Below are 57,671 nucleotides of genomic sequence, written 5' to 3' on the forward strand. Positions count from 1 at the left end.
CTTCGTTGCTACTGAGTAGCGGGGACAGGATTTGAACCTGCGACCTCTGGGTTATGAGCCCAGCGAGCTACCGAGCTGCTCCACCCCGCGTCGGTAAACACGACTCTACGCGACTTCTGCCGGGGAACCTAATCCGTGCCCCGCAGGGCCCCCGGCCCCCGGGCCCCGGGCCCTGGCCCCTGGCCCCTGGCCCCCGCAGCGGGAACGCCGCAGGGCGGCCACCCCGCGAGGGGTGACCGCCCTGACAGCCGAACGTCGGACTCAGCCGGTGTACGGGCCGTAGTCGTAGTCGTCCAGCGGGACCGCCTGGCCGGAGCCGGCGCCGAAGGGCGACAGGTCGTAGTCGTCGTAGCCGACGGCCGAGTACATCGCGGCCTTGGCCTCCTCGGTCGGCTCGACCCGGATGTTGCGGTAGCGGGGCAGACCCGTACCGGCCGGGATGAGCTTACCGAGGATGACGTTCTCCTTGAGGCCCAGCAGCGGGTCCGACTTGGCGTGGATCGCCGCGTCGGTGAGGACCCGGGTCGTCTCCTGGAAGGAGGCGGCCGACAGCCAGGACTCGGTGGCCAGCGAGGCCTTGGTGATACCCATCAGCTGCGGACGGCCGGAGGCGGGGTGACCGCCCTCGGCGACCACGCGACGGTTCTCGGTCTCGAAGCGGCCGCGCTCGACGAGCTCGCCCGGGAGGAGCTCGGCGTCGCCCGACTCGATGATCGTCACGCGGCGGAGCATCTGCCGGATGATGATCTCGATGTGCTTGTCGTGGATCGACACACCCTGCGAGTTGTAGACCTTCTGGACCTCGGCGACCAGGTGGATCTGGACGGCACGCTGGCCCATGATGCGCAGGACGTCGTGCGGGTTGGTGGCACCCATGGTCAGCTTCTGGCCGACCTCGACCGCCTCGCCCTCGCTGACCAGCAGCTTCACACGCTTGGAGACGGGGTAGGCGATCTCGTCGCTGCCGTCGTCCGGGGTGATGACGAGCTTGCGGGTCTTCTCGGTGTCCTCGATCCGCGCCCGGCCGGTGGCCTCCGAGATCGGGGCCACACCCTTGGGGGTACGGGCCTCGAAGAGCTCGACGACACGCGGCAGACCCTGGGTGATGTCGTCACCGGCCACACCACCGGTGTGGAAGGTACGCATCGTCAGCTGGGTACCGGGCTCACCGATGGACTGGGCAGCGATGATGCCGACCGCCTCACCGATGTCGACCAGCTTGCCGGTGGCCAGCGAACGCCCGTAGCAGAAGGCGCAGGTGCCGACGGCCGACTCGCAGGTCAGGATCGAGCGGGTCTTGACCTCGCCGATGCCGTGGCGGATCAGCTCGTCGATCAGCACGTCACCGAGGTCGGTGTTGGCGGTGGCAAGGAGCTTGCCGTCCACCGTGATGTCCTCGGCGAGCATGCGGGCGTACACGCTGGTCTCGACGTCGTCGGCCTTGCGCAGCACGCCGTCCGCACCGACGGTGCCGATCGCCAGCTTCAGGCCGCGCTCGGTACCGCAGTCCTCCTCGCGAATGATGACGTCCTGGGAGACGTCGACCAGACGACGGGTGAGGTAGCCGGAGTCGGCGGTACGGAGGGCGGTGTCCGCCAGACCCTTACGGGCACCGTGGGTGGAGATGAAGTACTCCAGCACGGTGAGACCCTCACGGAACGACGCCTTGATGGGTCGCGGGATGGTCTCGTTCTTGGCGTTCGACACCAGACCACGCATACCGGCGATCTGGCGCATCTGCATCATGTTTCCACGAGCACCCGAGTCGACCATCATGAAGATGGGGTTCGTCTTCGGGAAGTTCTCGTTCATGGCCTCGGCGACCTCGTTGGTCGCCTGGGTCCAGATGCCGATGAGCTCCTGCTTGCGCTCGTCGTTGGTGATCAGGCCGCGCTCGTACTGACGCTGGACCTTCTCCGCCTTCGCCTCGTAGCCCTCGAGGATCTGGGGCTTGTTCGGCGGGACGACGACGTCGGAGATCGAGACGGTGACACCCGAGCGGGTCGACCAGTGGAAACCGGCCGCCTTCAGGTTGTCCAGGGTCGCCGCGACGACGACCTTGGGGTAGCGCTCCGCCAGGTCGTTGACGATCGCGGAGAGCTGCTTCTTGCCCACCTCGTAGTCGACGAACGGGTAGTCCTCGGGCAGCAGCTCGTTGAAGAGCGCGCGGCCCAGGGTGGTGGTCAGGCGGAACGGCTCGCCGTCGAACCAGGCCGTCTGGCCCTCCTCGTCCACCGGCGGGGTCCAGCCGCGCGGCGGGACGGTGCCGGCCGGCAGGCGCAGCTCGATCGGGGCCTGGACGTCCAGCTCGCGGGCGTCGAAGGCCATGACGGCCTCGGCGGTCGAGGAGAAGGAACGGCCACCGCCCTTCACCGTCTCCCGGTCCGAGGTCAGGAAGAACAGACCGAGCACCATGTCCTGGGTCGGCATGGTGACGGGGCGACCGTCGGCCGGCTTCAGGATGTTGTTCGAGGACAGCATCAGGATGCGGGCCTCGGCCTGCGCCTCCGCGGAGAGCGGCAGGTGGACGGCCATCTGGTCACCGTCGAAGTCCGCGTTGAACGCGGTGCAGACGAGCGGGTGGATCTGGATGGCCTTGCCCTCGACCAGCTGGGGCTCGAAGGCCTGGATGCCGAGGCGGTGCAGGGTGGGCGCACGGTTCAGCAGGACGGGGTGCTCGGCGATGACCTCTTCGAGCACGTCCCACACGACCGGGCGGGCACGCTCGACCATGCGCTTGGCCGACTTGATGTTCTGCGCGTGGTTCAGGTCGACCAGGCGCTTCATCACGAACGGCTTGAAGAGCTCCAGCGCCATGGCCTTGGGCAGACCGCACTGGTGCAGCTTGAGCTGCGGGCCGACGACGATGACCGAACGGGCCGAGTAGTCGACGCGCTTGCCGAGCAGGTTCTGGCGGAAACGACCCTGCTTGCCCTTCAGCATGTCGCTGAGGGACTTCAGCGGGCGGTTGCCCGGGCCGGTGACCGGACGGCCGCGACGGCCGTTGTCGAACAGGGCGTCGACGGCCTCCTGGAGCATGCGCTTCTCGTTGTTCACGATGATCTCGGGCGCGCCGAGGTCGAGAAGCCGCTTCAGGCGGTTGTTGCGGTTGATCACGCGGCGGTACAGGTCGTTCAGGTCGGAGGTCGCGAAGCGGCCACCGTCCAGCTGCACCATCGGACGCAGGTCCGGCGGGATGACCGGGACGCAGTCCAGCACCATGCCGTTGGGCTTGTTGGTGGTCTGCAGGAACGCGGAGACGACCTTGAGGCGCTTCAGCGCACGGGTCTTCTTCTGGCCCTTGCCGGTGCGGATGATCTCGCGCAGGCGCTCGGACTCCTCCGCCAGGTCGAAGGTCTCGAGGCGGTCCTTGAGGGCCGCCGCGCCCATCGAGCCGGAGAAGTAGGTGCCGAAGCGGTCGCGCAGCTCGCGGTAGAGCAGCTCGTCGCCCTCGAGGTCCTGGACCTTGAGGTTCTTGAAGCGGGCCCACACCTCGTCGAGGCGGTCGAGCTCGCGCTGCGCGCGGTCGCGCAGCTGCTTCATCTCGCGCTCGGCGCCCTCGCGCACCTTGCGGCGCACGTCGGCCTTGGCGCCCTCGGCCTCCAGCTCGGCCAGGTCGGTCTCGGCCTTCTTGGCACGGGCCTCGAGGTCGGAGTCGCGGCGGTTCTCGATCTGCTGGCGCTCGACCGAGACGTGCGCCTCCAGGGACGGCAGGTCGCGCTGGCGGCGCTCGTCGTCGACCCAGGTGATCATGTAGGCGGCGAAGTAGATGACCTTCTCGAGGTCCTTCGGCGCCAGGTCGAGCAGGTAGCCCAGGCGGGACGGCACGCCCTTGAAGTACCAGATGTGGGTGACCGGGGCGGCCAGCTCGATGTGGCCCATCCGCTCACGGCGCACCTTGGCGCGGGTCACCTCGACGCCGCAGCGCTCACAGATGATGCCCTTGAAGCGGACGCGCTTGTACTTACCGCAGTAGCACTCCCAGTCCCGGGTGGGGCCGAAGATCTTCTCGCAGAAGAGTCCGTCCTTTTCGGGCTTCAGGGTGCGGTAGTTGATGGTCTCCGGCTTCTTGACCTCGCCGTGCGACCACTGGCGGATGTCGTCGGCGGTGGCCAGGCCGATGCGGAGCTCGTCGAAGAAGTTGACGTCAAGCACTGGTCGTCAAGCCCTCTTTCGTAAGTCGAGAGTCGTTCATGTGGTCTGAGGGGGGCCTGGGGGCGGGCCGGCTGCTCGGGCAGCCGGCCCAACCTCCGTCAGACCTCTTCGACGCTGCTCGGCTCGCGCCGGGACAGGTCAATGCCGAGCTCCTCGGCGGCGCGGAACACGTCCTCGTCGGAGTCCCGCATCTCGATGGACTGGCCGTCCGAGGACAGCACCTCCACGTTGAGGCAGAGCGACTGCATTTCCTTGATGAGGACCTTGAAGGACTCGGGAATGCCGGGCTCGGGGATGTTCTCGCCCTTGACGATGGCCTCGTAGACCTTCACGCGGCCGAGGACGTCGTCGGACTTGATGGTGAGCAGCTCCTGCAGCGCGTAAGCAGCGCCGTACGCCTCAAGGGCCCACACCTCCATCTCACCGAAGCGCTGACCACCGAACTGCGCCTTACCACCGAGCGGCTGCTGGGTGATCATCGAGTACGGACCGGTCGAACGGGCGTGCAGCTTGTCGTCGACCAGGTGGTGCAGCTTGAGGATGTACATGTAGCCGACCGAGACCGGCATCGGGAACGGCTCGCCGGAGCGGCCGTCGAACAGCCGGGCCTTGCCGGTGGAGTTCACCAGGCGCTCACCGTCACGGGTGAGGGTGGTGTTGTCCAGCAGGCCGGTGATCTCGTCCTCGCGGGCGCCGTCGAAGACCGGGGTGGCGAGGTTGGTGCCGCCCTGGACGGTGTCGGCGCCGATCGCCTGGAGGCGCTGGGCCCACTCGTCGGCGAGGCCGGAGACGTCCCAGCCCTGCTTGGCGAGCCACCCGAGGTGGATCTCCAGGACCTGTCCCGGGTTCATTCGGGACGGGACGCCCAGCGGGTTGAGGATGATGTCGACCGGGGTGCCGTCCTCCAGGAACGGCATGTCCTCGACCGGCAGGATCTTCGAGATGACGCCCTTGTTGCCGTGACGGCCGGCGAGCTTGTCACCGTTGGTGATCTTGCGCTTCTGGGCCACGTAGACGCGGACCAGCTGGTTCACGCCCGGGGGCAGCTCGTCGCCCTCTTCGCGGTCGAAGACGCGGACGCCGATGACCTTGCCGGACTCACCGTGCGGCACCTTCAGCGAGGTGTCGCGGACCTCACGGGCCTTCTCACCGAAGATCGCGCGGAGCAGGCGCTCCTCCGGGGTCAGCTCGGTCTCGCCCTTGGGCGTGACCTTGCCGACCAGGATGTCGCCGGTGACGACGTCGGCGCCGATGCGGATGATGCCGCGCTCGTCGAGGTCGGCGAGGACCTCCTCGGAGACGTTCGGGATGTCCCGGGTGATCTCCTCGGGGCCGAGCTTGGTGTCACGGGCGTCGACCTCGTGCTCCTCGATGTGGATCGAGGAGAGGACGTCGTCCTGCACGAGGCGCTGCGACAGGATGATCGCGTCCTCGTAGTTGTGACCCTCCCACGACATGAACGCCACGAGCAGGTTCTTGCCGAGGGCCATCTCGCCCTCGTCGGTGCACGGGCCGTCGGCCAGCACCTGGCCGGACTCGACCCGGGCGCCCTCGTCCACGAGCACCTTCTGGTTGAAGGCGGTGCCCTGGTTGGAGCGGGTGAACTTGGCGGCGCGGTACGTGGTGTACGTGCCGTCGTCGTTGGCGACGGTGACGTAGTCGGCCGAGACCTCCTGGACGACACCGGCCTTCTCGGCGGTGATGACGTCCGCGGCGTCGACGGCGCAGCGGTACTCCATGCCGGTACCGACCAGCGGAGCCTCGCTCTTCAGCAGCGGCACCGCCTGGCGCATCATGTTCGAGCCCATGAGCGCGCGGTTGGCGTCGTCGTGCTCGAGGAACGGGATCATGGCGGTCGCGACCGACACCATCTGGCGCGGCGAGACGTCCATGTAGTCGATCTCGGTGCCCGGGATGTAGTCGATCTCGCCGCCACGGCGGCGGACCAGGACACGCGGCTCGGCGAAGGTCAGCTCCGTCGTCAGCGGGGCGTTGGCCTGCGCGATGACGTAGCGGTCCTCCTCGTCGGCCGTGAGGTAGTCGACCTGCTCCGTGACGACACCCTCGATGACCTTGCGGTACGGGGTCTCGATGAAGCCGAAGGCGTTGACCCGGCCGTACGAGGCCAGCGACCCGATCAGACCGATGTTCGGGCCTTCGGGGGTCTCGATCGGACACATGCGCCCGTAGTGCGAGGGGTGCACGTCACGGACCTCGAAGCCGGCGCGCTCACGGGAGAGACCACCGGGGCCGAGGGCGGACAGACGGCGCTTGTGGGTCAGGCCCGACAGCGGGTTCGTCTGGTCCATGAACTGCGACAGCTGGCTGGTGCCGAAGAACTCCTTGATGGAGGCGACGACCGGCCGGATGTTGATCAGGGTCTGCGGCGTGATCGCCTCGACGTCCTGGGTGGTCATGCGCTCGCGCACGACGCGCTCCATACGGGCGAGACCCGTACGGACCTGGTTCTGGATGAGCTCGCCGACGTTACGCAGGCGACGGTTGCCGAAGTGGTCGATGTCGTCGACCTCGACCACGATGTCGCGACCGGTCTGGTCGTTCCACTCGGTCTCACCGGCGTGCAGCTTCACCAGGTACTTGATCGCACCGATGATGTCGGGCTCGGTGAGCACGCCGGAGTCCAGCGACTCGGCGTTGCCCAGCTTCCGGTTGACCTTGTAGCGGCCCACCTTGGCGAGGTCGTAGCGCTTCGGGTTGAAGTACAGGTTCTCCAGAAGCGTCTGCGCGGCCTCGCGCGTCGGCGGCTCGCCAGGACGCAGCTTGCGGTAGATGTCCAGCAGCGCGTCGTCCTGGCCCTGGGTGTGGTCCTTCTCCAGGGTGTTGCGCATGGACTCGTACTCGCCGAACTCCTCGAGAATCATCTCGTTGGTCCAGCCGAGCGCCTTGAGCAGCACGGTGACGGACTGCTTGCGCTTACGGTCGATGCGGACGCCGACCATGTCGCGCTTGTCGATCTCCATCTCCAGCCAGGCACCACGCGAGGGGATGACCTTGCAGGAGTAGATGTCCTTGTCGGACACCTTGTCCAGGGTGGAGTCGAAGTACACGCCCGGGGAGCGGACCAGCTGCGACACGACGACACGCTCGGTGCCGTTGATCACGAACGTGCCCTTGTGGGTCATGAGCGGGAAGTCGCCCATGAAGACCGTCTGAGACTTGATCTCACCGGTCTCGTTGTTGGTGAACTCGGCCGTGACGAAGAGCGGAGCCGCGAACGTGAAGTCGCGGTCCTTGCACTCGTCAATCGAGTTCTTCGGCGGCTCGAAACGGTGGTCGCGGAAGGTCAGCGACATCGACCCACTGAAGTCCTCGATCGGGGAGATCTCCTCGAAGATCTCCTCCAGACCGGACTTGGTGGGGACGTCCTGACCGTTCTCCAACGCCGCCTCGACCCGGGACTTCCAGGCCGCATTGCCGAGCAGCCAGTCAAAGCTCTCGGTCTGCAGGGCCAGGAGGTTGGGGACCTCGAGGGGCTCCTTGATCTTCGCGAAGGAGACGCGGAGCGGGGCGGTGGATGCGGCGGAATTGTTCGAGGCGTTGCGCGGCGCGGCCAAGAGGGGGGTCCTTCCGAGGGCTCGGAGCTCACTACGCGCGTACCAGCCGGGCCTTCACGGGCTTGGTCCCGCCTCCCTCGCCACTGGCCTCCGCCGGGATCGAGATCCCAGGTCAGAGCCGCTTTGCGGAGGCGATGCCAGACCCCTTCAGGGCAACGCAGACTCCGGGCGACGAGTCACGGAGCAGCTAACAGGCAGCGCAAAGGGACAGTGTAGCCAAAGGGCACACTGCTGTCCAGCTCTGATTCGGAAACCGAATCGGAGACTCCTCCCGGTAGCCGGCGGACGCGAACGCCCACCGGGTACTGCACCGGCCCGGGCACTGCCCGGGCCCCATAACTCACGTGGAGTCATTTCCCGCCTGAGCCACTGGTTATGCATCCAGGGGCAAACCAACCGGGCGGACTCGCGCCTTGAGAATCGCGCGCCTCGCCGGGTTCGTCAAGGGCCCGCAGGCGGTGCGGACCTCGACCCGTCCATCGGCCGGACGCCCCCCGGCGTTACAGAAGCCGTGGTGGGGGCCACAGTCGATGACGGTGATCACCATACCCGTCCGCACCGACGCTGCCGAGTGGGCTCTCGGCCACACCGGCACATCCCGGCCGCGGACCGGCCCCGGGGCCGTCCCAGGGCCGCTCAGGGCCGGAAACGCGAAAAAGCCGGGCCGACCACCCACAAGGGTGATCGGCCCGGCTTCAGGCCCCCTCAGAGGGGGCGAGAAGTCACTTGACGGTGACCTTGGCGCCGGCGCCCTCGAGGGCGGCCTTGGCCTTCTCGGCAACGTCCTTGGCAACCTTCTCCAGGACCTTGGCACCAGCGGTGTCAACGAGGTCCTTGGCCTCCTTCAGGCCGAGGGAGGTCAGGGTGCGCACCTCCTTGATGACCTGGATCTTCTTGTCGCCGGCACCATCGAGGATGACGTCGAACTCGTCCTGCTCCTCGACGGCCTCAACGGCGGCCGGGCCACCGGCGGCGGCAACGGCGACCGGGGCGGCGGCGGTGACGTCGAACTTCTCCTCGAAGGCCTTCACGAAGCCAGCGAGCTCGATGAGGGTGAGGTCCTCGAACTGCGCGAGCAGCTCGTCCTGGGACAGCTTCGCCATGATGGCGTCCTTCCACTAAATCGGCAGGTGATGCCGTATGTACGGGTGGGGCGGGCACGGGCCCGCAGCGAGGCGTGAGCCTGCCGATTACTCGGCGGCGGCGTCCTCGGCGGCGGGAGCCGGCGTACCGGCACCGCCCTGCTCGACCTTGTCGCGCAGCGCGTCCACAGTGCGGACGAGCTTCGACGGCAGGGCCTGGAAGAGCGCGGCAGCCTGGGACTGCTTGGCCTTCAGGGCACCCGCCAGCTTGGCGAGCAGCACCTCGCGGGACTCGAGGTCCGCGAGCTTCTTGATCTCATCGGCGGACAGCGCCTTACCGTCAAGGACACCGCCCTTGATGATGAGAGCGGGGTTCTCCTTGGCGAAGTCACGCAGAGCCTTCGCCGACTCCACCGGGTCACCGGTGACGAAGGCGACAGCCGTCGGACCGTTGAACAGGTCGTCGAGCTCCGAAATCCCGGCCTCGTTGGCCGCGATCTTGGTCAGCGTGTTCTTCACCACGGCGTACTCGGCGTTCTCGCCGAGCGAGCGACGCAGGGTCTTGACCTGCTTCACCGAGAGACCGCGGTACTCGGTCAGCAGCGCCGCGGAGGAGCCACGGAACTTGTCCGTGATCTCGGCGACGGCAGCAGCCTTGTCGGGCCTTGCCATAGGCTTACGCCTCCTTCCGTGATGTCGAAATCCGGCCGACCGCGAAAGTCGACCATTCACGCCTCGAACCAACCGGACGGAAGGAAAGCCTGCGGAAAAGCAGATGAGCCCCGGTGCGCAGGGCGCACGGGGCTCGAAACGACCTCAACGGATGTTCGCGCGAACGCGGACCCGGAAGTCGAAGCTCCAGACACACCTGCGCGGGCTGCCTGCGACGAAGCGCAGATCCTTCGGCCACCGAATCCCTCGCGAGAACGGTGACAACCAGCGGTCTTTGGCTTCGGTAACAGTAACCGGACTCGGCCGTCCGGGGCAAATCGCCTCTGAACGGCCGATCCCCGCCGGGCCGGCCGCGCCGGACGGGGCTCAGCGGGCCAGTGGGGAGACCGTCCGGGGCCCGGTGTCCACGGTGTCCGCCTCGGCCGGGGCCTGCACCGAGAGCAGGGCGCCGGCGAAGTCGGAGTAGAGGATCGAGTCGTCCGCCCGGCCGCTGTCACCGCTGCCGGTGCGCTGGAGCCGGACCAGCTGGTCCTTGTCGTTGAGCCAGAGGTCCACGGTGAGCGAGATCGAGCCGCCGGGGGCCAGCGCGGCCCGCAGGCCGTCCCGGCGGGCCTGGGTCAGCTGGGTCTGGGCGGCGGCGTAGCGCTCGGCGGTGGTGGTGATCCGGTAGTGCTCGACCGTCGAGTCGTCGAACTTCTCCTCACCCACGAACCGCGGGTCCACCCCGTCGGCGGTGGCGGCGGCCAGCGCCTCGACCGGGTTCAGCAGGTCGATCAGCCCCGCGTACGGGACCTCCCGGTGGCCGTCCGGGTCCGGCGGGACGGAGAAGCGCTCCCAGTGCCGGCCGCCCTGGCGAGCCGCGGTGGCGGCGTCACCGCCCTGGTAGGCGACGGTGTCCACGACGATCAGCTGCTCGGCGTCGGCCGGGGTGGAGCGCTTGATCTGGAGCGCCGTCTTGGGCTGCCAGAACAGCGGCCCGGCCCCGGCGTCCGCTCCCAGCCGGTAGCTGACCTTGGCCCGGCGGGCGGTCTGCATGGCCAGCTGGGCGGAGACCAGGACGCCGTGCGGCGAGCGGTCGCTGGGCTTGGCCGCCTCGGTCGACGAGGAACTGGTCGGGGTCGGGCTGCCGGAGGGCACGGCCGGCGTGCCGCCACCCCCGCCGCATCCGGCCAGCCCGCTCGCCAGCAGGACGACCGCGGCCAGCGCCGCCAACCGCCGTCGTCCCGCCATCGTCTGGTCCCCTCTCGCCCGGGCGCCGCGTCGGCGGCTTTCGTTCCGGCCACCTTGCCACCCTGCCCCGGATCAGCCGGTGGCGCCCCCCTTGCCCAGCTTCGCCAGCTCGGCCAGTTCCACCGTGTCGGCCGCCTCCGGCACCGCAGCGGTGACCGGCGTGCCGTAGTCCGAGTGGAGGACGGTGGACTTGCCGTTCTGCGCCCCGGGGGTCAGCCGTTCGGTACGGAGGGAGCCGTGTCGGCTCCGGTGCGCGGGCTCGGCGGATCAGCCGAGCAGTTTGAGGAGATCGGTCTCGCTGCCGAGGTCGGTGGCGGCGGGGGCGTCGATCTTCGCGGCCTTGCCGAGGTCCGCGTACTTGACGGTGACGGCGTCGTGCTCGCCGTTCTTGTCGCCGTACTCCTGGTACTGGACGAGTTCCTGCCGGCCGTTGAGCCAGAAGTCGATGGTGAGGGTCCTGCCGTCCTCTTCCAGGGACTTCTGGACGGCCGTGCGCTGGTCGGCCGTGAGCGCCGGCATGCCGGCCACCATGGCGGAGGCCTCCTCGACCACCCGCAGGTGGGTGACCTGGACGCCGTCGAGGCTCTCCTGGCCGACCTTGGCGGGCTTGCCGCTCTGCGCGGCGAGCCCGAGCTGGGCGACCGGGTTGAGCAGCTGGCTCATCAGCAGGACGCCGTCGCCGAGTTCGTTCGAGGCGGGCAGCTTGATCCAGTGCTTGCCGCCCATGGCGGCGGCCTCGGTGTCGCCGCCGCCGAGGTAGCCGTCGGTGCCGATCACCCGGAACCGGATCTTCTTGGTCTCCACCTCGCCCGTCAGGTCGACGGCCGTCCGGTTCGGGTCCTTCCAGTCGGCGTCGCCGCTGCCCGCGGTGTGGGTCGAGCCGTCCGGGGAGACCATGGTGACCTTGCCGTTGCCGGCCTTCTGCATCACCAGGGCGGAGGCGGCCAGCGCGGCCTTGGGGTCTCCGGCCGGCGCCGCGTCGCCGCTCTTGGCGTCGCCGCCCTTGCTGCCGCAGGCGGTGGCGGCACCGAGCAGCACGGCCGCGGTGACGACGGTCGAGGCGAGGCGCGCAGCGCGCATGGAGTCCCCCGTGAGATCCGAACGATCCGATGAAGAACCGATTTTCGGCTTCTTCTCACGCGGACTCTAACGGATCGCCAGATGTCCCACGCGCCGGACAGCCCCCTCCCGTCACCCGGCTTCGACAGGGGGCGCGTCGCCTTCTCCGGGGGTCGAGACATCCGTCGTGGTCACCGTGGTGCCGTCGCTCCCCCGGGCCGTCTCACGCAGTCTCAGCAGCCGCTCGCCGGGCCCGACCCAGACGTCGTAACCGATCGCCGTCACCCCCCGCCGGCGGTACCAGTCGACCACCGCAGCGAGTCGCGCGGGGGTCAACTCCTGGTCCGCGCCGAAGTATTCGGCCACCGGCGTGGTGCCCTGGTAGTGCGCCACGGTCGTCCCGGCCAGCTGTTCGCCGCCGAGCGAGCCGAGCTTCCCGGTCTGCGCGATCTCGTACGCGCGGCTGCCCGGGTTGGTGACCAGGGCGGTCATCCAGCCACCCGCGTAGCCGCCCGGGCCGGTGGTCGCCCGCGGATCGAGCGACTCGGCGCCGTCCCGGTCCGCGTGCTTGGGCGGGGCGCCCTGGTAGCTGAGGTCGAGTGCACCGTCCCTCAGAGTCAGCTGCCCGGTGCCCTGCTCGTCGGTGACGGTCAGGGCGCCCTCGTCCCGGGTGCCCCAGGTCAGGGTGCCGCTCGCGGTGCGGCGGCCGGCCGGGCCCTCCTCGACCACGTCGATCCGGGCGCCGCCGGCGTCGTCCAGCGCCTGGGCGGCGGCGAGCACCACCTGGCGGGGCGGTACGGGCGCGGGATCGCCGTCGGGGGTGCGGGTTCCCGGGGCGGCCAGCAGGCTGCACCCGGTGGTGGCACCGATCAGCAGCAGGGTGGCCACCGCGACGGCGGGGCGAAGGGTGGGCGGCACGGCACGCTCCGACGGTCACACGTTCTGCACATGATCTGACCGGCAGAGCGTACGACGCTTCGGGCAACCGTTCCCATCCACCCCCGTCCCGATCCGGAAACGACTGCGGGCCCGCACCCCCGGTGAAGGGGGTACGGGCCCGCAGTACGGACTGCTTCAGAGCCGATCGGCTCAGACCGCGGCCGGGTCCTCTTCGACGAAGAGGTTGCGGGTGCGGTTCGGGTCCACGGGGATGCCGGGGCCGATCGTGGTGCTGATGGCGGTCTTCTTGATGTAGCGGCCCTTGGCGGCGGACGGCTTGGCGCGGAGCACCTCGTCCAGCGCGGCGGCGTAGTTCTCGACCAGCTGCTCGTCGGTGAAGGAGGCCTTACCGATGATGAAGTGCAGGTTCGAGTGCTTGTCGACGCGGAACTCGATCTTGCCGCCCTTGATGTCGTTGACAGCCTTGGCGACATCCGGGGTCACGGTGCCGGTCTTCGGGTTCGGCATCAGACCACGGGGACCGAGCACGCGGCCGAGGCGGCCGACCTTGCCCATGAGGTCCGGGGTGGCGACGACGGCGTCGAAGTCCAGACGGCCCTTGGCGACCTCGTCGATCAGCTCGTCGGAGCCGACGATGTCGGCGCCCGCAGCACGCGCGGCCTCGGCACGGTCACCGGTCGCGAAGACCAGGACCCGAGCGGTCTTACCGGTGCCGTGCGGGAGGATCACGGTGCTGCGGACCATCTGGTCGGCCTTGCGCGGGTCGACGCCCAGACGCATGGCGACCTCGACGGTGCCGTCGAACTTGGTGGTGCTGGTGGCCTTGGCGAGGCGGATGGCCTCGAGGGGGGCGTAGAGGCGGTCGCGGTCGACCTGAGCGTCCGCGGCCTTCAGAGCCTTGCTGCGCTTCACTGCTGCTCCTGAATGGTGATGGGAGTCGTGGTATCACGGGCCTGCGCAGGCCCTACCACAGGGACGAAAAGAGCTGGTCAGCCCTCGACGGTGATGCCCATCGACCGGGCGGTGCCGGCGATGATCTTCTCCGCCGCGTCCAGGTCGTTGGCGTTCAGGTCGGGCATCTTGGTGGTGGCGATGTCGCGGACCTGGGCGCTGGTGAGCTTGGCGACCTTGGTCTTGTGCGGCTCGCTGGAGCCCTTGTCCACACCGGCGGCCTTCAGGATGAGGCGCGCGGCCGGCGGCGTCTTCGTGATGAAGGTGAAGGAACGGTCGTCGTAGACCGTGATCTCCACCGGCACGATCATGCCGCGCTGCGACTCGGTCGCAGCGTTGTAGGCCTTGCAGAACTCCATGATGTTGACGCCGTGCTGGCCCAGCGCGGGGCCGACCGGCGGCGCCGGGTTGGCCGCACCGGCGTTGATCTGGAGCTTGATAAGCCCCGTGACCTTCTTCTTCTTGGGAGGCATGTCTCTCCGGGTCCTTCCGAGAGGTGAGTGCTGGTGTGTGCGGAACCGGGGCGACACCCGGCCGCCAACACACACATCGAACCAGGCTAACGCCTTAGCGCCGCTGGACCAAAACGGATCCGGGGCAGGGCCCTCGGCCCCGCCCCGGATCCGAAGACCGTGGGACTAGTTCTTCTGGATCTGGTCGAAGGAGAGCTCGACCGGGGTCTCCCGGCCGAAGATCTCGACCAGGCCCTTGACCTTCTTCGAGTCGGGGTTGATCTCGTTGATGGTCGCCTGCAGCGTCGCGAACGGACCGTCGGTGACGGTGACCGAGTCGCCGACCTCGAAGTCCAGCACCTGGATCTCGCTCGGCTTGATCGGCGAGGGCTTGCCGGCCTCCTTGGCCGCCTGGCGCTCGACGTCCGGGGCGAGCATCTTGACGACCTCGTCCAGGGTCAGCGGGTACGGGTCGTAGGCGTTGCCGACGAAGCCGGTGACACCGGGGGTGTTGCGCACGACGCCCCAGGACTCGGGGGTGAGGTCCATGCGCACCAGGACGTAGCCGGGGAGCTTGTTCTGGCGGATGGTCTTGCGGTCGCCGTTCTTGATCTGGACGACCTCCTCCTGCGGCACCTCGGCCTGGAAGATGTACTCCTCGACGTTCAGCGAGACGGCGCGCTGCTCCAGGTTCTGCTTCACCCGGTTCTCGTAGCCGGCGTAGGTGTGGATCACGTACCACTCGCCCGGCATGAAGCGCAGGTCCTCGCGGAACTTGGCGACCGGGTCGACCTCGACGGCCTCCTCAGCCTCGGCCTCCTCGGCGTCGGCGTCGGCCTCGGTCTCCTCGGCGGCGGGCTCCACGTCGTCCTCCACGTGCAGCGCCGCCTCCTCGGCGGGCTCGCCGGCCTCGGCCTCGTCGTGCGCGTCGACCTCGTCCTCGTCGCCGTCCACGGCGTCAACGATCTGCTCGGCGGACTCGGCTTCGTCAGCCAGCTCGGCCGCGTCCAGCTCGGCGGCGACATCCGCCTCGCGGACGGTCTCGTCGGCGTCGTACAGGGGGGACTCAGACACGGTGGCTGCTTCTTTCCTGGAGATGGTGAAGGTGGCGCGCTCCGGGGCCGGCTCCGGCGGGCTGCCGCTCGCGCGGGCGCCAGGAGAGGACTCGGAGACTTCAACAGTACCGAGTCCACGGTAGCGGCCTCGTACGTCCGGCGCAGACAGCACGACCCGGGCCGATGATTCGGCCCGGGTCGGGAGACTGCTACGGAGGTGGGACGGCCAGGTCAGCCGAAGACCAGGAGGCTCAGCTTGGAGAGGCCGTAGTCGAGGCCGGCCACGAAGCCCATCACGACCACCACGAACACGACGACGACGGTCGTGTACTGGGTGAGCTCGCTGCGGGTGGGCCAGACGACCTTGCGCAGTTCGGCGATGATCTGGCGGTAGAACAGGCCGATTCGGGCGAACGGGCCCATCTTGCCGCGCTTGCCGGACTTCTTGTCACCGGCGCGGGCGGCGCGCTTGCGCTCGCGGCGCGAGAGCGACTTCTCCTCGCCCTCGGCGGGCGTGGTGTCGGCAGCGCCGTCGGCCCCCTCGGGGTTGCCGCTCTCAGGCGTTGCGGTGGAGCCCGTGGTCTCCGTCACTCGTCCTCACCTGAATCCGGGTCCGGCCGAGCGGCTCGCGCCCGATGGGGCACGAACGGCCGGCTACAAGCGGTGCTGATTCGGCGCCCTCTCCGCATCAAGCCCGCTCGCTCTGTGGAGCGAACGGGCTGAAAACGGATCAAGCAGCAGGGCAAGAGGGACTTGAACCCCCAACCGCCGGTTTTGGAGACCGGTGCTCTACCAATTGAGCTATTGCCCTACGGGGTCTCGCGACTCCGTAGCGACCAACCTACCGCATCTCCCCCGACTGTCTGCACAGCTGGTGAAGCTCCGGTTCTTTTTCGGCGGGCCGTCGAGCAGTGAGCATACGTGGTCGAGGGGTGTTTGGTCGAACCTCTTCTTCCGGGAGCACCGGTTGTCCGGCATATGTCCGGCATGCCCGCATGATCACCGGCGGATCGACGGGCGCCGCCATGTGGACGGTCCGGTACGGATGGTGAAACCGCGATGCCCGGTCCGTCCCGGTTCTGCGACGATGCAGGCATGAGCGCTTCCACCCCGCAGCCCGACCGTTCCATCCGCCCCGCCGACCGCCGGGTCTCCGCCCGGGTCGGCGCGATCGCCGAGTCCGCGACCCTCGCCGTGGACGCCAAGGCCAAGGCCCTCAAGGCGGCCGGCCGTCCGGTGATCGGCTTCGGAGCCGGCGAGCCCGACTTCCCCACCCCGGACTACATCGTCGAGGCGGCCGTCGAGGCCTGCCGCGACCCGAAGAACCACCGCTACACCCCGGCGGGTGGCCTGCCCGAGCTGAAGTCCGCGATCGCCGCCAAGACGCTGCGCGACTCCGGCTACGAGGTGGACGCCTCCCAGGTGCTGGTCACCAACGGCGGCAAGCAGGCGATCTACGAGGCGTTCGCCGCGATCCTGGACCCGGGCGACGAGGTCATCGTCCCGGCCCCGTACTGGACCACCTACCCGGAGTCGGTCCAGCTCGCTGGCGGCGTCCCGGTGGAGGTCGTGACCGACGAGACCACCGGTTACAAGGTCTCGGTCGAGCAGCTGGAGGCCGCCCGCACCGAGAACACCAAGGTGGTGCTCTTCGTCTCGCCGTCCAACCCGACCGGCGCGGTGTACACCGAGGCCGAGGCCGAGGCGATCGGCCGCTGGGCGCTGGAGCACGGCCTCTGGGTGCTCACCGACGAGATCTACGAGCACCTGGTGTACGGCGACGCCTCCTTCACCTCGCTGCCGGCCCTGCTGCCCGAGCTGGCCGACAAGTGCGTCGTGGTCAACGGCGTCGCCAAGACCTACGCGATGACCGGCTGGCGGGTGGGCTGGGTGATCGGCCCCAAGGACGTCATCAAGGCCGCGACCAACCTGCAGTCGCACGCCACCTCGAACGTCTCCAACGTCGCCCAGCGCGCCGCGATCGCCGCCGTCAGCGGCGACCTGGCCGCGGTGCACGAGATGCGCACCGCCTTCGACCGCCGCCGCAAGACCATCGTGCGGATGCTCAACGAGATCGAGGGCGTGTACTGCCCCGAGCCGGAGGGCGCGTTCTACGTGTACCCGTCCGTCAAGGGCCTGCTGGGCAAGGAGATCCGCGGCCGGCGCCCGGAGAGCTCCGGCGAGCTGGCGTCGCTGATCCTGGACGAGGCCGAGGTCGCGGCCGTCCCGGGCGAGGCCTTCGGCACCCCCGGCTACCTGCGGTTCTCCTACGCGCTCGGCGACGCCGACCTGGCCGAGGGCATCGGCCGGCTGCAGAAGCTGCTCGGCGAGGCCCGCGACTGACACCCGTCGGCGCCCGCTGACGCCCGCTGACACCCGCGCTTCACGTCGGGTACCGCCCTCTTTCACCCCTTCGGGGGACGGAAGGAGGGCGGTTCCCGTTTGGGGGTCCGATGCGGCAGTATCGGCGAATGGAACGCCTGTTGAATCCGCGAGACGTCAGGGACCTCCCGAAGGCCCACCTGCACCTGCACTTCACCGGCTCGATGCGGCCCGCCACCCTGCTGGAGCTGGCCGACAAGCACGGCGTCCGACTGCCGGAGGCGCTCAGCTCCGGCGAGCCGCCGCGACTGCGGGCCACCGACGAACGCGGCTGGTTCCGCTTCCAGCGCCTGTACGACACCGCCCGCTCGGTGCTGCGGGACGAGGAGGACATCCGCCGGCTGGTCCTGGAGACCGCCCAGGACGAGCGGCGGGACGGCTCCCGCTGGCTGGAGATCCAGGTCGACCCGACCTCGTACGCGCCCCGGCTGGGCGGGCTGATCCCCGCGCTGGAGCTGATCCTGGACGCCGTGGAGCACGCCGCCACGGCCACCGGGGTGGGCATCCGGGTGCTGGTCGCGGCGAACCGGATGAAGTCCCCGATGGACGCCCGGACGCTGGCCCGGCTCGCCGTCCGGTACGCCGACCAGGGCGTGGTCGGCTTCGGCCTCTCCAACGACGAGCGGCGCGGCCTCGCCCGGGACTTCGACCGGGCCTTCGAGATCGCCCGCAAGGGCGGGCTGCTGGCCGCCCCGCACGGCGGCGAGCTGGCCGGGCCCGAATCCGTCCGGGACTGCCTGGACGACCTGGGCGCCGGCCGGATCGGCCACGGCGTCCGCGCCGCCGAGGACCCCCGGCTGATGGAACGGCTGGCGGACCGCCAGATCACCTGCGAGGTCTGCCCGTCCTCGAACGTCTCGCTCGGCGTCTACGAGCGACCCGAGGACGTCCCGCTGCGGCGGCTGTTCGACGCCGGCGTGCCGCTGGCCCTGGGCGCGGACGACCCGCTGCTGTTCGGCAGCCGGCTGGCCGCCCAGTACGACCTGGCCCGCGACGTCCTCGGCTTCGGCGACGCCGAACTCGCCGAGCTGGCGCGGCAGTCCGTCCGCGGCTCGCGCGCGCCGGAGGCCGTCCGCAAGGAGCTGCTGGCGGACATCGACACCTGGCTGGTCAGCGGCACCTGAGGCGTGCCCTGTGGACCGGGCCTAGAGCTTGACGCCGATCATCACCGGCTCGTTCACCAGCTCGACCCCGAAGGCCTCGCGGACGCCGTCCCGGATCTCCCGGGCCAGCGCCAGCAGGTCCTCGGCGGTGGCCGCGCCGCGGTTGGTGAGCGCCAGGGTGTGCTTGGTGGAGAGCGTCGCCGGGCCGCTGCCGTAGCCCTTGCCGAAGCCGGCCCGGTCGATCAGCCAGGCGGCCGAGGTCTTGGTGCAGCCCTCCGGCGCCGGGTAGGCGGGGGCGTTCTCGGTGCCCGGGCGGGTCCGGAAGGACTCGTACTGGGCGGCGGTGAGCACCGGGTTGGTGAAGAAGGAGCCGGCCGACCAGGTGTCGTGGTCCGCCGGGTCCAGCACCATGCCCTTGCCGGAGCGCAGCCCCAGCACCGCGTCGTGCGCCCGCTCCAGCGGCACCCGCGCGCCCTGCTCGACGCCGAAGTGCCTGGCCACCTCGGCGTACTTGACCGGAGTGGAGAGCCCCGCGTGGTCGGCCAGGGCGAACCGCACCCGCAGCACCACGTAGCGGTCCGGCTCGGCCTTGAAACGGCTGTGCCGGTAGGAGAACGCGCACTCGGCGTTGGGGAGCGTGACCACCTCGCCGGCCGTGCGGTCGTAGGCGACCACCTCGGTGATCGACTGGGCGACCTCCTGGCCGTACGCGCCGACGTTCTGCACCGGGGTGGCACCGGCCGAGCCGGGGATGCCGGCCAGGAACTCGACGCCCGCCAGGCCGTGCTCGCGCACCGCGCGGGCGACCGCCTCCGACCAGACCTCGCCGGCCGCCAGCTCCAGCACGGTGCCGTCCAGGGCGAAGCCGGTGGTCGCGATCCGCAGCACGGTGCCGGGGAAGCCGGCGTCGCCGATCACCAGGTTGGAGCCGCCGCCGAGGACCAGCAGCGGCTCGCCGGCCTCGTCGGCCGCGCGGACGGCGGCGATCACCTCGTCGTCGGTGTGGGCGGTCACCAGGCGGCGGGCCGGGCCGCCGAGCCGGAGCGTGGTCAGCGGGGCGAGGGGGGCGTCGTTTTCTACCAGCACGCCCACCAGCGTACGGGTGCGGGGACGGCCGCCCGGCCGCCCCCGCACCCGGATCGGCCGGTCAGGCCTTCGAGGCCTCGGCGTGGACGGGCGCCGCGTCCTCGGCCCGCTCGGCACCGGCCTGCTCCGGCTCCACGGCCGCCGGCTCGTCGGCGACGACCGCGGGCTTCACCCGGCGCGGGAGGAAGAACGCGCAGACCGCCGCGACCGCCACCACCCCGGCGCCGACGTACAGCGCGGGCACCAGCCCGTCGATGAAGGACTGCTCCGACGTGTACCCGCCCTGCGCCGAGAACACCGCCGAGAGGACGGCCACGCCGAGCGCGCCGCCGACCTCGCGCAGCGCGTTGTTGGCGCCGGAGGCGATGCCCTGCTCCTCCGGCCGGACGCTGTCCATCACCAGGGCGGCGGTCGGGGCGAAGTACAGCGACATGCCGATGCCGCAGATCACCACGGCGGGGATCTCGGCGGCGTAGTCGTAGCCGGTGCTGCCGCCGGTGATCGCCGCGTACATCGCCAGGCCGGCGCCCTGCAGCAGCAGCCCGGTGACCACGATGGGGCGGCCGCCGAAGCGGTCGGCCAGGATGCCCGCGATCGGGGCGACGATCAGCGGCATGCCCGTCCACGGGAGCATCCGGATGCCGGCCTCCTGCGGGCTGTAGCCGCCCACGCTCTGCAGGTGCTGGCTGATCAGGAAGATCGAGCCGAACATCCCGAGGAACATCAGCAGGCCGGAGGCGTTGACGGCGGAGAAGGCCCGGCTGCGGAACAGCCGCATCGGGAGCATCGGGTGCTCGGCCCAGCGCTGCTCGTACAGCACGAAGGCGGTGAGCAGCGCGACGCCGCCGATCAGGGAGCCGAGCACCAGCGGGCTGGTCCAGCCGTTCGGGTTGCCGCGGATCAGGCCGAGGACGACGCCGAACAGGCCAAGGCTGACCAGGATCGTGCCGACCACGTCCAGCGCCGGGTTGGCGCCCCGGCTCTCGCGGAGCTTGAGGGCGGCGAGCGGGATCAGGACGAGGCCGACCGGGACGTTCACCCAGAAGATCCACTGCCAGGAGAAGTGCTCGGTGAGCGTCCCGCCGACCAGCGGTCCGGTGGCGACGGCCAGGCCGTTGACGCCCGCCCAGATGCCGAAGGCCAGACCCCGCCTGGCCGCCGGCACCGCGGCGGTGAGCAGGGTGAGGGTGAGCGGCATGGAGACCGCGGCGCCGGCGCCCTGGACGGCGCGGGCGGCGATCAGCGCGCCGATGCCCGGCGAGAGGGCGGCGGCGGCGGAGCCGACGGTGAAGAGCGTGAGCCCGACCAGGAAGATCCGGCGGCGGCCGAACCGGTCGCCGAGCGCGGCGCCGAACATCAGCAGGACGGCGAAGGACAGGGTGTAGGCGCTGACCGTCCACTCCAGGTCGGACAGCCCGCCGCCGAGGTCCTCGCGGATGGACGGCAGCGCGGTGGTGACGACCAGGTTGTCCAGGCTGGCCATGAAGCCCGCGACGCTGGTGATCACCAGGGTCCAGACACCGAGCCGTCCCAGGCCCTGTTCTTCCGTTCTCTCCGTCATGACTTCCCCCCAGGGGTCTTAGATAGTTATTGATCACTAACTTTCGAGGCCCGAAAAAAGGCCGCACGGACTCCACCGTGCGGCCCGCTACTCCCCGCCCTCGCCGTGCTCTCCGTGCTCTCCGAAGCCCAGGCCGCTCCAGATCCGGTGGTCCCGGGGGTACCCCAGTGCCACCAGCGTGTTGATCAGCATCCCGTACGCGAAGAACTCCGCGGCGCCCTGCACGTCACCGCCGATCCGGCCCCTGACCCGCTCGAACAGCTCCTCCCAGAGCCTCCGGGCGGTCTCCCCGATCTCGTCCTCGCCGGTCGTCCGGGCCGCGAACACCGAGACGTAGAGCTGCATCTGCATCATGAGCTGCTCGCTGTCCGCGACCAGGCCCAGGTACGCCTCGGACATCGCTTCGGCGGCCGCCGGCCCGGTCAGCCCGACCGAGGCCTCGTCGAAGACCTTCCAGGTCTCCTCGATGCAGCGCTCGGCGGCGGCCGTGAAGATCGCCTGCTTGCCGGGGAACAGCCGGAACAGGTACGGCTGCGAGACACCCACCCGGCGGGCGATCGCCTCGGTGGACGTCCCCCGGTAGCCGCTCCTGGCGAATTCGATCACCGCGGCACGAACGACGCTCTCGCGCCGCTCCTCGGCGCTCATCCGCATGCTCGTCCTCGCCATAGGAGTCAAGTTAGTGGCCAATCACTATCTTCGCAAGGCCGACGGGCACGGCGGGAATCCCGTCGGACGGGCCCCGCCGCGGCCGGACACACCTGGGGCCGAGGTGCCTTCAGGCGAGCCGGACGACCGCCCTGGACATCCCGAGCACCTTCTGCCCGCCGGTGGTGGCCAGCAGGTCGACCTGCACCTTGCGGTCGTCCAGCAGCTTGGCGACCTTGGCCGACACCTCGACCACCGCACCGACGCCGTCGTTCGGCACCGGGACGGGGCGGGTGAATCGGACGCCGTACTCGACCACCGCGGCCGGGTCGCCGACCCAGTCGGTGACCACCCGAATGGCCGCGGCCATGGTGAACATTCCGTGCGCGATGACGTCCGGCAGGCCGACCTCCACGGCGAACTTTTCGTTCCAGTGGATCGGGTTGAAGTCGCCGGAGGCGCCCGCGTACCGCACCAGGGTGTCGCGGGTCACCGGGAAGGACTGCGCCGGCAGCTGGGTGCCGACCTCGACCTCGTCGTAGCTGATCGCCATCGTGTTCACTTCCCCGTCTCGTCGGCGGCCCGGGCCACCAGCGTCATGACCGACGTCACCACGTGCTCGCCGATCGCGTCCGACACCTCGCCACGCACGGTGAGCACGTCATTGCCCGCCAGCGACTTGATGTTGTCGATGGTGACCGCGACCGTCAGCCGGTCACCGGCCAGCACCGGGCGGGAGTAGGAGAACTTCTGGTCCCCGTGCACCACGCGGCTGTAGTCCAGGCCCAGCTCCGGGTCCTCGACCACCTGGGAGGCCGCCTGGTAGGTGATCACGAACGGGAAGGTCGTCGGGGCGATCACATCGGGGTGGCCCAGCGCCTTCGCCACCGCCGGATCGGTGAACGCCGGATTGGTGTCCCCGATCGCGATCGCGAACTCGCGGATCTTCTCCCGGCCGACCTCGTACGGCTCGGTGGGCGGGTAGGTCCGCCCGATGAAGGAGGGGTCGAGTGCCATGGGGCAACTCCTCGGAAGCACGGTGGATCCGGCGGCCGTTGCCGCCGGCGGGGCGCGCATGGGTGCATACGCGAAAAACTCCGGGCCGCACCCCCTGAGGGATGCGGCCCGGAGCTCAAGACCTGTGTCACACAGGCCCGATGCCCTGCGAGAGGGTCAGCGGGTCTCGCGGTGCGCGGTGTGCGAGTTGCAGCGGGGGCAGTGCTTCTTCATCTCAAGACGGTCCGGGTCGTTACGCCGGTTCTTCTTGGTGATGTAGTTCCGCTCCTTGCACTCCACGCAGGCCAGCGTGATCTTCGGGCGGACGTCGGTGGCAGCCACGGGAGTGCCTTCCTGGGACAACGAATAAGAACACAACAAGAGTAGCCGACCGGGAGTGCGATCTCCCGACCGACTACGCGGGGTAGCGGTGACCGGACTTGAACCGGTGACACAGCGATTATGAGCCGCTTGCTCTACCAACTGAGCTACACCGCCACAGTGATCCGCAGCACAACCGAAGCCGACTGCTTTTCACCAGAGCCCCCATGCGGAATCGAACCGCAGACCTTCTCCTTACCATGGAGACGCTCTACCGACTGAGCTATAGGGGCGAACGAGGAAGAGATTACACGTTCCGCGCCCAGAGGTGAAATCCGTATCCCGACGCGAAGACCGCAGGTCGGCGAGGTGAACGGACGGACGATCCAAGGCCCCGCGTTCGATCGGCCCACCAGCCGCACGGCCCGACCCGATACGACTATTGCCCGCCTCCGAGCGCCCCGCCCCCACGCGCCATAGGCTCGACCCTCATTGACGGGGACGGCCCGGGGCGTCAGGACGACCCGGGATCAGGACGGTCCGGCCGACCGGACGGGCCAGCGCGGGAAGGAGCCTGCGATGGACAGCGCAGCCGCCGACGGACCGCACTCCGGCTCCGGCCCGACAGCCAACCCGCTCGGGCACGGACCGGTCCTCCTGCTCACCGGCGCCCGGCTGGCCGACGGGCGGGTGGTGGACGTCCGGATCAGCGGCGACCGGATCCAGGCCGTCGGCACCGTCGGCAGCCTCGGCCCGCTGCCCGCCCTGCCCGGCGCGCCCACCATCACCACCGGCGCCAGGATCGACCTCAAGGGCTACCTGCTGCTGCCGGCCCCCGCGGAGGCGCACGCCCACTACGACACCGCCTTCTCCGCCGCCCTGTCCGCCCCGCCGCCGGAGAGCCCCTCCGACCTCACCCGGCGGGTCACCGAGGCCGCGCTCGCCTCGCTCGGCTACGGCGCCACCGCCCAGCGCACCCACGTCCGGATCGGCGACGTGCACGGGCTGCGCCGGCTGGAGGCGGTGCTCACCGCCCGGCAGGCGCTGCGCGGCCTGGCCGAACTCCAGGCGGTGGCGATGCCCCGGCTGCTCACCGGCCGGGCCGGCGCCGACGGCCGGGCACAACTGCGCGAGGCGCTCAAGCTGGGCGCCACCGCGGCCGGCGGCTGCCCGGAGCTGGACCCGGATCCGGCCGGGTACGTCCAGGTGCTGCTGGAGGCCGCCCGGGAGGCGGACTGCTCGGTGGACCTGCACACCACGGCCGGCGATCCGGCCCAACTCTCCCGGCTGGTCGGCGCGTTGGCCCCGCTGCGGCCGCGGGTGACGCTCGGGCCGTGCGGGGCGCTGGCCCGGGGCGCGTCCACGGTGCTGGCGACCGGCGGGGTGCGGGTGGTCTGCCTGCCGCAGAACGGCGGCTGCACCGGGCTGGAAGGCCGGTCGCCGGGGCTGCGGCCGGGCCTGCTGCGGGAGTTGACGGAGGCCCGGGTGCCGTTGGCGGCCGGCAGCGGCGCCCTGCGGGACCAGTCCAACCCGGTCGGCCGGGCGGATCCGCTGGAGTCGGCATACCTGCTGGCAGCCGGCGGGGAGCTGGGCCTGGAGGCGGCGTACGACGCGGTGGCGAACCAGGCCCGGGCGGTGCTCGGGCTGCCGCCGGTCCGGGTGGACGCCGGGTTCCCGGCGGAGCTGCTGGCGGTGCGCGGGGACAGCCTGGCGGGGGCGCTCGCGGGCGGCCACAGCCGGCTGGTGGTGCACAGCGGCCGGGTGGTCAGCCGGACGAGCGCGGTGCGGGAGTTCGCGGACACCGTGGCGCTGGCGCTGCCCCGGCAGTCCGGGAGCGCCGGCGGGGGCTGAACAGCCTCCCCCTCCCAGAAAGTTCAAGGGGCGCGCGACGGATGTCGCGCGCCCCTCCCCCACCTGCTGGCCGCCGTTCGACGGCGGCTGGAGCGGTCCCGGGCCTCCCCCACATTGGAGCCGGTCCCGCTCGGTCAGCACTGACGCTACGCCCACGGACCACCGCTCCGGGCCTGCCTTGACGCTCCCCTGTCGGCCTCCGGCCCGCTCTTGACGGGTCGTTGACGCGGCGGCTGCCGGGGCGGCGTTCAGGGCTCGTACCGGTACCCGATCCCCGGTTCGGTGATCAGGTGCCGCGGGCGGCCCGGGTCGCGCTCCAACTTGCGCCGCAGCCCGGCCAGGTAGACCCGCAGGTAGTTGCCGCGCGCCTCCTGGGCCGGTCCCCACACCTCGCGCAGGATCTGCCGCCCGGGCACCAGCCGGCCCGGGTTGGCCACCAGCAGGGCGAGGATCCGCCACTCGGTCGGGGTGAGCCGCACCGGGCCCCGCGGGCCGGTCACCGTGGTGGCCGTCAGGTCGACGGTGTGGTCGCCTATCACCGGCCGCCCCAGCGGGGCACCGCCCAGCGGCCGGCGCAGCACGGCGCGCAGCCGGGCCAGCAGTTCCTCCATCAGGAACGGCTTGGTGAGGTAGTCGTCGGCGCCCGCGTCGAGGGCGCCCACCTTGTCGGCGGCACCGGACCGGCCGGAGAGCACGATGATCGGCATCGCGCTGCGGGTGCGCAGGCCGCGCAGCACGTCCATGCCGTCCAGGTCCGGCAGGCCGAGGTCGAGCAGCACGGCGTCCGGGGCGGAGTGCGCGGCGCGGTCCAGCGCCTCGCCGCCGCTGGCGGCCGTCCGCACGGCGTACTGCCGGGCGCTGAGGTTGATCCGCAGCGTGCGCAGCAGGGCCGGTTCGTCGTCGACGATCAGGATCTCGCTCATGCGGCCACCTCGCTCCGCTCGGCGGTCACTTCGCGGGACACGCGCCTTTCGGCGGTTCGTTCAGTTCGTCCACTCATGCACGGGCTCCTCCCGAGTGGCGGCGGGCAGGGTGAGCAGCATGGTGGTGCCGCCCCCGGGGGTGTCCTCGACCTCCAGGCTGCCGCCCATGGCCTCGGCCAGACCGCGGGAGAGCGCGAGGCCGAGGCCGACACCGGTGGTGTTGTCGGTGTCGCCGAGGCGCTGGAAGGGCAGGAAGACCCGGTCGCGCTCCTCGGGGGCGATGCCGGGGCCGCGGTCGATCACCCGGATCTCGACCTGGTCGGCGTGGTGGCTGGCGGTGACCAGGACGGGCGCGCCGGGTGCGTTGTAGCGCAGCGCGTTGGTGATCACGTTGGCGAGCACCCGCTCCAGCAGCGGCGGGTCGGCGAGCACCGGCGGCGCGGTGTCCAGGTCGAGCGGCTGGATCGGGGCGTACGGGTCGGGGAGGCTGTCGAGCGCCCGGGGCAGGATCTCGTCGAGGTGGGTCTCGGCGAGGTGCAGGGTGAGCGCGCCGGCCTGGAGGCGGCTCATGTCGAGCAGGTTGTCGACCAGGCGGGTGAGCTTGACCAGCGACTCGTCGGCGGTGGCGAGCAGTTCGGCCTGGTCCTCGGGCGAGAACTCGACGTCGGGGCTGCGCAGCGAGCCGACCGAGGCGAGCGCGGCGGCGAGCGGGGTGCGCAGGTCGTGGCTGACGGCGGCGAGCAGGGCGGTGCGCATCCGGTCGGCGGCCTTGATCGGCTCGACCTCGGCGGCGACCACGGCGAGCCGGTCGCGTTCCAGCGCGACGGCGACGTGCGCGGCGAAGGCGGTGAGGACGCGCTGGTCGGCGGCCGGCAGCCGGCGGCCGGTGAGGACCAGGACGGCGTCCGCGCCGACCGGCACCTCGGTGGTCTCGCTCTGCCCGTCAGGGTCGTCCTGGTGCTCGGCCTCGGAGTGGGCGAGCACCTCGTCGTCGATCCGGGAGAGCAGGGCGACGGCCTGCATGCCGAAGGCCGTCCGGGACTTCTCCATCAGGGCGGACAGGGCGTCGGCGCCGCGCAGCACGCTGCCGGCCAGGGTGGAGAGGGTCTCGGCCTCGGCGGTGGCCCGGGCGGCGCGACTGGTGAGCCGGCTGGCGTGGTCGACGATGGTGGCGACGGCGAGCGCGACGGTGGCGAAGACGACCAGGGCGACGATGTTGTTGGTCTCGCCGATGGTCAGGGCGTGTATCGGCGGGATGAAGTAGTAGTTGAGCAGCAGCGAGGCGGTGACCGAGGCCAGCAGGGCGGAGGTGGCGCCGCCGAGCAGGGCGACGATGACCACGCCGAGCTGGAAGATCAGCGCGTCGGTGGTGAGGTTGATGCTCTCGTGCGCCTGGGACAGGACGGCGGTCAGCAGCCAGGGCACCACGAGGCCGGCCGCGTAGCCGGCGATGGTGCGGCGCTTGGAGTGGCGGCGGCCGAGCGAGGGCAGCCGGCCGCGGCCGGTGAACTCGTGGGTGACCATGTGGACGTCGATGTCCTCGGAGTCGTCCACGGTGGTCTCGCCGATGCCGGGGCCGGTGAGGAAGCGGTTGATCCGGCCGCGGCGGCTGGTGCCGAGCACCAGCTGGGTGGCGTCGTGGGCGCGGGCGAAGGTGAGCAGCGCGGTGGGGATGTCGTCGCCGACCACCACGTGGTAGCTGCCGCCGAGGGTCTCGACCAGCTGGCGCTGCTGGGCGAGCGCGCCGGAGGAGGCGCCGGCCAGGCCGTCGCTGCGGGTGACGTGGACGGCCAGCAGGTCGCCGCCGGCGGTGCGGTCGGCGATCCGGGCGGCGCGGCGGATCAGGGTCTCGCCCTCGGGGCCGCCGGTGAGGGCGACCACGACGCGTTCGCGGGTCTCCCAGACGCGGTCGATGTTGTGGCTGGCCCGGTAGTCGCGCAGGCCCTCGTCGACCCGCCCGGCCACCCAGAGCAGGGCGAGTTCGCGCAGGGCGGTGAGGTTGCCGACCCGGAAGTAGTTGGAGAGCGCGGCGTCCACCTTCTCCGCCCTGTAGACGTTGCCGTGGGCCATCCGGCGGCGCAGCGCCTGCGGGGCCATGTCGACGAGTTCGATCTGGTCGGCCCGGCGGACCACCTCGTCCGGGACGGTCTCGCGCTGCGGGATGCCGGTGATCTTCTGGACGACGTCGTTCAGCGATTCCAGGTGCTGGATGTTGACGGTGGTGATGACGTCGATCCCGGCGGCCAGCAGTTCCTCGACGTCCTGCCAGCGCTTGGCGTGGCGGCCGCCGGGGATGTTGGTGTGCGCCAGTTCGTCGACCAGCACGACGGACGGACGGCGGGTGAGCACCGCGTCGAGGTCCATCTCGTCGAACTCGGCGTCGCGGTAGGAGCGTTGGACACGCGGCAGGACCTCCAGGCCGTCCAGCATGCCCTCGGTGTGGCGGCGGCCGTGGCACTCGATGTACCCGACCGCGACGTCGGCCCCGCGCTCCTGTCTGCGCCGGGCCTCGTCCAGCATCCGGTAGGTCTTGCCGACCCCCGGGGCGGAACCGAGGTACACCCTCAGCCGGCCCTTGCGGACGCCGGTGCCGGGGGTGAGGTCGCGGGCCATGGGCACTGCTCTTTCGTTCCTGCGAGGGCTGCCGCCAGGGCGTCCTCGGGCCGGGGTCGGGACGTACGGCGGCCGACCCGGGCGCGGGGGTGGTGCCCCGGCCCGGGTCGGCCTGTTTCACGGATCCAGCCGTTGACCTGTCACTTCTGCTCCGCCGGTCATTCCTGTTCCGCCGGTCACTTCTGTTCCGCGAGTGCCCGGTTCAGCAGGAGGACGTTGACGCCCTCCTGCCCGAGGAAGCCGAGCGAGCGGCCTTCGGTGTACTTCTCGACCAGCTTGTGCACCGCGTCCGCCGACAGGTTCCGGGTCTTGGCGACCCGGTTCACCTGCTCCTCGGCGTAGGCGACCGAGATGTACGGGTCGAGGCCGGAGCCGGAGGCGGTCAGCGCGTCGGCCGGGACGCTCTCCGGGGCGACGCCGTCGAACTCGGCGGCGGCGGCGCGGCGGTCGTTGACGGCCTTCAGCAGGTCGTCACTGTTCGGGCCGAGGTTGGAGGCGCCGGACGAGGACGAGTCGTAGCCGGTCCCGGCCGCGGAGGGGCGGGGCTGGAACCACTTCGGGTCCGGCTGCGCCTCCTCCTTCGGGTCGTCGGGGTTCTTCTTCGGGAGGTTGAAGTTCTGGCCGATCAGGCTGGAACCGACCTCCTTGCCGTCGGACTTCACGAGCGAGCCGTTGGCCTTCTCGGTGAAGGCGACCTGGCTGATCCCGGTGACCAGCAGCGGGTAGGCGATCCCGAGGATCGCGGTGAGCACCAGCAGCGCCCGCAGTGCGGTGAAGTGGGTGCGGACGGTCGTCGGCAGGGGCTTGGACATCGGATTCTCCTCTCTCAGCTCAGGCCGGGGATGAACTGGACGATCAGGTCGATCAGCTTGATGCCGACGAACGGCACCACCAGACCGCCGAAGCCGTAGACCCCGATGTTGCGGCGCAGCAGGGAGCTGGCGTCGGACGGGCGGTAGCGCACGCCGCGCAGGGCGAGCGGGATCAGGCCGATGATGACGAGGGCGTTGAAGATGATCGCCGAGGTGATCGCGGACTGCGGGCTGTGCAGGCCCATGATGTTGAGGTGGCTCAGGCCCGGGTAGACCCCGGCGAACATCGCGGGGATGATCGCGAAGTACTTGGCCACGTCGTTGGCGATCGAGAAGGTGGTCAGCGCGCCACGGGTGATCAGCAGCTGCTTGCCGATCTCGACGATCTCGATCAGCTTGGTCGGGTTGGAGTCCAGGTCGACCATGTTGCCGGCCTCCTTGGCCGCCATGGTCCCGGTGTTCATGGCCACGCCGACGTCGGCCTGGGCGAGCGCGGGGGCGTCGTTGGTGCCGTCGCCGGTCATCGCGACCAGCTTGCCGCCCTCCTGCTCCTTCTTGATCAGCGCCATCTTGTCCTCGGGGGTGGCCTCGGCGAGGAAGTCGTCCACGCCCGCCTCCTCCGCGATCGCCTTGGCGGTCAGCGGGTTGTCGCCCGTGATCATGATGGTCTTGATGCCCATCCGGCGGAGCTCGTCGAAGCGCTCCCGCATGCCCTCCTTGACCACGTCCTTGAGGTGGATCACCCCGAGGACGCGGGCCGGCTTGGCGCCGACCTTGGTGGCCACCACCAGCGGGGTGCCGCCGGCCGCGGAGATCCCGTCGACCAGGGCGGAGACCTCGTTGCCGACCGAACCGCCGTTCTCGGTCACCCAGTTGGTGACCGCGCCGGCCGCGCCCTTGCGGACCTGGTGGACCGCCTCGGCCTCGTCCAGGTCGACGCCGGACATCCGGGTCTGGGCGGTGAACGGGACCCAGGTGGCGTGCGTCAGCTCGCCCTGGGCGCGGGCCCGCAGGCCGTACTCGGTCTTGGCGAGGACCACGATCGAGCGGCCCTCCGGGGTCTCGTCCGCGAGGGAGGACAGCTGCGCGGCGCTGGCCAGTTCCTCGGTGGACACGCCCGGGGCGGGCAGGAACTCGGCGGCCTGGCGGTTGCCCAGGGTGATGGTGCCGGTCTTGTCCAGCAGCAGGGTGTTGACGTCGCCGGCCGCCTCGACGGCCCGGCCGGACATCGCCAGCACGTTGCGCTGCACCAGCCGGTCCATGCCGGCGATGCCGATCGCGGAGAGCAGCGCGCCGATGGTGGTCGGGATGAGCGCCACGATCAGGGCGACCAGGACGATCATCGACTGCGGCGCGCCCGCGTAGGTGGCCATCGGCTGCAGGGTCACCACGGCGACCAGGAAGACGATGGTCAGCGAGGCGAGCAGGATGTTCAGCGCGATCTCGTTCGGCGTCTTCTGCCGGGCGGCGCCCTCGACCAGGGCGATCATCCGGTCGATGAACGACTTGCCGGGCTCCGAGGCGATCTTCACCACGATCCGGTCGGACAGCACCTTGGTGCCGCCGGTCACCGCCGAGCGGTCACCACCGGACTCGCGGATGACCGGCGCGGACTCGCCGGTGATCGCCGACTCGTCGACGCTCGCGACGCCCTCGACGACGTCACCGTCGCCGGGGATGATCTGCCCGGCCTCGACCACCACGTGGTCGCCGAGCCGCAGCGCGGTGCCCGGCACCTCCTCCTCGGCCTGCGTGGCGGGCCAGTCGGTGAGCCGGCGGGCGACGCTCTCGGTCTTGGTCTTGCGCAGGGTGTCGGCCTGGGCCTTGCCGCGGCCCTCGGCGACGGCCTCGGCCAGGTTGGCGAAGATCGTGGTGAGCCAGAGCCAGACGGTGATGGCCCAGGCGAACACGGACGGGCTGGCGATCGCGGAGACGGTGGTGACCACCGAGCCGACCTCGACCACGAACATGACCGGGTTCTTGACCATCACCCGGGGGTCGAGCTTCTTCACCGCGTCCGGCAGGGACGCGACGATCAGCTTCGGGTCGAGCAGGCCGCTGGCCACTCTGTGCTGCGCGGCGGGCTCAGCCTTGTCGGCCGGTGCGGGGTTGAGCGTAGGGGTGGACATCAGGAGAGACCTTCCGCGATCGGCCCGAGAGCCAGGGCCGGGAAGTAGGTGAGGCCGACGACGATCAGGATGACGCCCGACAGCAGGCCCACGAACAGCGGCTTGTGGGTGGGCAGGGTGCCCGGGGTGGCCGGGACCGGCTGCTGCTGGGCGAGCGAACCGGACAGCGCCAGGACGAAGACGATCGGCAGGAGGCGGCCGAAGATCATCGCCAGGCCGAGCGCCGTGTCGTACCAGTCGGTGTTGACGGTGATGCCGCCGAAGGCCGAGCCGTTGTTGTTGGCGGCCGAGGTGAAGGCGTACAGCACCTCGGAGAAGCCGTGGGCGCCCGAGTTGAGCATCCCGGCCCGCTCCCCCGGCAGGGCCATCGCCAGGCCCGTGCCGACCAGCACCAGGGTCGGCGTGGTGAGGATGTACAGCGAGGCGAACTTCATCTCCCGGCCGCCGAGCTTCTTGCCCAGGTACTCGGGGGTGCGGCCGACCATCAGACCGGCGACGAACACCGCGACGATCGCCAGCACGAGCATGCCGTACAGGCCGGAGCCCACACCGCCGGGCGCGATCTCGCCCAGCATCATGTTGAAGACCGTCAGCCCGCCGCCGAACGGCGTGTACGAGTCGTGGAAGGAGTTCACCGCGCCGGTCGAGGTCAGCGTGGTCGAGGCGGCGAACAGGCCGGAGGCGGCGATGCCGAAGCGCTGCTCCTTGCCCTCCATCGCGGAGCCCGCGGCCTGGAGGGCGGTGCCCTGGTGCTGCGACTCGGCGAAGGTGAGCAGGGCGACCGAGGCGACCCAGAACAGGCCCATCACGGCGAGGATCGCGTAGCCCTGGCGGTTGTCCCCCACCATCCGACCGAAGGCCCGCGGCAGCGCGAACGGGATCAGCAGGATCAGGAAGATCTCGACCAGGTTGGAGAAGCCGGTCGGGTTCTCGAACGGGTGCGCGGAGTTGGCGTTGAAGAAGCCGCCGCCGTTGGTGCCGAGCAGCTTGATGACCTCCTGGGAGGCCACCGGGCCGCCCGGGATCTTCTGCACCTCGCCGCTGAGCGTGGCCACCTCGTGGAAGCCGTGGAAGTTCTGGATCACGCCGGAGGCGGCCAGGACCAGGGCGAAGACGATCGAGATCGGCAGCAGCAGGCGCAGGTTGATCCGGGTGAGGTCCACCCAGAAGTTGCCGACCCGGTCGGTCCGGTTGCGGGTGAAGCCCCGGATCAGCGCGCCGACGACGGCGATGCCGACGGCCGCGGAGACGAAGTTCTGCACCGCCAGGCCTGCCATCTGCGCCAGGTGGCCCATCGCGGACTCACCGGCGTAGGACTGCCAGTTGGTGTTGGCGACGAACGAGATCGCGGTGTTCCAGGCCTGGTGGCCCTCCATCTGCGGAACGCCCAGGTTCAGCAGCAGGTAGCCCTGGAGGCGGATCAGGCCGTAGAGGAAGAGGACGGAGACGGCCGAGAAGGCCAGCACCGAGCGGAGGTACACCGGCCAGCGCTGATCGGCGTCGCCGTCGACGCCGATCACCTTGTAGATGCCGCGCTCGACTCTGAGGTGCTTGGTGGTGGTGAGGAGCTTGGCGATGTAGTCGCCAAGGGGGCGGTAGCACAGGGCCAGTGCCCCGACCAGGGCCAGGGCCTGCAGCCAGCCCGCGAGAGTGGATCCCATGTCAGAACTTCTCCGGGAAGATCAGCGCCACGACGAGATAGCCGACGAGCGCGACGGCCACGATCAGACCTGCGATGTTCTCCGCGCTCACAGCTTCTCCACCCCCCGCGCGATCAGGGCGATGACGGCGAACACGGCGACCGTGACACCGACGTAGATGAGATCGGACATGGGCTCCACCAGAGCGGTTCGGGAGACTGCCGCGGGCGGGCCGGGGGCTTCGCGCGGCGCCGGCGGACGACCGGCAGATGCAGCAAAGCAGCCGTCAGAGGCGCGTTATGGCTCCCTGACGCCCTCCATACGGGTGACTGCGGGACGTTGACGCGACCTTGACGCCCGCTTCACCGGGCCGTGACCGTCGTCATCAGGCCGTGATCGGCCCGGCGCCGGAACGCCGGAAGCCCCGGGATTCCGGGGCTTCCGTACGGGTGGGGGTGCGGGTTGGTACGGGCTTCGTGCGGGCGGGGCCGACGGAGGCCCGGGGGGCCGGCTACTGCTCCGGTCAGACCTTCTCCGGCGCCGGGAGCCGCTCGTACCCGCTCCCCGGGGCCGGCTCGCCCCGGCGCACCGCGCCGGGCGCCCGGCGCGACGGACCGCCCGCGCGCCCGGAGGAGGTCAGCTGCCACGGCACGCTGATCACCATCACGCCCGCCGTGAACAGCAGCCGGCTCTTCAGCCACAGCGCCGACTGGTTGTGCAGCAGGTGCTCCCACCAGTGGCCGACCACGTACTCCGGGATGAACACGGCGACCGCCTCCCGGGGGCTGTCCCGGCGGTGCTCCCGCACGTACGCCAGCACCGGCTTGGTGATCTCCCGGTACGGCGAGTCCAGCACCTTCAGCGGCACCCGGACGCCGGCCTCCGTCCACTGCCGCTCCAACTCGCCGGTCGCCTCCGGCTCCACCGCCACGGTCAGCGCCTCCAGCGAGTCCGGCCGGAACGCCTCCGCGTAGCCGAGCGCCCGCAGCGTCGGCTTGTGCAGCTTGGACACCAGCACGATCCCGTGCACCCGGGCGGGCCGCGCCGACTCGGCCTCCGGGTCGTCCACCGCCAGCTCGGCGGCGACGCCGTCGTAGTGCCGGCGGATGCCGCGCATCATCAGCCACAGCACCAGCGCGGCGACCACGGCCAGCCAGGCGCCCTGGGTGAACTTGGTGAGCAGCACGATCACCAGCACCAGCGCGGTGACGACCGCGCCGAAGGCGTTGATCACCCGGGAGCGCAGCGCCGAGCGGCGCACCGCCGGGTCGGTCTCGGTGGCCAGCGCCCGGTTCCAGTGCCGGACCATGCCGATCTGGGACAGCGTGAAGGAGGTGAAGACGCCCAGGATGTACAGGTGGATCAGGCTGGTGACGTTCGCGTCGTACAGCCAGAGCAGCCCGCCGGCCACCACCGCGAGCGCGATGATGCCGTTGGAGAAGGCCAGCCGGTCCCCGCGGGTGTGCATCTGCCGGGGCAGGTAGCGGTGCTCGGCCAGGATCGAGGCCAGCAGCGGGAAGCCGTTGAAGGCGGTGTTGGCGGCCAGGATCAGCACCAACGCGGTGACCGCCTGGATCGCGTAGAACAGCACGCTGTGGTCGCCGCCGAAGATCGCCGCCGCGAGCTGGGCGATCACGGTCTGCTGGGGCGTGCTCGCGCAGTCGCCGGGGAAGCCGGACAGCCGGCAGGCGCCGCCCTCGGTGATGTGCACCTTGGCGATCAGCGCGAGGGCGGTGATGCCGGCGAACATCACCACGGCCGTGGTGCCCATCACGGCCATGGTGCGCGCGGCGTTCCTCGCCTTCGGCGCCCGGAAGGCCGGGACTCCGTTGGAGATCGCCTCCACCCCGGTCAGCGCCGTACAGCCGGAGGCGAACGCCCGCAGGCCCAGCATCAGCAGGCCGAGGCCGGCCACCGTGTCCTTGCCGTCCTCCGGGAGGATCCCGTACGAGGCGCTGGACGCCACCGGCGCGTCGCCGAGCGCGACCCGGACCAGCCCGGTGACCACCATCAGCAGGATGCCGCCGATGAACAGGTACGTCGGCGCGGCGAAGGCCTTGCCGGACTCCCGGACGCCGCGCAGGTTCACCGCCATCAGCAGCAGCACGAAGCCCAGCGCCAGCCAGACCCGGTGACCGGCCAGCGAGGGCAGCGCCGAGATGATGTTGTCCACCCCGGAGGCCACCGACACCGCGACCGTCATCACGTAGTCGACCAGCAGCGAGGCGGCCACCACCAGACCGGAGTTGGCGCCGAGGTTGCGGGACACCACCTCGTACGAGCCGCCGCCGCTCGGGTAGGCGTGCACCACCTGGCGGTAGGACATCACCACGACCGCCATCAGCGCGACCACGCCGGCCGCGACCCACGGGGTCAGGTAGAGGAAGGCGGCGCCACCGACGGTGAGCACCAGCAGGATCTCCTGGGTCGCGTAGGCGACCGAGGAGAGCGGGTCGGAGGCGAAGATCGGCAGCGCCAGCCGCTTGGGCAGCAGCGTCTCGCCGAGCTCCTCGCTGCGCATGGCCCGGCCGATGACGAGGCGCTTGAGCGCCTGGGGCACGTTGAACACGTTGGCGAGCGTAAGTTCGGTCGGACACGACGGAATCCGTTGCGGCGCCGGCCCGGCACGTCCCGCCCTCATGGACTTCCCGCAGGTCAGGGCCACTGCGGGCGGGCACGTGCCGGGCGTATCGAGGGCGTCAGGGCCGCCCCGTTAAGACCGCGTCAAGATACCGGGTTGTTATCGGGCGTCCAGGCTGTGGACGCCCAGCACCTCAGCGGTGGCGGCCCGGGTCACATCCGCATCCGCAGCCGGCAGACCACCGCGTCGGTGTGCCGGCGCAGCGCGCGGTCGATCACGGCGCCGCGCCGGTTCTGCAGCGCCCGCTGCCACCAGCGGGCCGGCTCCACCTCCGGGATCAGCACCGTCAGCCGGTCGTAGGCGTGCTCCTCGCCGAGCCGGTTCACGAACGCGGCGATCGGCTGGCCCAGCCGGCGGCGGTCCTCCGGGATCTCCACCAGCGGCACGCCCGGCTGCCACAGCTCCCAGTCCCGCCGCAGCGCCTCCGCCTCGGCCTGCTCGTGCACCACCGTCACCGCCAGCACCTCGTCCCCGAGCGACAGCGCCGCCGACAGGCCGTCCCGGGTGAGCCGGGTGATGGCCGTCACCGGCACGACCACCAGGCTGCGCTGGCGGGTCACCGCGCCCGGCACCCGGCCCAGCTCCAGCCGCTCCCCGATCAGTCCGTAGCTGCGGTGCACCGCCTCGAACAGCACCACCAGCAGCGGCAGCGCCACCACGATGCCCCAGGCGCCCTCGGTGAACTTGGTGCCGGTCACCACCACCGTCGCGACCCCGGTGAGCAGCGCGCCGAACCCGTTCAGCACGGCCTTCCGCACCCAGCCGGCCGGCCGGTGCACGGACCAGTGCCGGACCATGCCGACCTGACAGATCGTGAACCCGACGAACACGCCGATCGAGAACAGCGGCACCAGGCTGTTCACGTCCCCGCCCGAGCCGACCAGCAGCGCCGCCGACACCAGGGCGAGGAACAGCACCCCGTGCCGGTGCACCTGGCGGTCGGCCCGCAGCGCGAACACGTGCGGCAGGTGGTTGTCCCGGGCGAGCAGGTGCAGCAGCACCGGCAGCCCGCCGAAGGAGGTGTTCGCGGCCAGCCCGAGCAGCACCACGGTGGCGAACTGGACGACGTAGAAGGCGGCGCCGTGGCCGAGCGAGGCGTCGGCGAGCTGGGCCAGCACCGTGACGCCCTCCACCGGCTGGAGGTGGAAACGGCCGATCAGCACGGCCAGCCCGATCAGCATCACGCCGAGCAGGGCGCCGAGCACCACCTCGGTGTGCTGCGCCCGCTTCACCCGCGGGGTCCGGAACGACGGGACGGCGTTCGCCACCGCCTCCACCCCGGTCAGCGCCGAGCACCCGGCCGCGAACGCCTTGAGCAGCAGCAGCGCGCCGACGGTCGTGGCGTTCTCGGCCAGCGTCGAGGCGTGGCCCGCGGCGGCCGCGGTGCTCGCCGGGCCGTCCCGGAACAGGCCGACCACGATGATCGCCAGGATCGACACCACGAAGACGGCCGTCGGCGCCATGAACCAGCGCGCCGACTCGGCGATCCCGCGCAGGTTCACCGCCGTCACCAGGGCCAGCACGCCCAGGCACAGCCAGACCCGGTCGTCGTACAGGCTCGGCACCGCCGAGGTCAGCGCCGCCACCCCCGCGGTCACCGAGACCGCCACGTTCAGGATGTAGTCGATCACCAGCGAGGCGGCCGCGGTCAGCGCCGTCCGTCGGCCCAGGTGCTCCTTCGCCACCGCGTACGAGCCGCCGCCGTCCGGGAACGCCGCGATCACCTGCCGGTACGACGCCACCAGCACGCCCAGCAGCACCGCGATCGCCACCGTCACCGGCAGTGTGAAGCCCAGCCCGTACGCCCCGGCCGCGGCCAGCACCAGCACGATCGACTCCGGCCCGTACGCGACCGAGGCCATGGCGTCCAACGACAGCGCCGCCAGACCGCCCAGCGCACTCAGCCGGTGCCGCTCGTCGCCCGCGCCGGTGTCCGGCGGTTCGGGTTCGGCCGTGACGGCCTGGGTGGTGATGGCGCTGGGCATCGGACGGAACCTCCGCGATCGGTTGTTCCTCCGATCCTGCGGGCCGCACCCCCGCCCTCCCCCCGACCCCTACGCGTTCCTGACGCCGTCCCAGGAACCATTGACGGGCCCTTGACGCACCGCGGGAGAGCTCATGGCGGGGGGGTGGCGGGGATGGGTGGGCCGCTGTCCCGGCGGGCGCCGGTTGGGAAGACGACCAGCTCTTGCGAAGAACCCCCGGCGCGCCCTACGCACACCCGGGACACCACCACAATCACGCTGAACGGCCCCACCCACCCCCGCACCCACTCTGCTGCCTGCTGACCGTAATTGCAAGCAATGCGCAATAAGTGTCCTCGCCGCCGGCACGGCAGCGCCGCGGCGCCCACGCGACGATCACGCGGCGGGAAAACGACAACGGCCCCCGATCCGCGTCTCCGCAGATCGGGGGCCGTTCTCTGTCCTGTGGCTGGTGCAGGGTTCGAACCTGCGTAGCTTACGCGGCAGATTTACAGTCTGCTCCCTTTGGCCGCTCGGGCAACCAGCCAGGATCTTGTCCCCCGGGGCGTCCGCCCCGTTCGACGTCGTAAACAATACCTGATGCCAGGGGGTGCTCCGCCACTCGATAGGTCACGTGATGATCAAGGGCCACGGCGTGGCTGTCGGGGGCGGGGGCGGGGTACCGCTGGATAGGCTGGGGAGGCGGACGCCCGGTGGGGCAGGCCGTGCCAGTGAAGCCAGAACATCAAGGAGACCAACACCCATGGCCGACTCCAGTTTCGACATCGTCTCGAAGGTCGAGTGGCAGGAGGTCGACAACGCGATCAACCAGACCTCCCGTGAGATCGCCACCCGTTTCGACTTCAAGGGCGTCGGCGGCGAGATCAGCCGCTCCGGCGAGAAGATCGAGATGAAGGCCAACGGCGAGGAGCGCGTGAAGGCCATCCTGGACGTCCTACAGGGCAAGTTCATCAAGCGCGGACTGTCGCTCAAGGCCCTGGACGCCGGCGAGCCGCAGCTGTCCGGCAAGGAGTACAAGATCTTCGCGGACATCAAGGAGGGCATCTCCACGGAGGATGCCAAGAAGGTCGCGAAGATCATCCGCGACGAGGGCCCGAAGGGCGTCAAGGCGCAGGTCCAGGGCGACGAGCTGCGGGTCAGCTCGAAGAGCCGCGACGACCTGCAGACCGTACAGGCACTGCTCAAGGGCAAGGACCTGGACTTCGCGATCCAGTACGTGAACTACCGCTGACCCCCGGAGGGTTGTGCGGCAGGGCCCCGCTCCCGGGAGCTTGAGCTCCAGGGGGCGGGGCCTTTCGCGTGGGTGGGGTCAGCCGGCGGCGGGGCGGGGGTGGGTGGCCGTGGCGAGGGCTTGGGCCTGGGCGCGCAGGGTGGCGAGCTGGTCCAGCAGGGTGGCCGGGCCGGAGGTCTTGGACAGGGTCGGGGCGGTCACCGCCGGGGCGGCCGGGAGCTGGGCGATCAGGCTCTGCAGGGTGGCCTGCAGGGTGGCGACGAGCTGTTGGACGGCCGCGGGGTCGGGGGTGGTGGACGTGGCCTCCGAGAGCAGGCCGGCGATCTGGTTGATGACGTCGCCGAGAGCCCCGAGGGCCGCACTCGGGTCCGGGGTCGCGGGCAGGGCCGGGACGACGGGCACCGGAACGGTCGGCAGTGCCAGGTCCGCGGGCAGGAGCGGGGCGGCGGCCACCACGTCGGCGGGCGCCGGGATGGCGGCGGGGTTCGGGACGGAGGCGAGGGTGGTGCGCGGGGCCTCGGCTTCGTGGCCGGCGGCGGACGCCGTGGTGACCACGGTCAGTGCGAGGGCCGCGATCAGCGCGGCGACCATCCGGGTGGCACGCATGGGTACTGCTCCCTCTCAAGTGCGAGTCGGGCGGGATCGCCCGCTTCACACGGTGGGGCAGCATTCCTGACGCAGCCACCGCAGCTACGCCGAACGACGCGCGACGGCCGGCCGACGATGAGCCATCCGGCGATGGGCCGCCCGACGGCGAGTCATCCGACGGCATCTCAGTCGTCGGCACCTCAGTCGTCGACGGGTCAGTCGGCGGCTGCCCAGCCGCTGGTGCCGCGGTGGGCGGACAGGCCGACGGACTCGAACTCGTCCACCCGGCCGGCCTCGGTGCGGGCGCCGATCCGCCGCAGGGCGCGGGAGATCGGGGAGCCCTCGGGCGGGAAGGGTTCGAACTCTCCCTTGGTGAGCGGTCCGAGGACGATCCGGCCGTCCTCCCAGACGGCGGCGCGCTGGGTGCCGCTGCCGCCGAAGTACTCGGCCTCGACGCAGGCGATCGGGCCGGCCTTGGACCAGGCGGCCAGCCGGAGTTCGAAGCCGCCCGGGTGCCAGCCGAAGCCGGCCCCCTCGGCGGGCTTCGTCGAGCCGTCGTCGGTCTGGAGGGCGGAGAGCACCGCGGGGGTGACCGGTATCAGGGCCAGACCCTGCGCCAGTGGCACCACCCGGGCCGTCGAGGTTTCCGCCGCGGCCACCGCCAACAGCTCGAATGTTCCTATCAGGGCCTGGAGTTCATAGGACATGCCGGTCATCGTGTCCCACCGCACCGACAGTCGGCGCGGAGTTTATGATTCCGTGCCCGGCTGGAGTCCGTAGAGCAGGGTGAAGACCGTCACGTCCACCGCGTCCTCGGCCGTGCTGGGCGCTTCCTCGTTCAGCTCGTCGATGACTGCGGCGAGTTGGGTCCGCAGCCGGATCAGCCGGTCCGGGCTGAGCCGCAGCGTCGAGTGCACGAACAGTCCGGGCGGCCCGACCGATCCGTCCCGGGGCGAGCTGAAGTCCAGCCGCCCGCCGAGGACCTGGGCGCGGAAGTCGCCGCGGACCCGGTCCATGGCGGCCAGGATGGCGTCGTACGCCTCGGAGCGGCCCGGGGAGTCCGCGGTGAACATCTCCGGGGCGAGCCGGATCGACTCCTGGGCGGCGGCGTAGCGGCTCTCGACGATCCCGGAGACCAGCCGGGTGCCGGCCACGATGACCAGCCCCGCCTTCTCCAACTGCTTGATGTGGCGGTAGAGCTTGGTCTGCGGTTCGCCGAGCGCGGCGGCGATCTCCTTGGCGGTGAGCGGGCGCTCCTCGCCGGACTTCAGGGCGCCGAGGATGGCCAGCCGCAGCGGGTCGGCCAGCGCCTTGAGCACGGCGACGTCGGCCACCTGGCGTTCCTTGACCCAGGTGGTGGGTTGCTCGCCGCCGTCGGCGGGTTCCAGATCGTGCTCGGCCACGGGCACCACCTTGGCAGATCGGCCGCGCCGCACGCAATCACGCTCTGGTGAGCGCTCACCCTTGCGCAACCAATCATGCTTCCGACATCATTCACGACAACGTGAATGATGTCGGAAGCGCGAACAGCGGGGTGGGCCATGGCGGGGAACAGAACGGCGGCTGACGAGTCGAGGACGGCGGCGGGGGCAGGAGAGGCGGCGGGGGCAGGAGAGACGGCGGCGAAGGCCGCGGCGGCCACGCCGCCCGTCCCGCTGCGACGGAACTTCCGCTTCCAGGCGCTCTGGGCCGGCCAGGCCGCCGCGACGCTCGGCATGCGGGTCGGCGACACCGCCTTCCCACTGCTGGTCCTCGCACTCACCGGTTCCTCCACCGCCGCCGGGGCCTTCGGGGCCGTACAGATGGTCACGACCCTGCTGCTGGGCGTCCACGGCGGCGTGGTCGCCGACCGCCTCGACCGCCGCCGGGTGCTGATCGCCTCCGACGCCGCCCGGCTGCTCGTCACGGCGACCGTCCCGGTGGCCATGGCCTTCGACCGGCTGACCCTGGCCCACCTGCTGCTCGTCGCCGCCGCCGTAGGGGCGACCATCGCGTACAGCGGCCCGATCCGGCTGCTGGCACTGCGCTCGGTGGTGGCGCCGGAGCAGCTGCCGCAGGCACTCGCCCAGGACGAGGCCCGGATGACCGGGGCCTCGCTGGCCGGTCCGCCGCTGGCCGGCTTCCTGTACGGGCTCGGCAGCGCGGTGCCGTTCCTCGGCACCGCGCTCGCCTCCCTGCTCGCGCTGGTGGCCGCGCTCGTGGTGCGCTTCCCCGGCCGCCCCGCCGACGCACAGCCGAGCGGCGAAACCGCCACACAGCCGAACCGCGAACCGGGCGGCACGGAACCGGCCCCCGAGTCCGGCGGCGCCCTGGCCGGGTTCCGCCTGCTCGCCGCCGCCCCCCTGCTGCGCTCCGCCCTGGCCGTCCTGCTGGTGGTCAACTTCGCCGGGACGGCCCTGATGCTGCCGGTGATGGTGCTGCTGCGGGACGGGGGCACGAGCAGCGCCGGGATCGGCCTGGCGCTGGCCGGCGAGGCGGTGGGGGCGCTGGCCGGAGCGGTCCTGGTGTCCCGGCTGCACCGGTTGGCCGGGCCGGGCGTCCTGCTGCTGGTGGTGGCCTGGACCGCCGTGCCGGTGACGCTGGCGCCGCTGCTGCCGGGCGGGGTGGCCACCGTGTTCGCCGCGCTGTTCGTGGTGGGGATCGGCGTTCCGGCCCTGCGGGTGATGCTGGACCTGCTGGTGTTCCAGCAGGTGCCGGACGAGCTCCGCGGTCGGGTGATCGCGGCGACCATGACGCTGCTGACCGCGGGCATGCCGGCCGGGACGCTCGGCAGCGGCCTGCTGCTGGACCACCTCTCCCCCGCCGTCGCGCTGGCCGCGATCAGCGTCCTGCTCGCGGCCGCCCTGCTGCCCGCGACCGCGAGCCGTACGCTGCGCCGCGCCGCCTGGCCGGCGCCGCAGGATCCGGCGGCCCGCCCCTGACAGTCGCTCACCCGCGCGGGTGCACGCCGCATGCGGCGGCCTCGGCAACCGGGTGAACTGGCCGGGTACGGCCCGCCCCGGGGCCCCTCCCGGGCGGCGTCCGCGCCCGCGGCGCCTCGCGCCCGGACGTCGCGCAGCCGGCCGGGGCCGTACCGGAGGAGGACAGATGGGTTCCACGGACGCGCCCTCGCCCGGCCGGGGCGGCCCCGGCGAGGCCGCCGCCCCCGACGGTCCCAGCAGGTCCGGTGACCCGAGCAGCCCCGGTGACCAGGGCGACCCCGGCGGCCGGGGAGGCCCCGGTGACCGGAGGAGCCCCGGCGGCCCGAGGAGCCCCGACGGCCCGACCACCCGCGAGCGGACCGGCGCGGTGGCCGCCCGGGTGGTCACCGCACCCCGGATGTCCTGGCTGACGCTCGCCCTGATGACCACGAGTTCGGTGGCCAGCCTGCGCTCCGCCCCGACCATGGCCGTCTACGGCCTGGCCTGCGTCTTCCTCTACCTCGTCCCGGCGCTGGTGTTCCTGCTGCCGACCGCGCTGGTCTCCGCCGAGCTGGCGTCCGGCTGGGAGGGCGGCGTCTACCGCTGGGTCTCGGAGGGCCTGTCGAAGCCGCTGGGCTTCCTCGCCGTCTGGTGCCAGTTCGCGATGACGATCTTCTACTACCCGTCACTGCTGGCGTACGTGGCATCGACGATCGCGTACGTGGTGAACCCGAAGCTGGCCAGCAACGGCCCGTACACCGCCGTGGTGATCATGGTGCTGTACTGGACCGGCGTCTGGGTCTCCTCGCGCGGGACGAAGGCCGTGGCCGGCCTGTCCTCGATGGGCCTGGTGATCGGCACGCTGATCCCCGGCACACTGCTGGTGGTGCTCGGCTTCGTCTTCCTCGGCCAGGGCAACGGCTCCGCCGCGCCGATGGACTCCGCGCACCTGCTGCCGCAGTGGACCGGCCTGGCCAGCCTGGTGCTGATCGTCAACAACTTCCTCAGCTACTCCGGCATGGAGATGAACGCGGTGCACGTCTCCTCGCTGCGCAATCCGGCGCGGGAGTTCCCGCGCTCGATGTTCACCGCGTCGGCGATGGTGCTGCTGATCTTCATCCTGCCGGCGCTGGCGATCAGTTGGGTGGTGCCGTCCAGCGAGCTGAGCCTGACGGCAGGCGTGATGCAGGCCTTCGACGCCTTCTTCCAGTACTTCGACATCGGCTGGCTCACCCCGGTGATCGCGGTGGCGCTGATCGCGGCCTCGCTCGGCGGCATGCTGACCTGGCTGGCCGGGCCGTCCAAGGGCCTGTTGATGATCTCCCGGCAGGAGGGCTACCTGCCGCCGTTCCTGCAGAGGCTGAACCGGGAGGGCGTCCAGCAGAACCTGCTGGTCGCCCAGGGCGTGGTCACCACGGCGATCGCCCTGCTGTACGCGCTGATCCCGAACGTCTCCAGCGCGTACTGGATCTTCTCGGTGATCACCACGCAGGTGTACCTGATCGTCTACCTGCTGATGTTCACCGCCGCGATCCGGCTGCGGCGCACCCGGCCGGACCACCCGCGCGGCTACCGGGCCCCGGCGCTGGTGCCGATCTGCGTGGTCGGGCTGCTCGCCTCGGCGTGCGCGATGGCGATCGGCTTCGTACCGTCGTCCCAGTTCGGCAGCGGCAGCGTCTGGACGTACATCGGGATCGTCGGCGGCGGCCTGTTGGTCCTCGGACTGCTGGTCCCGTACCTGTTCCTACGGCTGCGCAAGCCCGGCTGGCGCTCCCCGGAGGCGGCGGCGGAGCTGGCCGCGCAGGAGTCGGCCGAGCTGCGCGGCGCCGCGGGCGGTGCGGCATGACCACCAGCCTGATGGCCTCCCGGCACCGCTGGATCTACCTCGGGGCGATCGGGCTGCTGGTCGCGATGCTGATCACCGGCCTGCTCTCGTTCACCCAACTGCACGCCACCGACCAGGCCGACCGCAAGGCCGGGCAGCTCGCCCGGGCGCTGGGTTCGGCCGGCTATCCGGTGCCCGCGCGGGACCAGATCGTGCACACCCTGGGCGAGGACGGCGGCGCCGTCTGCGCGAACCCGTCGAACGCCCTGACCCAGGCGCAGTGGACGTCCGGCATGTCCAACGGCGCCGACGGGCCGGGCCAACGGCCGGTGCTGTCCGACCGCGACGCGGTGCGGGCCGAGGCGATCGTGCTCTCGGTGTACTGCCCGGGCAGGCTCGCCGAGATCCAGGACAAGATCGACGACCTCAACTTGCAGGACACCGTCCGCAAGTAGCCCGCCCAGCCTTCGAGGAGGACCCGACCGTGCCTCGACCCTTCACCACCGAGGACTACACCGCCCGGACGGCCCGGGCCGCCGCCGAAGCGACCGCCGCCGGACTGTCCGGCCTGGTCGTCGCCCCCGGCCCCGACCTGGTCTACCTGTGCGGCTACCAGCCCACCGCGATCACCGAGCGGCTCACCGCCCTGGTGATCACCGCCGGACGCGCACCCGCGCTGATCGTCCCCAGGTTGGAGCGCCCGGACGCCAAGAGGGCGGCCGGCGCCCCGGCCCTGCGGCTGCTCGACTGGACCGACGGCGAGGACCCGTACGCCACCGTCCGCCCGCTGCTCGACCCGGCCGGGCGGTACGGCATCTCCGACAACGCCTGGGCGATGCACCTGCTCGGCCTCCAGGCCGCGCTGCCCGGCACCGGCTTCACCTCGCTCACCGAGACCCTGCCGATGCTGCGCGCGGTCAAGGGCACCGAGGAGCTGGAGCGGCTGGCCGCGGCCGGCGGCGCCGCGGACGCCGCCTACCGGGGCATCCTGGAGGTCGAGTTCGCCGGCCGCCGGGAGACCGACGTCGCCGCCGACCTCGGCGCACTGCTCATCAAGTACGGGCACAGCCAGGTCGACTTCACCGTGGTCGGCTCCGGCCCGAACGGCGCCGACCCGCACCACGAGGCCGGCGACCGGGTGATCCGGCCCGGCGACACCGTGGTGCTGGACTTCGGCGGGCTCAAGGACGGCTACGGCTCCGACACCACCCGCACCGTGCACGTCGGCACCGAGGTGCCGGCGGAGGTCCAGAAGGTGCACGACGTGGTCCGGCTCGCCCAGCAGACCGCGTTCGAGGCGGTCCGACCCGGGGTCAGCTGCCAGGAGATCGACCGGATCGCCCGCCGGGTGATCACCGAGGCCGGCTTCGGCGAGTACTTCATCCACCGCACCGGGCACGGCATCGGCATCACCACGCACGAACCGCCGTACCTGGTCGAGGGCGAGGAGCGGCCGCTGGTGTCCGGCATGTGCTTCTCCATCGAGCCCGGCGTCTACCTGCCCGGCCGCTTCGGGGTGCGGATCGAGGACATCGTCACCGTCACCCCCACCGGCGGCCGCCGGCTCAACAACACCCCGCACGAGCTGGGCTTCGTCTCATGACGGGGCCGTCACCCCGCTGCTCCGCCGCCAGAACGGCGGTCCGACTGTGCGACTTTCTTACGAGGCGGTCATGGTTCACCCAGAGTCCTCCAAGTTTGCGTTGGTAGTTTCGGTGAGCATGACGAAGCTGCTCAGCCCGGCCCCGCCCACCCCGGCGCGGGCCGGGCGACTGCGACCCGTGACCGCCCGCCCCCGCCGTACCGGTCTGTCGAGACTCCGGCTGCTGGCCTGGCCGGTCTACCTGACCGCGCTCGTCTGGTACCTGCGCACCCAGGGCATGGCCTTCGCCAACGACGTGGTGTTCCTGTGGCTGATCGGCGCCCTGCTGACGGCGGCCGTGCACAGCGGGCACGGCCGACGCGGCTTCCTGCTGGTACTGCGCGACTGGGTGCCGGTGATGGCCGCGGTCTGGACGTACTCGCTGCTGCGCGGCTACGGCGCGCACACCCCGTGGGCCCCGCACTGGCTGCCGCAACTGCGCGCCGACGAGGTGCTCGGCTTCGGCGAGACCTGGACCGTCCGGCTCCAGCACGCGCTGTGGACGCCCGGCTCGCCGCACTGGTACGACTACGCGGCGACCGTCGTCTACCTCTCGCACTTCTTCCTGGTGTTCGTCCTTCTCGCGGTGCTCTGGCGGCGCCGGCACGAGCGGTTCCGTCAACTGCTCGCCTGCTACCTGCTGCTCACCTTCGCCGGCTTCGCCACGTACCTGCTCTACCCGGCCGACCCGCCGTGGCTGGTCGCCCAGGAGGGCCACCTGCCGGGGCTCACCCGGGTCGTATGGGACGTGATCTCCACGAGCGGGCTGCCGCAGGCCAACTCGCTGGTCGAGAACGGCAGCCAGTTCGCCAACGACGTCGCCGCGATGCCCTCGCTGCACTCCGCCTACCCGGCGATGCTGCTGTTCTTCTTCTGGCCGACGGCCCGCCCCTGGCTGCGGGCGCTGCTGGTCGCCTATCCGCTCGCGATGGCGTTCACCCTGGTGTACGGCGCCGAGCACTTCATCGTGGACATCTTCGCGGGCTGGGCGTACGCGGCACTGGTGGTGTTCGGCCTCCGCTGGCTGCGGAACCGGCGTACCCGGCTCATCAGGGAACGGGCAGACTTGGCCGGGTGCCGAACCAGCCCCTCCCTCCCGTGAAGCCCACCGCCGAACAACTCCAGGCGGCCAAGGACACCACCATCCCGGACGTCACCGGGCCCGGACTGCGGGTGCTGTTCTGCGGCATCAACCCGGGCCTGTGGTCCGGCGCCACCGGGCACCACTTCGCCCGGCCCGGCAACCGCTTCTGGCCCGCCCTGCACCGCTCCGGCTTCGCCACGCGCCAGTTCCGCCCGGACGAGCAGGGCGAACTGCCCGCGCTCGGCCTGGGCATCACCAACGTCGCCCCGCGCACCACCGCCAAGGCCGACGAACTGACCGCCGAGGAACTGCGCGAGGGCGGCGCCGCGCTCACCGAACGCGTGCTGCGGCTGCGCCCGCGCGTCCTGGCCGTGCTCGGCATCGGCGCCTACCGGACGGCCTTCGGGCAGCGGCGGGCCGCGATCGGCCGCCAGCCGGAGGGCATCGGCGACACCGAGGTGTGGGTGCTGCCCAACCCGAGCGGGCTCAACGCGCACTACACGCTGGACGGGCTGGCCGCCGAGTTCCGCCGGCTCCGGGACGCGCTGGACGGCTGACGGCTGAGGCTGGGGGCCGCCGGATCCGGTGGCGCGACCCGGTCACTCCGGCAGCACGGCCAGCTCCAGGGCGGCCAGCCGCTCCGGGTCGGCGACCACCTCGTAGCCGGCCACCAGGCCGTCCGCCACCGCCACCCGCAGCACCAGCCGCAACCGCCCGCCCGGGGCGATCACGATCCCCGGCACCCCGTCCACCAGTGCCACCGCGCCGAACCGGGCCCGCCGGCCGAACACCGTCGTCTCCCGGGCCACCGTCTCCGCGCCCCGGGCCACCGGGGAACGCCCGGCCGGCAGCGCGGCCGGATCGGCCCGGCGCACCACGTCCGGCGCCAGCACCGCCAGCAGCGCGGCCAGGTCCCCGCCCCGGGCGGCGGACAGGAACGCCTCCACCACCCGCCGGTGCCCGGCCAGCCGCTCCGGCGGCAGCACGGCCGCCCCGCGCACCCGCTGCCGGGCCCGGCTGGCCAGCTTCTTGGCGGCCACCGGGGTCCGGCCGACGATCGGCGCGATCTGCTCGAACGGCACCGCGAAACCGTCGTGCAGCACGAAGGCGACCCGCTCGGCCGGCCCCAGCCGGTCCAGCACCACCAGCAGCGCCCGGCCCACCGAGTCGACCAGCAGCGCCTCCCGCTCCGGGTCCGCGCCCTCGGCCCCCGCCCCGGCCGCCGGGTCCGGCAGACCGGCCGGCAACGCGTCACCGGTCGGCTCCTCGCGGCGCACCGCGCGGGCCCGCAGCACGTCCAGGCAGATCCGCGACACCACCGTGGTCAGCCAGCCCGGCAGGTTGTCCACCTCGTCCGGGCCGGCCCGGTCCAGCCGCAGCCACGCCTCCTGGACGGCCTCCTCCGCCTCGCCCGTCGACCCGAGCATCCGCTGGGCGACCGCCCGCAGCCTCCCCCGCTCGGCCTCGAACCGCGCCGCCAGCACCTCGTCCCGGTCCATCGGTCACCTTTCCTCGGCCCCGCCCGTCACACCGATGACGATCCACCCACCACCGAAGTGACGGGAGAACGCTGTGACCACCACCACCCTGCTGCACCTGGACTCCAGCATCAGCCTCGGCGACTCGGTCAGCCGCGCGCTGACCGCCCGGTTCGCCGCCGCCTGGCGCGCCCGGCACGGCTCCGCCGGCCGGTACGTCTACCGGGACCTCACCGCCGAGCCGGTCGCCACGATCGGCGCCGGGTACGCCATGCTCGGCCGCCGCGTCGAACGCAAGGGGACCATCCCGGCCTCCGACATCGCCGCCCTCGCCGAAGGCCCGGACGAGGAACACGAGTGGTCCCTCACCCACCCGCTGGTCGACCGGCTGCTCGCCGCCGACACCGTGCTGCTCGGCGTGCCGATGTACAACCTCACCGTCCCGGCCGTGTTCAAGGCCTGGATCGACCGGATCAGCTTCCCCGGCGTCTACACCGACCCGGCCACCGGCGAGAGCCTGCTGCGCCGCACCCGGGTCGTCGTCGCGGCCGCCCGCGGCGGCGGCTACGGCCCCGGCACCCCGCGTGAGGCCTTCGACTTCCAGACCCCGTACCTGCGGGCCTACTTCGCCAGGCTCGGCGTCCCGGCCGAGCACCTGCACATCGTCCCGGCCGAACTCACCCGCGCCGACGACATCCCCGCCCTGGCCGGGCTGCAGCCGATCGCCGCGAAGTCCCTGGCCGACGCCGAGGCCGCCCTGGACGCGCTCGCCACTGCCTGATCTGCCTGATCCACCCGGTCTACAGCGGGGTGACGGCCTTCAGCACCACCAGCAGGGCCACGGCGGCGTTGAGCGCGCACAGCGCCGACGCCGCCGTACCGGCCGCGGCGACCATCGCGGCCAGGCCCGCCCGGGTCTTCGCCGGGGGCCAGTTGCGGGACGTCGGCACCGGGCCGAGCAGTGCGGCGACCCGGCGCGGCACCGGGCCGGGCGCGGGCGCCGGGGCGGCGAAGGCCGCGAAGCCGGGCGCCGGCGCCGCGTGCGACACCAGGGCCGCCCGGGCCACCGCCCGCGCGGTGATCCGGCGGTCCCCCACCTCCTGCGCCGACTCCTCGTCCGCCCAGCGCTCCGCGCTGAACGCCACCGCGTACTGCAGCGGCCGCAGGAACGGGTTGACGCAGGCAGCCAGTTGGGTGGTCAGCAGGTACCGGTGGTGGCGGTGGCGCAGGTGTGCCCGCTCGTGCGCGAGCAACGCCTCCCGCTCGTCCTCGGGCAGCCCGGCCAGCATCCCGGTGGAGACCACCACCCGCCCCGGCGAACCGGGCAGCGCGTACGCGTACGGGCTGCGGTCCGGCAGCACCGCGAGGTCGCCGGCCGACTCCGGCCCCGCCGGCAACCCGGTCAGCGCCCGCCGGGCCCGGGAGCGCACCCGCAGATGCCGGCCGACCGTCCGGGCACAGGCCGCGGCCACCAGGACCAGCAGCCACATCGCGGCCGTCCCGAACGTCTCGTGGTACGGCAGCGCGGCCCGCACCTCCGGGTCGGACCAGCTGTCCGGCAGCGGGTTGCCGGGGATCTGCGCGGTGCCCACCACGCCGATCAGGCCGAGGCAGAGCACACTGCACACCGCCATCACCGCGCTGATCACGGTCATCAGCCGGGCCGCACCGCGCGGGTGCAGGTGCTGCTCGGTGAGACGCGCGATCGGCACCGCGGTCAGCGGCAGGATGAGCGGGAGGAAGACGAAGAAGCCCACGGGTCAGCTCTCACGGTCGGCCGCTGCCGGATCGACGGACGCGGCGTCCAGCAGCGCCCGCAGCAGGTCCTCGTCGTGCGGGAGCAGCGCGCTCACGAAGCTGGCCAGGACGGCGTCCCGGTCCGCTTCTCCGTCGAGCATCCGGCGCATCCGCAGGGCCGCCAGCCCGGCCGCGTCGGAGGAGGCCTGCCACAGGTAGGAGCGGCCCGAACGGGACCGCGAGACGGCGCTCTTGGCGTGCAGCCGGGACAGGATGGTCATCACGGTGGTGTACGCCAGGTCGCCCTCCAGGCGTTCCTGGACCCACCCCGCGGTGGCCGGGCCGGGCGCCCGTTGGAGCACCGCGAGTACCTGTGCCTCCAACTCGCCCTGGCCGCGCCTTCGGACGGGCGCTTCCGCGGCCGCCGAGGCGTGCCTCTCGTCTGCCATGACGGCCCACTCCCTCCGGATGCCGCGCCCCGGAGCCGGCGGGGCACCCGCTCATCCTAACGAGCGCGGGCCCGGCGCGAACCGGTTCGCGCCGGGCTTCCCGCCCCCACCGCCCTCGACCCCCGCTCCCGGACCCCGGCCCCGGACCCCCGTCACGCTCGCCGGGCCGGGGCTCCGGGCGTACCGCGGGGCCCGCACGACGCGTCGCCCGAACGGCCCCGGCCCGGTTGCCCGGCGCCCCGGCCCGACGGACGGTCGAAGTCCGTACGGTCCGCCCGTAGGCCTGTTCGGCCCCTGGAGGAGTCCATGAGCAGCCCGTCGCCCGACCCCGAGCAGCCGGAGCAGCCCCCGCGCACCGGCCCCGAGCAACCCGGGCAGACCCGGCGCACCGACCCCGAGCAGCCCGGGCAGACCTGGCGCACCGGCCCCGGCACGCCGCAGCCGACGCCGGGCAACCAGTTCAGCGACTGGGCGCCCGGCCTGGTGATGTTCGCCGGTGTGCTGATGCTGATCAACGGCATCATGGAGGCCTTCCGGGGCATCATGGCGGTCTCCAACGACGACCTCTTCGTCCACACCCCCCGCTACGTCTTCCGGTTCGACCTCACCGGCTGGGGCTGGGTCCACATCATCGTCGGCGTGCTGGTCGCGGTGACCGGCGCGTTCCTGCTCAAGGGCGCCGCCTGGGCCCGCTACGCCGGTATCCTCCTCACCTCGCTGAGTGCCCTCGACAGCTTCCTGGTCCTGCCGTACTTCCCGCTCTGGTCGCTCGTGGTGATCGCACTGGACGTCTTCATCATCTGCGCGCTCTGCGTCTACCGCCCCCAGGAGGGCACCCCGCTCTGACGACCCGGTGGCCCGCGCGCCCGTACCGTCTCAGCTCCGGGCCCGCCTCAGGTCCGGGCCCGCTGGGTGACCGCGATGCAGACCAGCACCACCACCGCCGTGACCGGTGCGGCCGCGGGCAGGTCCTCGCCCAGCAGCAGCACCGACCAGACCAGGGTCAACAGCGGCTGTGCGAGTTGCAGTTGGCTGGCCCTCGGCACCCCGATCTCCGCCATCCCCCGGTACCAGAGCACGAACCCGCCGAACTGCGACACCGCCGCCGTGTACGCCAGCCCGGTCAGCGCCTTCGCCCCGAGGTGGACCGGCTCGGCGGGCAGCGCGAGGGCGGTGGTCAGCAGCGTCACCGGCAGCGCGGCCACCACCGCCCAGGCGATCACCTGGGCGCCCGGCAGGTCCCGGGAGAGCCGCCCGCCCTCCGCGTACCCGGCCGCGCAGATCGCTACCCCGACGAACAGGAGCAGGTCCGCGACGGTCGGCCGACCGTGGCTCTGCAGCAGGGTGAAGCCGAGGACGGCCGCCGCCCCCGCCACCGCCGCCGCCCAGAACGCCCGGGACGGCCGACGGCCGGTGCGCAGCGCCGCGACCACCGCGGTGGCCAGCGGCAGGACACCGATGACGACAGCCGAGTGGGCGGTCGAGGAGGTCCGCAGGGCGAGCGTGGTCAGCAGCGGGAAGCCCAGCACACAGCCTCCCGACACCACCAGCAGGCCGGGCCAGTGCCGCCGCTTCGGCAGCGGGGCGCCGACGGCCGCCAGGTAGAGCGCGGCCAGCACCCCCGCCAGCGCGCCGCGCAGCCCGGTCGCGGTCCACGGCCCGAAGCCGGTCAGGGCCCACGCGGTGGCGGGGAAGCTGAGGGAGAAGGAGGCCACCCCGAGGGCGGCCAGGGCGGTGCCGGAGGCGGGGCTTCGCGGTGCTACCGCCGACGGGCGGGTAGCGCTATCTTGTGCCGTCATGAACGAGCGTAGCAGTGTGACCGAACTCGCCGACAGGCTGCGACGGGAGGTCGAGCGCTACCCGGAGGGGCGAAAGCTGCCGTCCAGCCGGGTGCTGGTGGAGCGCCACCAGGTCAGCCCGGTGACGGTCTCCCGGGCCATCGCGGTCCTCGCGGCCGAGGGCTTGGTGGTCTCCCGGCCGGGCGCCGGGGTGTTCCGGGCGGCGGCCTTCGCCGGGCGCCCGGCCGGCACCGCCGCGCCCGCCGCCCGTCCCGGCGACCTCTCCTGGCAGGAGGTCGCGCTCAGCGCCGACTCCGACCCCCGTGACCTGCTGGCCGCCCCGGTGTTCGCCACCCTCCGCGTGCCCCCGCCCGACGTCATCGACCTCAACAGCGGCTACCCGCACGCCTCGCTGCTGCCCGAACGCCTGCTGGCCACCGCCCTCGCCCGGGCCGGACGGCGCCCGGGCGCCTGGAACCGGCCGCCCACCGACGGCCTCACCGAGTTGCGCGGCTGGTTCGCCCGCGACATCGGCGGCACCGGCGGGCCGATCGGCGCCGGGGACGTCCTGATCACCTCCGGCGGCCAGGGCGGGCTCACCGTGGCCATGCGCTCGCTCGCCGCGCCCGGCGCGCCCGTCCTGGTGGAGTCGCCGACCTACTCGGGCATCCTGGCGGTCGTCCGCGCGGCCGGGCTGCGGCCCGTCCCCGTCCCGGTCGACGCCGACGGGGTGCGCACCGACCTGCTGGCCGACGCCTTCGAGGCCACCCGGGCGCGGGTCTTCGTCTGCCAGCCGCTGTTCCAGAACCCGACCGGCGCGGTGCTCTCCCCCACCCGGCGCTCCGAGGTGCTGCGGATCGCCCGGGCGGCCGGCGCGTTCGTCGTCGAGGACGACTTCGCCCGCCTGCTCGTCCACGCGGACGCCCCCGCGCTGCCGCGCCCGCTCGCCGCCGACGACCAGGACGGGGTCGTGGTGCACCTGCGGTCGCTGACCAAGGCCGCCTCGCCCAATCTGCGGGTCGGCGCGCTCACCGCGCGCGGCCCGGCCCTGGCCCGGCTGCGGGCCACCCAGGTGGTGGACAGCTTCTTCGTGCCCCGGCCGCTCCAGGAGGCGACGCTGGAACTGGTCGCCGACCCCGGCTGGGCCCGGCACCTGCGCGCCCTCGGGGCGGAACTGCGGACCCGCCGCACCGCCACCGTCGCCGCCCTGCACCGCGAACTGCCCGGTCTGCTCGGCGCCTACCGGCCCGGCGGCTACCACCTGTGGCTGCGGCTCCCGGACGGCGTCGACGACGGCGCCCTCACCGCCGCCGCCCTGCGCGCCGGCGTCCAGGTCACCCCCGGCCGCCCGTACCACGCGGCCGAACCCCCGGCCCCGCACCTGCGCCTCAGCTACGCGGCCGCCGAGAGCTCCGCGCACACCGCCGAGGGGATCCACCGCCTCCGCCGGGCCTACGAGGACCTGCCGGCCTGACCTCCGGCCCCGCGCGGAGCGCGGGCCTCAGCGCCCGTAGCCCGCCATCCGCTCCAACCGGGCGATGCGCTCCGCCATCGGCGGGTGGGTGGAGAAGAGCCGGGCGCCGGCCTCGCCGGGGCGGAAGGGGCTGGCGATCATCATGTGGCTGGCGGTCTGGATCTGCGGCTCCGGCGGGAGGGGCAGCCGGCGGGTGCCGGCGTCGAGCTTGCGCAGGGCGCCGGCCAGGGCGAGCGGGTCGCCGGTGATCCGGGCGCCGTCGGCATCGGCCTGGTACTCGCGGGAGCGGCTGACGGCCAGCTGGATGAGCCCGGCCGCCAGCGGGCCGAGGATCATGATGGCGAGCATGCCGAAGAGGCCGGGCCCGTCGTCGTCGTCGCTGCGACCGAAGGGGATCAGCCAGGCGAAGTTCACCAGGAACATCACCACCGAGGCGAGCGCCCCGGCGACCGAGGAGATCAGGATGTCCCGGTTGTAGACGTGGCTCAGCTCGTGCCCGAGCACACCCCGCAGCTCGCGTTCGTCCAGCAGCTGCAGGATGCCGTCGGTGCAGCAGACGGCCGCGTTGCGCGGGTTGCGGCCGGTGGCGAAGGCGTTCGGCGCGGGGGTCGGGGAGATGTAGAGGCGCGGCATCGGCTGGCGGGCCGCGGTGGAGAGCTCGCGGACGATCCGGTAGAGCCGTGGCGCCTCGATCTCGCTGACCGGCCGGGCCCGCATGGCCCGCAGCGCGAGCTTGTCGCTGTTCCAGTAGGCGTAGGCGTTGGTGCCGAGGGCGACCAGCAGGGCGATCACCAAGCCGGTTCGGCCGAAGAATCCGCCGATCACCAAGATGAGCGCCGAGAGGCCGCCGAGCAGGACGGCGGTCCTCAGTCCGTTGTGCCGGCGGTGCACGTCAGGCCCTCCAATGGTGCGGTGGGGAAGCCCTTTCTGCCTCGTCCCTCTTGCCCGGTCAACGGGTGGGGGCCTGGGCCTTGTTCCCTTGTGACCGGCGTGACACCACCGCGGCACCCCGCCGGGCCGGACCGCGGCGGCCGGCCGGGCGGGCGCGCGCTCAGAACAGGCTTCCGCCGGCGACCTGGAGGACCAGCTGCGGGGCGAAGGAGAGGACCACGGCCACCGAGGCGGTGAGCCCCAGCGTGGCGGTCAGGGTGGCCGGCAGCCGGCCTTCGGCCCCGGCCCCGCCGACCGGAGCGGCGCCCGGTTCGGCACCTTCCTCGGCACCCGGCGCCGGGGCGAACAGCCGGGTCGTCCAGAGCAGGTAGTAGTACAGCGCGACGACCACGTTGACGGCCATCACGACGGCCAGCCAGCCCAGCCCGGCGTCGACGGCCGCGCGGAACACCACGACCTTGCCGAACAGGCCGATCACGCCCGGGGGCAGCCCGGCCAGGCAGAGCAGGAAGAAGGCGAGCGCGAGGGCCGTCCAGCGGCGCCGGGCGAACAGGCCGCGGAAGTCGTCCACGCTGGTCCCGGCCCGGCGGCCGACCGCCGCGACCACGCCGAACGCGCCGAGGTTCACCACGCCGTAGATCAGCGCGTACGCGGCGGTGGCGCCGAGCGGATCGACCCCGGTGGGCGCGTAGCCGGCGGCGGCGAGCGGCACCAGCAGGTAGCCGGCCTGGCCGACGGACGACCAGGCGAGCAGCCGCACCGCGCTGTAGCGGGTGTCGAAGCGCTGGCGCAGCGCGCCGACGTTGCCCACCGTCATGGTGACGGCGGCCAGCACGGCGAGCGCCAGGCCCCAGGTGTGCGCGTACGGGCGGAAGGCGATGGTGGTGGCGAGCGCGAGGCCGGACAGGCCGGCCGCCTTGCCGACCACCGAGAGGTAACCGGCCACCGGCAGCGGGGCGCCGGTGTAGGTGTCGGGCACCCAGAAGTGGAACGGGACGGCGGCGACCTTGAAGGCGAAGCCGACCAGAGTCAGCACGGCGCCCGCCTCGGCCAGCGGCTTGAGCTGCCCGGGGGCGTGTTCCAGGCCCTGGGCGACGGCGCCGAGGTGCAGGCTGCCGCTGGCCGCGTAGACGAAGCCGACGCCGAGCAGCATCACGGCCGTGGCGGTGACGGAGGAGACGAAGAACTTGAGCGCGGCCTCGGCGCCCCGGCCGTCCCGGCGCAGCGCGACCAGGGCGAAGGCGGGCAGCGAGGCGACCTCCAGCGCGATCACCATGGTGGCGAGGTCGCGGGAGGCGGGCAGCAGCGCGGCACCGGTGGCGCTGGAGAGCAGCAGGAACCAGTACTCGCCGCCGGGCAGCTTCTCCTCCTCGACGGTGTGCGCGGAGAGCAGCGCGGCGATCAGCGCACCGCCGAGGGCGAGCAGCTGGAACACCAGGGCGAAGTGGTCGGCGACGTACGAGCAGCCCGCGTTGTCAGACCCCCCTGCTACGTTCTGCACACAGAAGGTCGCCCGGGGTGATCCCCCGGTGAGGGGGAGGAGTGCGATGAGGGCGAGGGCGAGTCCGGCCGCGGCGAGGCGGCCGAGCCACTTCCGGTGCCGCTCGGGCAGGAACAGGTCGGTGAGCAGGACGGCGAGGGCGGCCACCGCGGCGATCAGCGGGGGCGCGATCGCCACCCAGTCCACGGACTGGATCAGGCTGCCCGGGTTGGCTACGGCGAGGGAGGTCACAGTGTGCTGCCCCGTGGAGTGAGGTCCGAGTGCGGCGATCTGGGCTCCGAGCACGGTCAGCCACCCCCGAGGAGGTGCTTGACGGCGGGGTCGGAGAGGCCGAGCAGGAGCGCGGGCCAGAGGCCGGCGAGCAGGGTGAGGGCGGCCAGCGGCGTCCAGCTGACGGCCTCGTACGGGCGCATGTCGGCGACCTGCTCCACCGGGGCGGGCTGCTTGGGGTCGCCCATGCAGACGCGCTTGACCACGATCAGCAGGTAGGCGGCCGTGAGGAGGGTACCGAGACCGGCCAGGACCATGTAGGTGACGAACGCGGGGCGCGACAGGCCGTCGGCCGGGTCGAACGCGCCGAACATGGCGAGCAGCTCGCCCCAGAAGCCTGCCAGGCCTGGCAGGCCGAGGCTGGCGACGGCGGCGAAGGCGAGCAGCGCGCCGATCCGCGGGGCGCGGCCGTACAGGGCGGCGCCGGTGGCGCCGGAGAGGGTGTCGAGGTCCGCCGTGCCGTAGCGGTCCTTGAGGGCGCCGACGAGGAAGAACAGCAGACCGGTGATCAGACCGTGGGCGATGTTGGCGAACAGCGCGCCGTTGACGCCCACCGGAGTGAGGGAGGCGATGCCCAGCAGCACGAAGCCCATGTGGCCGACGGAGGAGTACGCGATCAGGCGCTTGAGGTCGCCCTTGGCGCCGGGGCGGGCCAGCGCCAGACAGGCCAGTGATCCGTAGACGATGCCGACGGCGGCGAACGCGCCCAGGTAGGGGGCGAGCGTCGCGGTGCCGTCGGGCACGACCGGGAGGAGGACGCGGACCAGACCGTACGTGCCCATCTTCAGCAGCACGCCGGCGAGCAGCACCGAGCCGACCGTCGGAGCGGCGGTGTGCGCGTCCGGGAGCCAGCTGTGCAGCGGCCAGGCGGGGGCCTTGACCGCGAGCCCGACCATGATCGCCAGGGCGGCGATCACCTGGGTGGTGTGGCTCAGGCCGTTGCCGTGCGCGGCGGCCAGGGCCTGCATGTCGAAGGTCCCGGCCTTGCTGCCGATCAGCAG

The 57,671-nt window shown here is 71.9% G+C and carries 48 protein-coding genes and 5 tRNA genes (1 of these 53 running past the window's edge); 13 read left to right on the forward strand and 40 right to left on the reverse strand.

The annotated features are described in order from the left end of the window. Positions 1-16 precede the first annotated feature (16 nt). The 13 genes from AC07BF_RS23520 to AC07BF_RS23580 all read right to left on the reverse strand — a co-directional run bounded on the left by AC07BF_RS23520 (position 17) and on the right by AC07BF_RS23580 (position 15,942). A tRNA-Met gene (locus AC07BF_RS23520) sits at positions 17-90 on the reverse strand. A gap of 171 nt (positions 91-261) precedes the next feature. After that, positions 262-4,155, reverse strand: a complete 3,894-nt coding sequence (locus AC07BF_RS23525) for a DNA-directed RNA polymerase subunit beta' (RefSeq protein ID WP_350877062.1) — start codon at positions 4,153-4,155, stop codon at positions 262-264. Positions 4,156-4,253: 98 nt separating this feature from the next. After that, entirely contained in the window at positions 4,254-7,730 is a 3,477-nt protein-coding gene (gene rpoB / locus AC07BF_RS23530; protein ID WP_350877059.1) for a DNA-directed RNA polymerase subunit beta, read from the reverse strand. Between the two features lie 722 nt (positions 7,731-8,452). Beyond that, on the reverse strand, positions 8,453-8,836 hold the full coding sequence (gene rplL / locus AC07BF_RS23535; RefSeq protein ID WP_208869184.1) for a 50S ribosomal protein L7/L12: 384 nt from the start codon (positions 8,834-8,836) through the stop codon (positions 8,453-8,455). An 84-nt stretch (positions 8,837-8,920) separates the two neighbouring features. Continuing rightward, positions 8,921-9,484, reverse strand: a complete 564-nt coding sequence (gene rplJ / locus AC07BF_RS23540) for a 50S ribosomal protein L10 (RefSeq protein WP_063348937.1) — start codon at positions 9,482-9,484, stop codon at positions 8,921-8,923. Between the two features lie 366 nt (positions 9,485-9,850). Beyond that, positions 9,851-10,714: an SCO4651 family lipoprotein gene (locus AC07BF_RS23545; protein WP_363580063.1), complete on the reverse strand. Its 864-nt coding sequence runs from the start codon at positions 10,712-10,714 to the stop codon at positions 9,851-9,853. Between the two features lie 267 nt (positions 10,715-10,981). Beyond that, complete coding sequence (locus tag AC07BF_RS23550) at positions 10,982-11,794, reverse strand: SCO4651 family lipoprotein (protein ID WP_363580061.1); 813 nt, start codon at positions 11,792-11,794, stop codon at positions 10,982-10,984. Positions 11,795-11,905: 111 nt separating this feature from the next. Continuing rightward, positions 11,906-12,691 carry an SCO4651 family lipoprotein gene (locus AC07BF_RS23555; RefSeq protein ID WP_363580059.1) on the reverse strand — a complete coding sequence of 262 codons (786 nt, stop codon included), beginning with the start codon at positions 12,689-12,691 and terminating at the stop codon, positions 11,906-11,908. Positions 12,692-12,862: 171 nt separating this feature from the next. Continuing rightward, complete coding sequence (rplA, locus tag AC07BF_RS23560; RefSeq protein ID WP_363580057.1) at positions 12,863-13,585, reverse strand: 50S ribosomal protein L1; 723 nt, start codon at positions 13,583-13,585, stop codon at positions 12,863-12,865. 77 nt (positions 13,586-13,662) lie between these two features. Next, positions 13,663-14,097, reverse strand: a complete 435-nt coding sequence (gene rplK, locus AC07BF_RS23565; RefSeq protein ID WP_063348931.1) for a 50S ribosomal protein L11 — start codon at positions 14,095-14,097, stop codon at positions 13,663-13,665. Between the two features lie 165 nt (positions 14,098-14,262). After that, entirely contained in the window at positions 14,263-15,150 is an 888-nt protein-coding gene (gene nusG, locus AC07BF_RS23570) for a transcription termination/antitermination protein NusG (protein ID WP_363617949.1), read from the reverse strand. A gap of 212 nt (positions 15,151-15,362) precedes the next feature. Further along, the gene (secE, locus tag AC07BF_RS23575) at positions 15,363-15,722 is read right to left on the reverse strand and encodes a preprotein translocase subunit SecE (RefSeq protein ID WP_350877047.1); all 360 of its coding nucleotides are present in this window, start codon (positions 15,720-15,722) and stop codon (positions 15,363-15,365) included. Positions 15,723-15,869: 147 nt separating this feature from the next. Beyond that, positions 15,870-15,942 (reverse strand) — tRNA-Trp (locus tag AC07BF_RS23580). 284 nt (positions 15,943-16,226) lie between these two features. On the opposite strand from AC07BF_RS23580, the gene AC07BF_RS23585 reads away from it, so the two are divergent. Then, on the forward strand, positions 16,227-17,474 hold the full coding sequence (locus AC07BF_RS23585) for a pyridoxal phosphate-dependent aminotransferase (RefSeq protein WP_363580053.1): 1,248 nt from the start codon (positions 16,227-16,229) through the stop codon (positions 17,472-17,474). A gap of 128 nt (positions 17,475-17,602) precedes the next feature. Then, entirely contained in the window at positions 17,603-18,637 is a 1,035-nt protein-coding gene (locus AC07BF_RS23590; protein WP_350877043.1) for an adenosine deaminase, read from the forward strand. A 21-nt stretch (positions 18,638-18,658) separates the two neighbouring features. Here AC07BF_RS23590 and AC07BF_RS23595 read toward each other — a convergent pair whose 3' ends face one another. The 8 genes from AC07BF_RS23595 to AC07BF_RS23630 form a co-directional block, all read right to left on the reverse strand. Beyond that, on the reverse strand, positions 18,659-19,702 hold the full coding sequence (locus AC07BF_RS23595; protein ID WP_363629367.1) for a UDP-N-acetylmuramate dehydrogenase: 1,044 nt from the start codon (positions 19,700-19,702) through the stop codon (positions 18,659-18,661). 61 nt (positions 19,703-19,763) lie between these two features. Further along, the gene (locus tag AC07BF_RS23600; protein ID WP_363629365.1) at positions 19,764-21,263 is read right to left on the reverse strand and encodes an MFS transporter; all 1,500 of its coding nucleotides are present in this window, start codon (positions 21,261-21,263) and stop codon (positions 19,764-19,766) included. A gap of 87 nt (positions 21,264-21,350) precedes the next feature. Beyond that, positions 21,351-21,932: a TetR/AcrR family transcriptional regulator gene (locus AC07BF_RS23605; protein ID WP_363580047.1), complete on the reverse strand. Its 582-nt coding sequence runs from the start codon at positions 21,930-21,932 to the stop codon at positions 21,351-21,353. A gap of 109 nt (positions 21,933-22,041) precedes the next feature. Then, positions 22,042-22,464 (reverse strand): MaoC family dehydratase, encoded by a 423-nt coding sequence (locus AC07BF_RS23610; RefSeq protein WP_063351327.1) that lies wholly within the window; start codon positions 22,462-22,464, stop codon positions 22,042-22,044. A gap of 5 nt (positions 22,465-22,469) precedes the next feature. Continuing rightward, positions 22,470-22,928, reverse strand: coding sequence for a MaoC family dehydratase N-terminal domain-containing protein (locus AC07BF_RS23615; protein WP_363369376.1), 459 nt, complete (start codon positions 22,926-22,928; stop codon positions 22,470-22,472). Between the two features lie 156 nt (positions 22,929-23,084). Next, a complete protein-coding gene (gene rpmG, locus AC07BF_RS23620; RefSeq protein ID WP_006604855.1) occupies positions 23,085-23,249 on the reverse strand; it encodes a 50S ribosomal protein L33 in 165 nt (54 codons plus the stop codon). Positions 23,250-23,332: 83 nt separating this feature from the next. Then, positions 23,333-23,405: transfer RNA gene (locus AC07BF_RS23625), tRNA-Met, on the reverse strand. 43 nt (positions 23,406-23,448) lie between these two features. Then, positions 23,449-23,521 (reverse strand) — tRNA-Thr (locus AC07BF_RS23630). Between the two features lie 286 nt (positions 23,522-23,807). On the opposite strand from AC07BF_RS23630, the gene AC07BF_RS23635 reads away from it, so the two are divergent. After that, entirely contained in the window at positions 23,808-25,079 is a 1,272-nt protein-coding gene (locus tag AC07BF_RS23635; protein ID WP_363629363.1) for an amidohydrolase family protein, read from the forward strand. Between the two features lie 248 nt (positions 25,080-25,327). On the opposite strand, the gene AC07BF_RS23640 is transcribed toward AC07BF_RS23635, so the two are convergent. From AC07BF_RS23640 to AC07BF_RS23680, 9 genes are all read right to left on the reverse strand, one after another. Then, entirely contained in the window at positions 25,328-26,002 is a 675-nt protein-coding gene (locus AC07BF_RS23640; RefSeq protein ID WP_363580044.1) for a response regulator, read from the reverse strand. 60 nt (positions 26,003-26,062) lie between these two features. Beyond that, a complete protein-coding gene (locus AC07BF_RS23645; protein WP_363629361.1) occupies positions 26,063-28,615 on the reverse strand; it encodes a sensor histidine kinase KdpD in 2,553 nt (850 codons plus the stop codon). 176 nt (positions 28,616-28,791) lie between these two features. After that, entirely contained in the window at positions 28,792-29,427 is a 636-nt protein-coding gene (gene kdpC / locus AC07BF_RS23650) for a potassium-transporting ATPase subunit KdpC (RefSeq protein ID WP_363580040.1), read from the reverse strand. 14 nt (positions 29,428-29,441) lie between these two features. After that, a complete protein-coding gene (gene kdpB, locus AC07BF_RS23655; protein WP_363580038.1) occupies positions 29,442-31,556 on the reverse strand; it encodes a potassium-transporting ATPase subunit KdpB in 2,115 nt (704 codons plus the stop codon). Continuing rightward, a complete protein-coding gene (kdpA, locus tag AC07BF_RS23660) occupies positions 31,556-33,217 on the reverse strand; it encodes a potassium-transporting ATPase subunit KdpA (RefSeq protein WP_363629360.1) in 1,662 nt (553 codons plus the stop codon). Before kdpA ends, kdpB begins: the two co-directional genes overlap by 1 nt. A gap of 1 nt (position 33,218) precedes the next feature. Continuing rightward, positions 33,219-33,308: a K(+)-transporting ATPase subunit F gene (gene kdpF, locus AC07BF_RS23665; RefSeq protein WP_037971201.1), complete on the reverse strand. Its 90-nt coding sequence runs from the start codon at positions 33,306-33,308 to the stop codon at positions 33,219-33,221. Between the two features lie 411 nt (positions 33,309-33,719). Further along, complete coding sequence (locus tag AC07BF_RS23670) at positions 33,720-35,717, reverse strand: APC family permease (protein WP_363580293.1); 1,998 nt, start codon at positions 35,715-35,717, stop codon at positions 33,720-33,722. A 272-nt stretch (positions 35,718-35,989) separates the two neighbouring features. Then, positions 35,990-37,822 (reverse strand): APC family permease, encoded by a 1,833-nt coding sequence (locus AC07BF_RS23675; RefSeq protein WP_363580034.1) that lies wholly within the window; start codon positions 37,820-37,822, stop codon positions 35,990-35,992. A gap of 445 nt (positions 37,823-38,267) precedes the next feature. After that, positions 38,268-38,348 (reverse strand) — tRNA-Tyr (locus tag AC07BF_RS23680). Positions 38,349-38,564: 216 nt separating this feature from the next. On the opposite strand from AC07BF_RS23680, the gene AC07BF_RS23685 reads away from it, so the two are divergent. Continuing rightward, positions 38,565-39,053, forward strand: a complete 489-nt coding sequence (locus AC07BF_RS23685; RefSeq protein ID WP_063348915.1) for a YajQ family cyclic di-GMP-binding protein — start codon at positions 38,565-38,567, stop codon at positions 39,051-39,053. Positions 39,054-39,131: 78 nt separating this feature from the next. Here the strand turns inward: AC07BF_RS23685 and AC07BF_RS23690 are convergent, their stop codons facing one another. The 3 genes from AC07BF_RS23690 to AC07BF_RS23700 form a co-directional block, all read right to left on the reverse strand. Continuing rightward, positions 39,132-39,659 carry a hypothetical protein gene (locus tag AC07BF_RS23690; protein WP_478333878.1) on the reverse strand — a complete coding sequence of 176 codons (528 nt, stop codon included), beginning with the start codon at positions 39,657-39,659 and terminating at the stop codon, positions 39,132-39,134. A 197-nt stretch (positions 39,660-39,856) separates the two neighbouring features. Continuing rightward, the gene (locus AC07BF_RS23695; RefSeq protein WP_363579988.1) at positions 39,857-40,348 is read right to left on the reverse strand and encodes a hypothetical protein; all 492 of its coding nucleotides are present in this window, start codon (positions 40,346-40,348) and stop codon (positions 39,857-39,859) included. A 42-nt stretch (positions 40,349-40,390) separates the two neighbouring features. After that, positions 40,391-41,044, reverse strand: a complete 654-nt coding sequence (locus AC07BF_RS23700) for an ArsR/SmtB family transcription factor (RefSeq protein WP_363579986.1) — start codon at positions 41,042-41,044, stop codon at positions 40,391-40,393. A 138-nt stretch (positions 41,045-41,182) separates the two neighbouring features. Between AC07BF_RS23700 and AC07BF_RS23705 the strand changes: the two genes are divergently transcribed. The 6 genes from AC07BF_RS23705 (at position 41,183) to mug (ending at position 47,649) form a co-directional block, all read left to right on the forward strand. Continuing rightward, positions 41,183-42,562 carry an MFS transporter gene (locus AC07BF_RS23705; protein WP_478333879.1) on the forward strand — a complete coding sequence of 460 codons (1,380 nt, stop codon included), beginning with the start codon at positions 41,183-41,185 and terminating at the stop codon, positions 42,560-42,562. Positions 42,563-42,959: 397 nt separating this feature from the next. After that, positions 42,960-44,387 (forward strand): glutamate/gamma-aminobutyrate antiporter GadC, encoded by a 1,428-nt coding sequence (gene gadC, locus AC07BF_RS23710; protein WP_363629393.1) that lies wholly within the window; start codon positions 42,960-42,962, stop codon positions 44,385-44,387. Further along, the gene (locus tag AC07BF_RS23715; RefSeq protein WP_363579982.1) at positions 44,384-44,821 is read left to right on the forward strand and encodes a hypothetical protein; all 438 of its coding nucleotides are present in this window, start codon (positions 44,384-44,386) and stop codon (positions 44,819-44,821) included. The genes gadC and AC07BF_RS23715 overlap by 4 nt, the downstream gene beginning before the upstream one ends. Positions 44,822-44,850: 29 nt before the next feature. Continuing rightward, the gene (locus AC07BF_RS23720) at positions 44,851-45,969 is read left to right on the forward strand and encodes an aminopeptidase P family protein (protein ID WP_363579980.1); all 1,119 of its coding nucleotides are present in this window, start codon (positions 44,851-44,853) and stop codon (positions 45,967-45,969) included. 118 nt (positions 45,970-46,087) lie between these two features. After that, positions 46,088-47,110 (forward strand): phosphatase PAP2 family protein, encoded by a 1,023-nt coding sequence (locus AC07BF_RS23725; RefSeq protein WP_363617892.1) that lies wholly within the window; start codon positions 46,088-46,090, stop codon positions 47,108-47,110. Next, positions 47,107-47,649 (forward strand): G/U mismatch-specific DNA glycosylase, encoded by a 543-nt coding sequence (mug, locus tag AC07BF_RS23730; RefSeq protein ID WP_478333880.1) that lies wholly within the window; start codon positions 47,107-47,109, stop codon positions 47,647-47,649. The genes AC07BF_RS23725 and mug overlap by 4 nt, the downstream gene beginning before the upstream one ends. A 42-nt stretch (positions 47,650-47,691) precedes the next feature. Here the strand turns inward: mug and AC07BF_RS23735 are convergent, their stop codons facing one another. Continuing rightward, positions 47,692-48,591 (reverse strand): sigma-70 family RNA polymerase sigma factor, encoded by a 900-nt coding sequence (locus AC07BF_RS23735; protein ID WP_400844399.1) that lies wholly within the window; start codon positions 48,589-48,591, stop codon positions 47,692-47,694. Positions 48,592-48,664: 73 nt separating this feature from the next. Here AC07BF_RS23735 and AC07BF_RS23740 point away from each other — a divergent pair, with 73 nt between their 5' ends. Further along, entirely contained in the window at positions 48,665-49,351 is a 687-nt protein-coding gene (locus AC07BF_RS23740) for an FMN-dependent NADH-azoreductase (protein WP_478333881.1), read from the forward strand. 19 nt (positions 49,352-49,370) lie between these two features. Here the strand turns inward: AC07BF_RS23740 and AC07BF_RS23745 are convergent, their stop codons facing one another. Beyond that, positions 49,371-50,327 (reverse strand): M48 family metalloprotease, encoded by a 957-nt coding sequence (locus AC07BF_RS23745; RefSeq protein WP_350876994.1) that lies wholly within the window; start codon positions 50,325-50,327, stop codon positions 49,371-49,373. 3 nt (positions 50,328-50,330) lie between these two features. Next, the gene (locus tag AC07BF_RS23750; RefSeq protein ID WP_363579972.1) at positions 50,331-50,756 is read right to left on the reverse strand and encodes a BlaI/MecI/CopY family transcriptional regulator; all 426 of its coding nucleotides are present in this window, start codon (positions 50,754-50,756) and stop codon (positions 50,331-50,333) included. A 306-nt stretch (positions 50,757-51,062) separates the two neighbouring features. Between AC07BF_RS23750 and AC07BF_RS23755 the strand changes: the two genes are divergently transcribed. Next, complete coding sequence (locus tag AC07BF_RS23755; protein WP_363579971.1) at positions 51,063-51,602, forward strand: DUF7144 family membrane protein; 540 nt, start codon at positions 51,063-51,065, stop codon at positions 51,600-51,602. A 47-nt stretch (positions 51,603-51,649) separates the two neighbouring features. On the opposite strand, the gene AC07BF_RS23760 is transcribed toward AC07BF_RS23755, so the two are convergent. Continuing rightward, a complete protein-coding gene (locus AC07BF_RS23760; RefSeq protein WP_363579970.1) occupies positions 51,650-52,555 on the reverse strand; it encodes a DMT family transporter in 906 nt (301 codons plus the stop codon). On the opposite strand from AC07BF_RS23760, the gene AC07BF_RS23765 reads away from it, so the two are divergent. Continuing rightward, the gene (locus AC07BF_RS23765) at positions 52,554-54,008 is read left to right on the forward strand and encodes an aminotransferase-like domain-containing protein (protein WP_363629311.1); all 1,455 of its coding nucleotides are present in this window, start codon (positions 52,554-52,556) and stop codon (positions 54,006-54,008) included. The genes AC07BF_RS23760 and AC07BF_RS23765 overlap by 2 nt on opposite strands. 27 nt (positions 54,009-54,035) lie before the next feature. Here AC07BF_RS23765 and htpX read toward each other — a convergent pair whose 3' ends face one another. From htpX to AC07BF_RS23780, 3 genes are all read right to left on the reverse strand, one after another. Beyond that, complete coding sequence (gene htpX / locus AC07BF_RS23770) at positions 54,036-54,899, reverse strand: zinc metalloprotease HtpX (RefSeq protein ID WP_350876984.1); 864 nt, start codon at positions 54,897-54,899, stop codon at positions 54,036-54,038. A 160-nt stretch (positions 54,900-55,059) separates the two neighbouring features. Next, entirely contained in the window at positions 55,060-56,631 is a 1,572-nt protein-coding gene (locus AC07BF_RS23775) for an NADH-quinone oxidoreductase subunit N (RefSeq protein WP_363617875.1), read from the reverse strand. Between the two features lie 56 nt (positions 56,632-56,687). Next, on the reverse strand, positions 56,688-57,671 hold the 3' portion of the coding sequence (locus AC07BF_RS23780) for a complex I subunit 4 family protein (RefSeq protein WP_363579967.1). The gene runs 597 nt beyond the window's last position; 984 of the gene's 1,581 nt are visible here — the last part of the coding sequence; the start codon falls outside the window, past its right edge; its stop codon occupies positions 56,688-56,690.

This window comes from Kitasatospora sp. NPDC043950, assembly GCF_056435345.1.

Excerpts from the sequence above, each read along its gene's own strand:
- rplJ (WP_063348937.1), bottom strand. The coding sequence starts at position 9,484 with ATGGCAAGGCCCGACAAGGCTGCTGCCGTCGCCGAGATCACGGACAAG.
- AC07BF_RS23545 (WP_363580063.1), bottom strand. The coding sequence starts at position 10,714 with ATGGCGGGACGACGGCGGTTGGCGGCGCTGGCCGCGGTCGTCCTGCTG.
- AC07BF_RS23550 (WP_363580061.1), bottom strand. The coding sequence starts at position 11,794 with ATGCGCGCTGCGCGCCTCGCCTCGACCGTCGTCACCGCGGCCGTGCTG.
- rplK (WP_063348931.1), bottom strand. The coding sequence starts at position 14,097 with ATGCCTCCCAAGAAGAAGAAGGTCACGGGGCTTATCAAGCTCCAGATC.
- AC07BF_RS23585 (WP_363580053.1), top strand. The coding sequence starts at position 16,227 with ATGAGCGCTTCCACCCCGCAGCCCGACCGTTCCATCCGCCCCGCCGAC.
- AC07BF_RS23590 (WP_350877043.1), top strand. The coding sequence starts at position 17,603 with ATGGAACGCCTGTTGAATCCGCGAGACGTCAGGGACCTCCCGAAGGCC.
- AC07BF_RS23600 (WP_363629365.1), bottom strand. The coding sequence starts at position 21,263 with ATGACGGAGAGAACGGAAGAACAGGGCCTGGGACGGCTCGGTGTCTGG.
- AC07BF_RS23605 (WP_363580047.1), bottom strand. The coding sequence starts at position 21,932 with ATGGCGAGGACGAGCATGCGGATGAGCGCCGAGGAGCGGCGCGAGAGC.
- AC07BF_RS23610 (WP_063351327.1), bottom strand. The coding sequence starts at position 22,464 with ATGGCGATCAGCTACGACGAGGTCGAGGTCGGCACCCAGCTGCCGGCG.
- AC07BF_RS23615 (WP_363369376.1), bottom strand. The coding sequence starts at position 22,928 with ATGGCACTCGACCCCTCCTTCATCGGGCGGACCTACCCGCCCACCGAG.
- AC07BF_RS23635 (WP_363629363.1), top strand. The coding sequence starts at position 23,808 with ATGGACAGCGCAGCCGCCGACGGACCGCACTCCGGCTCCGGCCCGACA.
- AC07BF_RS23640 (WP_363580044.1), bottom strand. The coding sequence starts at position 26,002 with ATGAGCGAGATCCTGATCGTCGACGACGAACCGGCCCTGCTGCGCACG.
- AC07BF_RS23645 (WP_363629361.1), bottom strand. The coding sequence starts at position 28,615 with ATGGCCCGCGACCTCACCCCCGGCACCGGCGTCCGCAAGGGCCGGCTG.
- kdpC (WP_363580040.1), bottom strand. The coding sequence starts at position 29,427 with ATGTCCAAGCCCCTGCCGACGACCGTCCGCACCCACTTCACCGCACTG.
- kdpB (WP_363580038.1), bottom strand. The coding sequence starts at position 31,556 with ATGTCCACCCCTACGCTCAACCCCGCACCGGCCGACAAGGCTGAGCCC.
- kdpA (WP_363629360.1), bottom strand. The coding sequence starts at position 33,217 with ATGGGATCCACTCTCGCGGGCTGGCTGCAGGCCCTGGCCCTGGTCGGG.
- AC07BF_RS23670 (WP_363580293.1), bottom strand. The coding sequence starts at position 35,717 with ATGCGCAGCGAGGAGCTCGGCGAGACGCTGCTGCCCAAGCGGCTGGCG.
- AC07BF_RS23675 (WP_363580034.1), bottom strand. The coding sequence starts at position 37,822 with ATGCCCAGCGCCATCACCACCCAGGCCGTCACGGCCGAACCCGAACCG.
- AC07BF_RS23685 (WP_063348915.1), top strand. The coding sequence starts at position 38,565 with ATGGCCGACTCCAGTTTCGACATCGTCTCGAAGGTCGAGTGGCAGGAG.
- AC07BF_RS23690 (WP_478333878.1), bottom strand. The coding sequence starts at position 39,659 with ATGCGTGCCACCCGGATGGTCGCCGCGCTGATCGCGGCCCTCGCACTG.
- AC07BF_RS23695 (WP_363579988.1), bottom strand. The coding sequence starts at position 40,348 with ATGTCCTATGAACTCCAGGCCCTGATAGGAACATTCGAGCTGTTGGCG.
- AC07BF_RS23705 (WP_478333879.1), top strand. The coding sequence starts at position 41,183 with ATGGCGGGGAACAGAACGGCGGCTGACGAGTCGAGGACGGCGGCGGGG.
- gadC (WP_363629393.1), top strand. The coding sequence starts at position 42,960 with ATGTCCTGGCTGACGCTCGCCCTGATGACCACGAGTTCGGTGGCCAGC.
- AC07BF_RS23715 (WP_363579982.1), top strand. The coding sequence starts at position 44,384 with ATGACCACCAGCCTGATGGCCTCCCGGCACCGCTGGATCTACCTCGGG.
- AC07BF_RS23725 (WP_363617892.1), top strand. The coding sequence starts at position 46,088 with ATGACGAAGCTGCTCAGCCCGGCCCCGCCCACCCCGGCGCGGGCCGGG.
- AC07BF_RS23735 (WP_400844399.1), bottom strand. The coding sequence starts at position 48,591 with ATGGACCGGGACGAGGTGCTGGCGGCGCGGTTCGAGGCCGAGCGGGGG.
- AC07BF_RS23750 (WP_363579972.1), bottom strand. The coding sequence starts at position 50,756 with ATGGCAGACGAGAGGCACGCCTCGGCGGCCGCGGAAGCGCCCGTCCGA.
- AC07BF_RS23755 (WP_363579971.1), top strand. The coding sequence starts at position 51,063 with ATGAGCAGCCCGTCGCCCGACCCCGAGCAGCCGGAGCAGCCCCCGCGC.
- AC07BF_RS23765 (WP_363629311.1), top strand. The coding sequence starts at position 52,554 with ATGAACGAGCGTAGCAGTGTGACCGAACTCGCCGACAGGCTGCGACGG.
- AC07BF_RS23760 (WP_363579970.1), bottom strand. The coding sequence starts at position 52,555 with ATGACGGCACAAGATAGCGCTACCCGCCCGTCGGCGGTAGCACCGCGA.